The sequence below is a fragment of the Pseudomonas sp. GD03903 genome, assembly GCF_029840045.1.
GTDB lineage: Bacteria > Pseudomonadota > Gammaproteobacteria > Pseudomonadales > Pseudomonadaceae > Pseudomonas > Pseudomonas pseudonitroreducens.
On sequence record NZ_JAOCBT010000005.1, the window covers coordinates 1 to 55,933 of the forward strand.

Sequence of the window (55,933 nt, forward strand, 5' to 3'; positions counted from 1 at the left end):
CACGCCGAGGATCGGCCGGGTCACGCCGCGGGCGGTGAGCCACATGGCGAACAGGCCGATCAGCACCGCGATCAGGCCGAAGCCCAGTTGCGAGACGGTGCCCTGCACACGCTGGTTATCCAATTCGTTCTGCAGTTCGATGGCTGGGCCGAGCAGGACGTTTTGCGGGACTTCCAGCAACACGCCCCAGGGCTTGGAGCCGGGGATCGGTTGCAGCGGCTCGACCACGCGCAGCTGGTCGTCCTGGCGGAATACCTGCTCATGGTTGGCGGCGATGGCCTGCAGCAGGTCGGCGCCCTGCTTCGGGTAGACCTCCTTGAGGTTCTTGCTCAGCTTCGAGGCATCGGCACTGTGACCGGCGAGCAGGCCAGCTGCGCTGACGATGCTGACGCGGCCCTGGCCGTCATAGAGTTCCTGGCTGCCTTCCACGGCAATTTCCTGCAGCTTCTCCATGCTGATGTCCAGGCCCATGACGCCGATGACCTTGCCGTCCAGTTCCAGCGGGAAGGCGATGCTGGTCATCAGCATTTTCTTGCTGCCCACGTCGTCGAAATACGGATCGAGCACACAGGGCTGGCCGGTGGTCTTGGGGCAGGTGAACCAGGCGTTGTAGGCGCTGCCACTCGGGCCGGGGCTGGTGTCCTGCAGCAGCGATTCGGCCATGGCTTCCGACTCCAGGTGGCCCGGCGTGGCCTGTGACCAGTAGATGGAGAAGCGACCGGCGTCGTTGCTGCCCAGTTCGCCCTGGCCGGCGAAGAGCTTGTCCTTGCCATCCAGTGCATCGGGTTCGAAGGCGACGTAGAGCCCGAGCAGTTCCGGGTTGCCTTCCAGCGCGGTCTTCACCTGGCGGGTCAGGTCCTCGCGCAGATCGTAGGCGTCGAGGAAACGCTTCTGCGCCTGGTCACGGAGGAACAGCACCTGCCGCGAGAAGCCCTTGCCGTACTGGTAAGCGTCCATGATGTAGCGCTGGATGCGCATGGCCTGGACTTCACCGCGCGATTGCAGGCGGGCCTTGGCCGCTTCGTCGAGCATCTGCGTGCTCGATTGCTTGACCAGCGCGGTGCTGTGTTGGGTGCGGTAGACGGAAAGCCCGGAGAGCAGCGAGACGACGCCGAGCAGGCAGAGCCCGGCTAGCAAGGTGATCTTCCACTGGATGGAAAGACGGCGCAGAAGCATGGAGGGGAATCCTTGTTTGAACTAAGCCTCGGGATGCCAGCTATATCGGCCTTTCCCGTATCTTCTTGACCCGCGACGGGGCGAAACGCCAGAAAACAGGCGATTCTGGCGTGCCTGGCCGACGGGCGGCGAAAAGCCAGGCAAGAAGCGTGCTCGTCTGCGTGAAAGTCCTGCCAGGCGAGCTTGGAAACGTCTTGATTCGACTCAAATTTTGACACCCCGGCGAGCCTTTGGCAGAGTGCGCGCCTTTTGCCCGCGCCCTGGCGCGGCGAGCCCTGGAAGGAGTGCTGGAATGAATGCGGTGTTGATCGCCATTGGCCTGATGCTGGTGTTGAGCCTGTGTCGCGTGCATGTGGTGGTCGCGCTGATCGCCGGCGCGGTTGCGGGCGGCTTGCTCGGCGGCCTGGGCATGGATGGCACGCTCAAGGCATTCAACGAAGGCCTGGGGGCCGGTGCGACGGTGGCGCTGTCATACGCCATGCTCGGTGCATTCGCCGTGGCCATCGCGCGCTCCGGAATGGCGCATGCCCTGGCCGATCGCGCCCTGGCAATGCTCGGCCGGCAGGAGTCGAGCAGCTCCAATGGCTTCAAGTGGATGATGGTCGGCCTGTTGCTGGTGGTGGCGATCTGCTCGCAGAACATCCTGCCGATCCATATCGCTTTCATCCCGCTGCTGGTGCCGCCGCTGCTTTATGTGCTGACGCGCCTGCAGATCGACCGCCGGCTGATCGCCTGTGTCATCACCTTCGGCCTGATCACACCCTACATGTTCCTGCCGGTGGGTTTCGGCAACATCTTCCTGAACCAGATCCTGCTGGCCAACGTGGCCCGCGCGGGCGTCGACGTGCAGGGTATCAACGTGACCCAGGCCATGCTGATTCCGGCGCTGGGTATGCTCTGCGGCCTATTGATCGCGGTGCTCTTCAGCTACCGCGGCAAGCGTGTCTATGACCTGGAACGCATCGAGCAGGCCGAGCGGGTCGACACGCCCTACAGCAAGATGAGCCTCGCTGTGGCCGGCGTCGCAGTGGCGGCGGCATTCGCCGTACAGCTGTTGCTGGACTCGATGATCCTCGGCGCGCTGGTGGGTTTCCTGGTGTTCTCGCTGTCCGGGGTGGTGCGCTGGAAGGAGGCGGACGACCTGTTCACCGAGGGCATGAAGATGATGGCGATGATCGGTTTCATCATGATCGCCGCCCAGGGTTTCGCCGCGGTGATGACTGCAACCGGGCAGGTCGCCAGTCTGGTGGACAGCGCCGCCGGCTGGATCGGCAGCAGCAAGGCGCTGGGCGCCTTCATGATGCTGCTGGTGGGCTTGCTGGTGACTATGGGCATCGGTTCGTCGTTCTCCACGGTGCCGATCATCGCGGCGATCTTCGTGCCGCTGGCGGTGCACCTGGGCTTCAGCCCGCTGGCCATCGTCAGCATCGTGGGCACCGCCGGAGCGCTGGGTGACGCTGGCTCGCCAGCGTCGGACTCCACCCTCGGTCCGACTTCCGGCCTGAACGTGGATGGCCAGCACAACCACATCTGGGACACCGTGGTGCCGACCTTCCTGCACTACAACCTGCCACTGCTGGCGTTCGGCTGGGTGGCCGCGATGGTGCTCTGAAAGAGCGCCTGGAAAGCCCTGGCACGGCGATCTCGCTTTGAAAGTTGCACTTGGCGGGGCAACTGCTGACTAATGAGCAGGTTTATCCATCCATGGACCCGCTCATGTTCGAATCGAAACTGGAATACCGGACGTTCCTCGCCCTGCTGCTGGTGGTGACACTCGCCTTCGGCTGGATTCTGCTGCCGTTCTACGGGGCGGTCTTCTGGGGCACCATCCTGGCGATCATCTTCGCCCCGCTGCAGCGCCGCCTGCGGGTGAAACTCAACGGACGCAACAACCTCGCTGCACTGATTTCCCTCGCCGTGTGCTTCCTGATCGTGATTCTTCCGGTGACCTTCATCGCCGGCGCACTGGTACAGGAAGGGGCGACCGTCTACCAGCGGCTGAAGTCGGGTGAGCTGAACTTCATCGCCTATTACCAGCAGGCGGTCGCCGCGCTGCCGGGCTGGGCGCACCAGTTGCTGGAGCGCTTCGACCTGGCCGATCTGTCGAGCCTGCAGGAAAAGCTCTCGGCGGGTGCGATGCAGGCCAGCCAACTGGTGGCCACCAAGGCCTTCAGCATCGGCCAGAACACCTTCGAGTTCGTCATCAGCTTCGGCATCATGCTCTACCTGCTGTTCTTCCTCCTGCGCGACGGCCCGACCCTGGGGCGCCGCATCAAGCAGGCCGTGCCGCTGAGCGGGGAGCACAAGCAGCACCTGTTCACCAAGTTCACCACGGTGATCCGCGCCACGGTGAAGGGCAACATCGCCGTCGCGGCGACCCAGGGCGCGCTGGGCGGGCTGATCTTCTGGTTCCTCGGCATCCAGGGCTCGCTGCTCTGGGGCGCGCTGATGGCCTTCCTCTCGCTACTGCCGGCCATTGGCGCAGGGCTGATCTGGGTGCCGGTGGCGGCCTACTTCCTGCTCACCGGTGCGATCTGGCAGGGCGTGGTGCTGACACTGTTCTGCGTGGTGGTGATCGGCCTGGTGGACAACATCCTGCGCCCGATCCTGGTCGGCAAGGACACCAAGATGCCGGATTACGTGGTGCTGATCTCGACCCTTGGCGGCATGTCGCTGTTCGGCCTCAACGGCTTCGTCATCGGCCCGCTGATCGCGGCGCTGTTCATGGCGTCGTGGGACCTGTTCACCGGCCGTGAAGGCGAGCAGCCCAAGCCAGCAGAGTAAGGTTGAGCACGTTGTAGGATGGCGTGGAGCGAAGCGATACCCATCGATTGCCGGAACCATCAGCATGGGTATCGCTGCGCTCCACCCATCCTACGAAAGCCGCGTCGCGATGCTTGAATCACAGGCAATAAAAACCCCGCCGAAGCGGGGTTTTTTATTGCCTGTCGACCTTAGCCGGCGATGGCTACCAGGCCGCTGTGCTGGAGGATGTCCAGCAGCGGTTGCGGGTAGACGCCGAGGAAGAAGGCGAGCAGGGCGATGGCCACCAGCATGATGCCGCCGGCGCGCTGGGCCCAGTCCAGGGGCGCGTCGTGGCGCTTCATGTTCGGCTCGACCAGGTACATGGTCACCATCACGCGCAGGTAGTAGAACAGGCCGATGGCGCTGCCCAGTACCAGCGAGCCGACCAGCCACCAGTGCTGCGACTCGACGCCGGTGGCGACGATGTAGAACTTGCCGATGAAGCCGGCGGTCAGCGGAATGCCCGCCAGGGACAGCATCATCACGGTCATCACCGCGGTCAGCACCGGACGGCGCCAGAACAGGCCGCGGTACTCGAACAGTGCGTCGGCGTCGCGGCCGCTGTACGGGGTGGACATCAGGGTGACCACGCCGAAGGCGCCCAGGGTGGTGACGACGTAGGTGGTCAGGTACACGCCGACGGCTTCCACGGCCAGGCCCTTGCTCGCCACCAGGGCGATCAGCAGGTAGCCGAAGTGGGCGATGGACGAGTAGCCGAGCAGGCGCTTGATGTTGCTCTGGGTCAGCGCCAGCAGGTTGCCGATCAGGATCGAGGCGATGGCGATGACTGCGATGGCGTCATGCAGCAGGCCGTTGTTCAGGGCTGCCGGAGCGATCTGGAACAGACGCAGCAGAACGGCGAACACGGCGACCTTGGCGGTGGTGGCCAGGAAGGTGGCTACCGGGGCCGGAGCACCTTCGTAGACGTCCGGGGTCCACAGGTGGAACGGCGCCAGGGACAGCTTGAAGCCCAGGCCGACGACCATCATGCCGACGCCGATGGCCAGTAGCGGGCCATGGCTGGTGCCCTCGGCCAGCGAGGCACCGATAGCCGAGAACCCGAGGCTGCCGGATTCGGCGTAGAGCAGGGCCATGCCGAACAGCAGGAACGCGGAACCGGCAGCGGACAGTACGGTGTACTTGATGCCCGCTTCCAGGGTGCGCTTGTTGAAGAAGGCGTAGGCGACCATGCCGTAGACCGGCACCGACAGCAGTTCCAGGCCGATGAACAGGCCGGCCAGGTTCTGTGCACTGACCAGCACCAGGCCGCCCGCGGTGGACAGCAGCAGGAGCAGGTAGAGTTCCTCGCGGTTGCCCGGGAAGCTTTCCATGTAGGCGTGGGCGAGGGTAGTGCAGGCCAGGGCGCCGATCAGGATCAGGGCCATGTAGAAGCAGGCGAAGTTGTCGATCACCAGCAACGGGGTGACTTCGATCGGGGTGACTTTCAGCACCGGGATGATCGACAGCAGGGCCAGGTTCAGACCGATCACCGAAAGGGTGGCGGTCATCGAGTGGTTACGCTTCCAGGCTACCGCAAGCATCACCACCACCAGGGTGGCGCTGGTGATGAGCAGTGGCAGGAGCGCGATGAAGTGTTGAATCGTGAAGGTCATGTCGCGCTTACCGTGCTGCCAGGGTGGAGAGGGCGGAGCCCAGCCATTGCTGGACGCCGTGCATGGTTGCCGCGGAGGTGTCGAGAACCGGCTGCGGGTAGACGCCGAGCACGATCAGCAGCACCGCCAGGCCGAGCACCATGAGCAGCTCGCGGGCGTTCAGGCCGGCGATGGCAGTGTCGGACTTGGCCGGGCCGAAGTACGCGCGGTGGATCATGATCAGCGAGTAGACCGAGCCGAACACCAGGCCGAAGGTGGCGATCACGGTGATCACCGGAACGACCTTGAAGCTGCCCAGCAGGATCAGGAATTCGCCGACGAAGTTGCCGGTACCCGGCAGACCCAGCGAGGCGGTGGCGAAGAACAAGGCCACGGCCGGCAGGTACGGGATGCGCGACCACAGGCCGCCCATCTTGCGCATGTCACGGGTGTGCAGGCGCTCGTACAGCTGGCCGCAGAGGATGAACAGCGCGGCGGCGGAGAGGCCGTGGGCGATCATCTGCACCACTACACCCTGCAGCGCCTGGGGGCTGCCGGAGTAGATGCCGATCATCACGAAGCCCATGTGCGACACGGAGGAGTAGGCCACCAGGCGCTTGATGTCGGTCTGCGCGAACGACAGGAAGGCGCCGTAGAAGATGCCGATCAGACCCAGGGTCATGGCGATCGGGGCGAACTCGGCCGAAGCGTTGGGGAACAGCGGCAGGGCGAAGCGGATCAGGCCGTAGGCGGCGGTCTTCAGCAGGATACCGGCCAGGTCCACGGAGCCGGCGGTCGGTGCCTGGGCGTGGGCGTCCGGCAGCCAGGAGTGCACCGGCACCACCGGCATCTTCACCGCGAAGGCGACGAAGAAGCCGAGCATCAGGATCCACTCGGTGTGCGGCGGCAGCTGGGTCTTCAGCAGGTCGGCATAGTTGAAGGTCAGCACGCCGGTGCTGTTGTAGTGCACGAACACCAGGCCCAGGATCGCCACCAGCATCACCAGGCCGCTGGCCTGGGTGAAGATGAAGAACTTGGTAGCGGCGTAGATGCGGGTCTTCTTGCCGTCGTCTGAGCTATGACCCCAGAGCGCGATGAGGAAGTACATCGGCACCAGCATCATTTCCCAGAAGAAGAAGAACAGGAACAGGTCGACGGCGAGGAACACACCGATCACACCGCCGAGGATCCACAGCAGGTTCAGGTGGAAGAAGCCGATGCGACGCTGGATCTCGTTCCACGAGCAAAGGACGGAGAGCACGCCGAGCAGGCCAGTCAGCGCCACCATCAGCAGGGACAGGCCGTCCATTGCCAGGTGGAAGCTGATGCCGAAACGCTCGATCCAGGACAGCTTGAATTCCAGGGTCCATTGCGGCTCGCCACCTGGCGCGGGGGCCAGCTGGAAGTCACCGGTGTGCCACACCCACAGGCTCAGCGCCAGGGTGAGGACCATCGATCCCAGGGCGACCCAGCGGGGCAGGGTCTTGCTGGTGTACTCGGCGATCCAGCAAAGGAAGCCGCCGATGAAGGGGATCAGGATTAGCCAGGGCAGAATCATGTCGGGCTCAATCTCTTTCGTGAATTCATTAAGCCAGCAGCAGCGCGCCGAGGAGCAGCGCGGCGCCACCCACCAGGGAAGCGGCGTACCAACGCAGGCGGCCGTTCTCGGTGAGGCTGAGGAGTTTGTTGCCACCGCGGGCGGTGAGCGGGACCAGGACCAGGGTCTTGTCGATCGGGTCCGCGGCCAGCAGGCGGCAGATCAGCAGGTAGGGTTTCACGAACAGCTTGTCGTACAGCCAGTCGAAGCCCCAGGCGTGGTACCACCAGGTGCCGAAGAAGCGGCCCGGTGCGCTCTGGGCGACGGCGCTGACGAAGCGGCGCTTGCCGAGGAACAGCAGGCCCGCGAGCAGGATACCGGCGATGGCGATGGCGCCCGAGGCGATCTCCAGGCTGTGCTTGGCTTCACCACCGGCATGACCGGCGCTTTCCGGCAGGACGCCGGCCAGCGGCGGAGTGATCAGCGCGCCGATGAAGGTGGAGAGCACGATCAGTACACCCAGCGGCAGCCAGTGGCTGACGCCATGGCCAGCGTGCGCTTCGGTCTTCGCTTCGCCGTGGAAGGCGATGAAGATCAGGCGGAAGGTGTACAGCGAGGTCATGAACGCGCCGACGAGCCCTGCGATCAGCAGGTTCTGGTGACCGCTGGCGAAGGCTTCCCAGAGGATCTCGTCCTTGGAGTAGAAGCCGGCGGTCAGGAAGGGCAGGGCGGACAGCGCCGCGCCACCGACCACGAAGCTCGCGTAGGCCAGCGGCAGCTTCTTCCACAGGCCACCCATCTTGAAGATGTTCTGCTCGTGGTGGCAGGCGACGATCACCGCACCGGAAGCCAGGAACAGCAGGGCCTTGAAGAAGGCGTGGGTCATCAGGTGGAAGATCGCCCCACCCCAGGCGCCGACGCCCAGGGCCAGGAACATGTAGCCGATCTGGCTCATGGTCGAGTAGGCGAGGATGCGCTTGATGTCGGTCTGCACCAGGGCGGCGAAGCCGGCCAGGACCAGGGTCACGGCGCCGATGATGCCGACCAGCTCCAGGACGTTCGGGGCCAGCTCGAACAGGCCGTGGCAGCGGGCGATCAGGTAGACGCCCGCGGTCACCATGGTAGCGGCGTGGATCAGCGCGGAGACCGGAGTCGGGCCGGCCATCGCGTCGGCCAGCCAGGTCTGCAGCGGCAGCTGGGCGGACTTGCCGACGGCGCCGCCGAGCAGCATCAGGGTGGCCAGGTTGATCCACAGGTCGCCCTTGGCGAAGTGCTGCGGAGCCAGGACCAGCAGTTCCTGGATGTTCAGCGTGCCCAGGTGCTGGAACAGGATGAACATGCCGATGGCGAAGAACACGTCACCCACGCGGGTCACGATGAAGGCTTTGAGCGCCGCGTTGCCGTTCGGTACGTGGTTGTAATAGAAACCGATCAGCAGGTAGGAGCAGAGGCCCACGCCTTCCCAACCGAAGTACATGAACAGCAGGTTATCGCCCAGCACCAGGAACAGCATGCTGGCGATGAACAGGTTGGTGTAGGCGAAGAAACGCGAGTAGCCGGTTTCACCGCGCATGTACCAGGAGGCGAACAGGTGGATCAGGAAGCCGACGCCGGTGACCACGCCGAGCATGGTGACCGACAGGCCGTCCAGGTACAGGGTGAAGTTGGTCTTGAAGTCGCCAACGCTCATCCATTGCCACAGCACCAGGCTGTAGGCGCCACCTTCGGGCGGGTTGCTGTGGAAGCTCCAGATCGCCCAGAAGGCGGAGAGGGCCGCGAGGCCCACGGAGCCGACACCGACCAGTGCCGAGAGATTTTCCGACCACTTGCCACGGGAGAACGAGAGCAGCAGGAAGCCGACCAGGGGGAACAGGAAAGTAAGGGGCAGCAGGTTCATCCGCGCATCTCGCTGGCAGCGTCGATATCGAGGGTATGGAAGCGGCGATACAGCTGGAGCAGGATCGCCAGGCCGATGCTGGCCTCGGCCGCAGCCAGGCTGAGCACCAGGATGAACATCACCTGGCCGTCAGGCTGGCCCCAGCGGGCGCCACCGACCACGAAGGCCAGAGCGGCGGCGTTCATCATCACTTCCAGGCTCATCAGTACGAACAGGATGTTGCGTCGTACCATCAGGCCCACCAGGCCGAAGCAGAACAGCACACCGGCGAGTGCCAGTCCGTGTTCGAGAGGGATTGCATTCATGGTGTTAGTCCTTCGCTTCGTGGCGGCCGAGGTGGTAGGCGGCGACCAGTGCCGCCAGCAGCAGCATCGAGGCCAGTTCGACGACCAGCAGGTACGGGCCGAACAGGCTGATGCCCACGGCCTTGGCGTCCACGGTGGTGTGGCCGATGCCGATCCCGCTCGGGGTGCGCGAGAGCATCCACAGCAGCTCGACCAGCAGCACGGCAGCCAGGGCGCCGGGGCCGATCCAGACGCCGGGCTTGAGCCACTTGCGTTCCTGCTCGGCAATCGCCGGGCCGAGGTTGAGCATCATCACCACGAAGACGAACAGCACCATGATCGCGCCGGCGTAGACGATGATCTCCAGGGCACCGGCGAACGGGGCGCCGAGGCTGAAGAAGGTCATCGAAACCGCGAGCAGCGAAATGATGAGGTAGAGCAGGGCATGCACCGGGTTGCTGTTGGTGATGACCCGGAAGGTTGCCAGCACGGCGACGCCGGCGGCGAAGTAGAAAGCGAATTCCACGCGACGTCTCCTTACGGCAGCAGGCTCTTGACGTTGATCGGTTCGGCCTCGTTCTGCGCGGCGCCTTTCGGCTTGCCGGCGATGGCCATGCCGGCAACGCGGTAGAAGTTGTAGTCCGGGTTCTTGCCGGGGCCGGAGATCAGCAGGTCTTCCTTCTCGTAGACCAGGTCCTGGCGCTTGAACTCACCCATCTCGAAATCCGGGGTCAGCTGGATCGCGGTGGTCGGGCAGGCTTCTTCGCACAGGCCGCAGAAGATGCAGCGGGAGAAGTTGATGCGGAAGAACTCGGGGTACCAGCGGCCATCGTCCATCTCGGCCTTCTGCAGGGAGATGCAGCCAACCGGGCAGGCCACGGCGCACAGGTTGCACGCAACGCAGCGCTCCTCGCCGTCGGGATCGCGGGTGAGCACGATGCGGCCACGGTAGCGCGGCGGCAGGTACACGGGCTCTTCCGGGTACTGCAGGGTGTCACGCTTGCGGAAGGCGTGACCGAAGATCATCACCAGGCTGCGCAGCTGGGTGTAGGTGCCGTGCACCACGTCGAAAATGTACTTGATCATGGTCGTACTCCTTACTGGGTCGCCAGCACGACAGCGCCGGTCACCAGCAGGTTGATCAGGGTCAGCGGGAGGCAGAACTTCCAGCTGAAGGCCATCACCTGGTCATAGCGCGGGCGTGGAATCGAGGCCCGCAGCAGAATGAACATCATGATGAAGAAGCCGGTTTTCAGGGCGAACCAGATGAACGGGATCTGCGGCAGGATGCCGAACGGGCCATGCCAGCCGCCGAAGAACAGGGTCGCCAGCAACGCGGACACCAGCACGATGCCGATGTACTCGCCGACGAAGAACATGCCCCATTTCATGCCGGCGTACTCGATGTGGTAACCGTCGGCCAGTTCCTGTTCGGCTTCGGGCTGGTCGAACGGGTGACGGTGAGTCACGGCGACACCAGCGACGAAGAAGGTCATGAAACCGAAGAACTGCGGAATGATGAACCACATGTGCTCGGCCTGGTAATCGACGATGTCGCGCAGGCTGAACGAACCGACCTGAGCGACGATGCCCATCAGCGACAGGGCCAGGAACACCTCGTAGGAGATGGTCTGGGCCGAGGCGCGCAGGCTGCCGAGGAGGGCGAACTTGTTGTTGCTCGACCAGCCGGCGAACAGCACCGCGTACACGGTCAGGCCGGCCATGGCGAAGAAGAACAGGATGCCGATGTTCAGGTCCGCCACACCCCAGGTCGGGGTGATCGGGATGACCGCGAACGCCACCAGCAGCGCACCCATGGCAATCATGGGCGCGAGGGTGAAGATCATCTTGTCGGCGAACGGCGGGGTCCAGTCTTCCTTGAAGAACATCTTCAGCATGTCGGCACCGAGCTGGAAGGCCCCGAAGGGGCCGACCCGGTTCGGACCGTAGCGGTCCTGCCAGAGGCCGAGCAGACGACGCTCGACCCAGCTGAGCAGCGCGCCGCAGACGACCACGGCGAGCAGGATGACGATGGCCTTGATGACTTCGATGATGATGTCGACGACGGCGGGGGTCAGCCAGCTCATGCTCATCAAACTCATTGTGCAGCCTCCTGCAGACCTTCAGCCGTGGCGCCGATGACACCGGCGGGAATGCCTTGCAGACCGATCGGCAGGGCGACCAGGCCGGCACCGAGCTCTTCGCTCACGCGCAGCGGCAGGCGCAGTTCCTGGCCCTTGACGGTCAGGCGGATGATCGCGCCTTCGTTGACGCCCAGGCGATCAGCCTCGGCCTTGGCCAGGGTGACGTAGGTCTGCGGGATGCGCTCCTGCACCGGGGCGGCCTTGGCGGAATTCTCCTCGCTGCCGAACAGGTGATAGAAGGGCACCACCTTGAACTGGCTGGCGGCGGTGTGGAACGGCGCGGGAATCTCGCTGAACCACAGGGCTTCGCCCTTGGCCTCGATCAGGCGCACGCCCGGATCGCCGGCGCGCAGGTGGCCGCCGACTTCGTCCTGGAACTTGTTCCAGGCTTGCGGGGAGTTCCAGCCCGGGGACCAGGCGAACGGAATCTGCTGACGCGGTTCGGTGCTGCCGGCGTAGCCTTCCATGGAGAAGGCGAAGGCGGAGTCGATGTCCTGCGGCTGACGCGGCTCGCTGACATTGATGTTGGCGCGCATCGAGGTACGGCCGGAGTAGCGGTGCGGCTCGCGCGCCAGCTTCAGGCCCTTGATGCGGAACGCGGCGTTCGGCGCGGCTTCGCGGATGCCGGCCAGTTGCGGTTTGGCGGCGACGACGGCGTCGATCACGTGGTCCAGCTGGGTCCAGTCGACGCGCTTGCCTTCGAGGGTGCTGTGCAGGGCGTGCAGCCAGCGCCAGCCTTCGCGGACCAGGTTGTCGGCGTTGTAGTAGGTCGGGTCGTAGACCTGGAAGAAACGCTGGGCGCGGCCTTCCTGGCTGACCAGGGTGCCATCGCCTTCGGCGAAGCTGGCGGCCGGCAGCAGGACGGTGGCCTTGGCGCTGGTGGCGGTCTGCTGGTGGTCGGCGACCACGACGATCTTGGCGGCGGCCAGGGCGGCATCGACAGCGGCAGCGTCGGCGCGGCGGTACAGGTCGTTCTCCAGGATCACCACGGCATCGGCGGCGCCGGAGGTCAGCTGTTCCAGAGCGGCTTCAACGGACTCGCCGCCGAAGAGCGCCAGGCCCAGGCTGTTGGCTTCCGGGACGACCAGGCTCAGGGAGCCGTTCTTCTCGCGGCTCTTCAGCGCGCTGGCGATGTTGGCGGCGGCTTCGATCAGGGCGTTGCTGCCCAGCGAGGTGCCGGAGATAACCAGCGGGCGCTTGGCGGCGACCAGGGCATCGGCGATGCGCTGGGCCAGGGCGGCGGCTTCGGCGTCGAGGCCAGCCACGGCCGGGGCGCTCGGGTCGATGGCATGGGCCACGGCGAAGCCCAGGCGAGCCAGGTCTTCGGTAGCGGCGTGCACGCACTCGGCAGCGACGTCGTCCAGGCGGGTTTCATCCAGGCTGGCGATGAACAGCGGGTTCATCTCGTGCTGGGCGATGGTCTTCACCGCGGCGTCGAGCCACGGCTGGATCTTCATCGCGGCGGCCATGTCCTCGCCCTTGCCTTTGACCGACTGGCGCAGGGCCAGGGCGATACGGGCAGCGGTCTGGGTCAGGTCTTCGCCGAGCACGAATACTGCGTCGTGGTCTTCGATGTCACGGATGGTCGGCACCGGCAGCGGGCCGTCCTGCATCACTTTCAGCACCAGCTGCAGGCGTTGCAGTTCGTCGGCGGAGATGCCGCTGTAGTAGTTCTGCGCGCCGACCAGTTCGGCCAGGGCGTAGTTGCTTTCCAGGCTGGCGCGCGGCGAACCGATACCGATGACCTTGCGGCCCTTGAGCAGGGCGGCGGTCTGGTCTAGGGCGCCGTCCAGCGAGAGCTTCTGCTTGCTCAGCATCAGTTGCGGCTGACGCGGGCGGTCTTCGCGGTTGACGTAGCCGTAGCCGAAGCGGCCGCGGTCGCACAGGAAGTAGTGGTTCACCGAGCCGTTGTAGCGGTTCTCGATGCGGCGGATTTCACCGTAACGCTCGCCGGGGCTGATGTTGCAGCCGCTGGAGCAGCCATGGCAGATGCTCGGGGCGAACTGCATGTCCCACTTGCGGTTGTAGCGCTCGGAGTGGGTCTTGTCGGTGAACACGCCAGTCGGGCAGACCTCGGTCAGGTTGCCGGAGAATTCGCTCTCCAGCACACCGTCCTCGATGCGGCCGAAATAGACGTTGTCATGCGCGCCATAGACGCCCAGGTCGGTGCCGCCGGCGTAGTCCTTGTAGTAACGGACGCAGCGGTAGCAGGCGATGCAGCGGTTCATCTCGTGGGCGATGAACGGGCCGAGTTCCTGGTTCTGGTGGGTGCGCTTGGTGAAGCGGTACCGGCGCTGGTTGTGGCCGGTCATCACCGTCATGTCCTGCAGGTGGCAGTGACCGCCTTCCTCGCAGACCGGGCAGTCGTGCGGGTGGTTGGTCATCAGCCATTCGACGACGCTAGCGCGGAACTGCTTGGCCTCTTCGTCTTCGATGGAAATCCAGGTGTTGTCGGTGGCGGGAGTCATGCAGGACATGACGAGACGACCGCGTTTGTCGTTCTCGTCGGTGTACTGCTTGACCGCGCACTGGCGGCATGCGCCGACGCTTCCGAGCGCCGGGTGCCAGCAGAAGTAGGGGATGTCGAGACCGAGGGAGAGGCAGGCCTGCAACAGGTTGTCCGCTCCGTCGACTTCTAACGTCTTGCCGTCTACGTGGATCGTGGCCATGGGTCTAAGTCTTCGTTGGCCCGTTGTCAGCGGGCGTGGCTAATAGAAATCACGGTTTCATCGGGCCGGCGGCACGCCGCGGCACTGCAACGAAACAACGCCGGGCGCAGCGCCCGGCGATCAAAGCATCAAGCGCCGACGGTCTGCGGTGCTTGTACGGCCTGAGCCTGGCGGGAAATGCCCGCTTCGAACTCGGGACGGAAATACTTCAGTGCGCTGCCCAGCGGCTCGACGGCACCCGGTGCGTGGGCACAGAAGGTCTTGCCGGGGCCGAGGAAGTTGACGAGCTGCTCGAGGGTTTCCAGGTCGCCCTGGGCACCTTCGCCTTTCTCCAGCGCGCGCAGGACCTTCACGCTCCACGGCAGGCCGTCGCGGCACGGAGTGCACCAGCCGCAGGATTCGCGGGCGAAGAACTCTTCCATGTTGCGCAGCAGCGAGACCATGTTGACGCTGTCGTCCACCGCCATGGCCAGGCCGGTACCCATACGGGTGCCAACCTTGGCAACGCCGCCGGCATAGAACAGGGCATCCAGGTGTTCCGGCAGCAGGAAGCCGGTACCTGCGCCGCCCGGCTGCCAGGCCTTGAGCTTGTAGCCGTCGCGCATGCCGCCGGCGTAATCCTCGAACAGCTCGCGGGCCGGGAGGCCGAAGGGCAGTTCCCAGATACCGGGGTTCTTCACCTTGCCGGAGAAGCCCATGAGCTTGGTGCCCATGTCTTCGCTGCCCGGACGGGCGAGGCCCTTGTACCAGTCGACACCGTGCTCGACGATCGCCGGCACGTTGCACAGGGTCTCGACGTTGTTCACGCAGGTCGGCTTGCCCCAGACGCCAACGGCGGCGGGGAAGGGCGGCTTGGAGCGCGGGTTGGCGCGGCGGCCTTCCAGCGAGTTGATCAGTGCGGTCTCTTCGCCACAGATGTAGCGGCCGGCGCCGGTGTGGACGAACAGCTCGAAATCGAAGCCGCTGCCGAGGATGTTCTTGCCCAGCAGGCCGGCGGCCTTGGCTTCCTCGATGGCGCGGTTCAGGTTACGGGCTGCGTCGACGTACTCGCCGCGCAGGAAGATGTAGCCGCGGTAGGCCTTGAGGGCGCGCGCGGAGATCAGCATGCCTTCCACCAGCAGGTGCGGCAGCTGCTCCATGAGCATGCGGTCCTTCCAGGTATTGGGCTCCATCTCGTCCGCGTTGCACAGCAGGTAGCGGATGTTGAGGGATTCGTCCTTGGGCATCAGGCCCCACTTCACGCCGGTGGGGAAGCCCGCACCGCCGCGGCCCTTGAGGCCGGAGTCCTTGACGGTCTGGACGATGTCGTCGGTGGCCATCTGCGCCAGCGCCTTGCGCGCGGCGGCGTAGCCATTCTTCGACTGGTACTCCTCCAGCCAGACCGGGGCGCCGTCGTCACGCAGGCGCCAGGTCAGCGGGTGGGTTTCGGCCGCGCGCGCGGTGCGGTTGGGCGTGCCGTAGGAGGTGAGGCGACTCATGCGTAGGCCTCCAGCAGTTTGGCGACGCCGTCGGGACGCAGGTCGCCGAAGGTGTCGTCATCGATCATCATCGCCGGGGCCTTGTCGCAGTTGCCCAGGCAGCACACCGGCAGCAGGGTGAAGCGGCCGTCGGCGGTGGTCTGGCCGAGGCCGATGCCCAGCTGCTTCTGGATCTCGCCAACCACGGACTCGTGGCCGCCGATGTAGCAGACCATGCTGTCGCAGACGCGGATGATGTGGCGGCCGACCGGCTGGCGGAATATCTGGCTATAGAAGGTGGCCACGCCTTCGACGTCGCTGTCGGGGATGCCGAGGATGTCGGCGATTGCCGGGATGGCGCCGTCCGGCACCCAGCCGCGCTGCTTCTGGACGATCTTCAGGGCTTCGATGGACGCCGCGCGGGAGTCCTCGTAGTGATGCATTTCGTGCTCGATGGCCGAGCGCTCGGTTTCGCTGAGTTCGAAACGATCAGTCTGGATAAGGGTACTCATGATCAGCGGTCCACGTCGGCCATAACGAAGTCGATACTGCCCAGATAGGCGATCAGGTCAGCGATCATGCTGCCGTTGATCACCGACGGAATCTGCTGCAGGTGCGCGAAGCTGGGCGTCCGGATTCGGGTCCGGTAGCTCATGGTGCTGCCATCGCTCGTCAGGTAGTAGCTGTTGATGCCCTTGGTCGCTTCCACCATCTGGAAGGCTTCGTTGGCCGGCATGACCGGGCCCCAGGAAACCTGCAGGAAGTGGGTGATCAGGGTCTCGATGTGCTGCAGCGTGCGCTCTTTGGGCGGCGGCGTGGTCAGCGGGTGGTCGGCCTTGTACGGGCCTTCGGGCATGTTCTTCAGGCACTGCTCGATGATGCGCAGGCTCTGGCGCATCTCACCCATCTTGACCATGCAGCGGTCGTAGGCGTCGCCGTTGGCCGCCAGCGGCACTTCGAACTCGAAGTTTTCGTAGCCGGAGTAGGGGCGGGCTTTACGCAGGTCGAAGTCGCAGCCGGTGGCGCGCAGGCCGGCGCCGGTGGTGCCCCATTCCAGCGCTTCCTTGGTGTTGTACGCCGCTACGCCGATGGTACGGCCACGCAGGATGCTGTTCTTCAGGGCAGCGGTTTCGTACTCGTCCAGGCGCTTGGGCATCCAGTCGAGGAATTCGCGGACCAGCTTGTCCCAGCCGCGCGGCAGGTCGTGTGCGACGCCGCCGATGCGGTACCAGGCCGGGTGCAGGCGGAAGCCGGTGATGGCTTCGACGACCTTGTAGGCGCGCTGGCGGTCGGTGAAGGTGAAGAACACCGGGGTCATCGCACCCACGTCCTGGATGTAGGTACCCAGGTAGAGCAGGTGGTTCAGGATGCGGAAGAACTCCGACATCATGATGCGGATGACGTCGACCCGCTGCGGCACCTTGATGCCGGCGAGCTTCTCGACCGAGAGCACGTACGGCAGGTTGTTCATCACGCCGCCGAGGTAGTCGATACGGTCGGTGTACGGAATGAAGCTGTGCCAGGACTGACGTTCGGCCATCTTCTCGGCGCCACGATGGTGGTAGCCGATTTCCGGAACGCAATCGAGGATCTCTTCACCGTCCAGCTGCAGGATGATGCGGAATGCACCGTGAGCGGACGGGTGGTTCGGGCCGAGGTTGAGGAACATGAAGTCCTCGCTCTCGCCATGGCGCTTCATGCCCCAGTCTTCGGGCTTGAAGCGCAGGGCTTCCTGCTCGAGGTCCTGCTTGGCAGCGGACAGCGCGTAGGGATCGAACTCGGTGGCGCGCGCCGGGTAATCCTTGCGCAGCGGGTGACCTTCCCAGGTCGGCGGCATCAGCATGCGGGTCAGGTGCGGGTGACCATTGAAGGTGATCCCGTACATGTCCCAGACCTCACGCTCGTACCAGTTGGCGTTCGGCCAGATACGGGTGGCGGTGGGCAGGTTGAGGTCGCCTTCGGACAAGGCCACCTTGATCATCACGTCACTATTACGCTCGAGCGACATCAGGTGGTAGAACACGCTGAAGTCGGCGCCCGGCAGGCCGCGACGGTGGGTGCGCAGGCGCTCGTCGACACCGTGCAGGTCATAGAGCATGACGTACGGCTTGGGCACATTGCGCAGGAAGGTGAGGACGTCGATCAGGCGCTCACGGGCAACCCAGAGCACCGGCATGCCGGTGCGGGTGGCCTGGACGGTGAAGGCTTCGGCGCCAAAGCGGGAATTCAGTTCGACGACGATGTCTTGGTCGTCTGCCTTGTAAGGCGGGATGTACAGAGCGGAGTCTGCATTCATAGTCTTTAAGTCACTCGGTCAACGGTGGAGTGAAAACGGGCCTCTCGTGGAGGGCCGGATCACACTTCGTCGGGGCTGCGCAGGTTGGTGACCGCAATGCGCTGTTCGCGCTTGAGATCCTTCTGGGCAGGCATGTCGGCACGATAGATGCCTTGATCGCCTACAACCCAGGACAACGGACGACGCTCCTGGCCGATGGATTCCTGCAGCAGCATCAGGCCTTGCAGGAACGCCTCCGGACGGGGCGGGCAGCCGGGGATGTACACGTCCACGGGGAGGAACTTGTCGACCCCCTGAACGACCGAGTAGATGTCGTACATGCCGCCGGAGTTGGCGCACGACCCCATCGAGATCACCCACTTGGGTTCCAGCATCTGCTCGTACAGGCGCTGGATGACCGGAGCCATCTTGATGAAGCAGGTGCCGGCGATGACCATGAAGTCAGCCTGGCGCGGCGATGCACGGATCACTTCGGCGCCGAAACGGGCGATGTCGTGCGGCGCGGTGAACGCCGTGGTCATCTCCACGTAGCAGCAGGACAGCCCGAAGTTGTACGGCCACAGGGAGTTCTTGCGACCCCAGTTCACCGCACCGTTGAGAACATCCTCGAGCTTGCCCATGAAGATGTTCTTGTGGACCTGCCCTTCGATGAGCGGGTCTTCTACCGTTTCGCGTTCGCCGATCGGGTACTGATCATTGGGCGCATCCGGATCGATCCGGGTAAGTTTGTATTGCATCGCCAAAGCCTCATTGTTTTAGCTTCGCCTGCCGTGCGCGACGTGCCGCCGGTGCCCAATCGAGCGCGCCGATACGCCACAGGTAGACAAGACCTGCCAACAGAATTGCTATGAAAATGGTTGCCTCGATCAGACCTGCCCAACCGCTTTCACGGACGGACACGGACCAGGCGAAGAGGAAGAGGGCTTCGACGTCGAAGATCACGAAGAGCATCGCGACCAGATAGAATTTTGCCGACAGACGCAGGCGTGCGCTGCCGGTAGGAACGATCCCGGATTCGAACGGTTCGTTCTTGCTGCGACCAAATGCCTTACTGCCAAGCAGGCTGGAAACCCCTAGCATGAAGGCGAGCAGGCCCAGCACTCCTAAAAGGAAGGCGGCGAGTCCCCAGTGTTGAGCTGCAAGTTCAGCTGGATTGGGCATGCCGATACTCCTTCCTACAAATAACGATTGTCTTGGGTTTCGGGCGCAACGCCCGACTACTGCGAACCCGACAACTCAAGGATAGTGAGCTAAGGGTTCAGGTCATCTTTCCAATTTTATGCCCAAAGCCTTCAGCAAGTAAATTTTTCCAACACAAACAGATGCTTCTATTTCGGGCAAAAGGCTTTTGCATTTCCCGCAGCGCCCTGTTTGCGCGCCTCTGAATGCCTAGTGTGACGGCACTTCGGCTTTGGTCGAATAGTACTTTCGAGGTATTTGTTCGCAATAAATCGATGTTCTATAAATGATAAGCATTATCATTTGCAGTGTCGTATATCCGTAACTTTACTACATATAAGCGGCGCGCTTTTTATTTCGCGCAAATAGTGACGGCGAGCGCGCCCTTCATCCGTTCCCTGGGTGTCCGGATGCTGGGTGGTTCAGTTTCTCTTGGTGATCCACGCCCAGAGCATTTCGCAGTGCACCGGCTGGTCGCCGGAATCGTCCAGCAGGATCACCTGGATCAGTGCTTCACCCTTGTCCTGCTCCTGCATGGCGCGCCGCTGTTCAGGCTGCAGCGTGGCGATGGCGCGCAGGCCGCCGCGGGCCCGGCGCAGGTAGTCCACCTTGAGGGTCTTGATCAGCGGCAGCTTGTGATCCGGCAGGTTCATGCCAACCATGCAGCCGCTGGCGGACTCGGCCAGCAGGGCCATGGCGGCGGCGTGCACGCCGCCAATGTGATTGCGAGCGCGGCGGTGGTTGGCCAGGCTCATGCGCACTTCGTTGTGGGATAGCTGCTGTATGCGTACGCCCGCCGTCCCGGCGAAGCGCACCTGTGAGCAGAACAGGCGGCTGAGCAGCGGCTCATGAAGGCGGCGTGGCAGGCGCTGAATGAGATGGGCGGCGAGGGCGAGGCGATTGCGCCTGGGCGTTGCTTTCATGGAGGGGCTGTCCGCTTGTCTTGAGGAGGCCCGAGGCTGACATACCGATGCGGCTTTGCCCTTGGCGGGCGAAGAGCGGGTGGCTGGCGGTTTGGCCAAGCACAAAAAACAAGACCCCGGCCGAGGCCGGGGTCTTGTTGAGCCTGCCAGCCCCGAGGGGCCGGTGAGCCAGTTCTTAGTGGAACTGGTTCATGGTGTTGTCTTTACCCGAGGCTTTCAGAGCAGCTTCGCCAGCGAAGTACTCTTTGTGGTTGTCGCCGATGTCCGAGCCAGCCATGTTCTGGTGCTTGACGCAGGCGATGCCCTGACGCAGTTCCTGACGCTGAACGCCTTTCACGTAGGCCAGCATGCCCTGGTCGGCGAAGTAGCCTTTGGCCAGGTTGTCGGTCGACAGAGCGGCGGTGTGGTAGGTCGGCAGGGTGATCAGGTGGTGGAAGATGCCGGCGTGGGCGGAACCATCGCGCTGGAAGGTACGGATCTTCTCGTCGGCAACCTGGGCCAGTTCGGTCTCGTCGTACTCGACGCTCATCAGCTTGGCGCGGTCGTAGGCGGAAACGTCCTTGCCTTCGGCAACGAACGCGTCGAAGACCTGCTGGCGGAAGTTCAGGGTCCAGTTGAACGACGGGCTGTTGTTGTAAACCAGCTTGGCGTTCGGGATGACTTGGCGGATGCGGTCAACCATGCCCTTGATCTGGCCAACGTGCGGCTTCTCGGTTTCGATCCACAGCAGGTCGGCGCCGTTCTGCAGCGAGGTGATGCAGTCGAGGACGCAACGGTCTTCGCCGGTGCCCTTGCGGAACTGGAACAGGTTGGAAGCCAGGCGCTTCGGACGCAGCAGCTTGCCGCCGCGGTTGATCACCACGTCGCCGTTCTGCAGTTCGGCAGCGGAAACTTCTTCGCAATCCAGGAAGGAGTTGTATTGGTCGCCCAGGTCGCCCGGCTCTTTGGTCACGGCGATCTGCTTGGTCAGGCCGGCGCCCAGGGAGTCGGTACGGGCAACGATCACGCCGTCGTCAACGCCCAGTTCGAGGAACGCGTAGCGAACGGCGTTGATCTTGGCGAGGAAGTCTTCGTGCGGAACGGTCACTTTACCGTCCTGGTGGCCGCACTGCTTCTCGTCGGAAACCTGGTTCTCGATCTGGATGCAGCAGGCACCGGCTTCGATCATTTTCTTGGCCAGCAGGTAGGTGGCTTCCGGGTTGCCGAAGCCGGCGTCGATGTCGGCGATGATCGGTACTACGTGGGTTTCGTAGCCATCGATCTGAGCCTGGATTTCGTCCTGCTTGGCTTTGTCGCCGGCGGCACGAGCGCTGTCCAGGGCGGTGAAGAGCAGGTCCAGCTCACGGGCGTCAGCCTGGCGCAGGAAGGTGTAGAGCTCTTCGATCAGGCCGGAAACGGCGGTTTTTTCGTGCATGGACTGGTCGGGCAGCGGGCCGAAGTTGGAACGCAGCGCGGCAACCATCCAGCCGGACAGGTAGAGGTAGCGCTTGTTGGTGGTCTTCAGGTGCTTCTTGATCGAGATCAGCTTCTGCTGACCGATGAAGCCGTGCCAGCAACCCAGCGACTGGGTGTAGACGGAGGTGTCGGCGTCATACTCGGCCATGTCCTTGCGCATGATGGCCGCAGTGTACTTGGCGATGTCCAGACCAGTCTTGAAGCGGTTCTGAGCGCGCATACGGGCAACCGACTCGGGGTTGATAGCGCTCCAGCTGTTACCGGTTTTCTCTTTCAGAGCGGCAACGGCTTTGATGTCGTTTTGATATGCGGACATGGTCAATCCTTCAAAGTATGTGTTTGGTTGAGCACCGACTTACCCACTCAAAACCTGTATCGAAACGGATTTGACTGCGGGTTGCTCGCCGCGGGATGGCGAAGGGGCGACCGAAAGAAGGAGTGACGCTGGAGGAGTGGGGTGGCGCGGCGGACAGACTGGTGACTGCAGCGGTACATCCAGAATCGCTTGCCGGCTCGTGGCAGCCGTTGGGCGATGGTGGACGGCTGAATCCGTCACTTCGTGCTGTTGCTTAGGCTTGCTTCCCCGTCCCTCAGGACAACCTCTTGCCAGTCGCAACCTCGTCGATCCGCCTTGTGGGCTTAACAACACGGACCTGCATGGCGGGTGGGCCACTGGCTTGGTCCGAAGGGCTTTGAGGCCCTCTGGTTAGCGGGAGCGAGGCCATCATGCCCTTTCAAACGAGCGTTCGTCAAACGTTTTGTAGTGTTTTTTTTGGACTACTACACGAAGGTCTAACGAGGACTGGCAGGTCACCTACGGAAGGATTAGTCGAGCACTTCGACCTTCACCCGCAGGCTGCTGTCGTTGCGGCCCTGGGTGCTGTATTGGCGGGTGTAGCCGCTCTGCGTGCTCTGGTTGCTCTCGCTGACGCCGCCGATCTCGATCCACTGGCCGATCGGGCCGCTGACCCGGGTGTCGGCTGAGCTGGTATTCATCGATCCCTGGTAATTGCCGTTGAAGCGGTCGTTGCGAGTGCTCAGGGTGATGTGCACGAGATTGCCGGACAGGCTCGCCGTTACATACATGCCCTGGTTGGCGTCGCGATACTCGGTCTGGCTGTAGACCTGGCCGTAGGGACCGATGCCGGCGTTGGTCACCGGTTGGCTCTGGCCGACCTGGATGAATGCGGGGGAGCCCTCGGTAGCGCGCACCTGCTGGGTGCCGCCGCCGCGGCTGCTGGTGGAGCGGTTGATGATGCGCACCTGGTCGCGGCCGTTGACTTTGCCGTGGCCGGACTGGATCTCCACGTTGCCGGCGCTGACCGAGCCGTCCACCGAGTAGCCGCTCTGGCTGCCCTGGCTGCCATCGACGGTGTCGAGGCTGATCAGTAGCTGGTGCGGACGTGTATCCAGTTGTTCGATTACTTGCTGCAGCTCGCGGATCTTCGGCAGCTCGGCGTTGACCACCAACTGGTTGCCATAGGCGGTGACCCGGCCCTCGTTGCCCAGCACCTGCTGCGCCACCGGCAGCACGTCTTCGGCGGTGCGGAAGTTGAGCGGAATGATCTCGGTGCGCGGCGCTGCCGTGGCAGTGACGCTGATGGCGCAGGCGAGCATCAGGGCAAGAGGGTGTCGGCTCAAATCAGGAAACTCCGCAGGTTCGGGTCGAGGACGCTGGTGTTCCAGGTCTGTTCGAATTGCGCGATCAGTTGGCGGACGCGGCCAGCATTGTTGTAGTGCGCGTATCCGGCGTATTCGCCCGGCTCCGGGCGCAGCAGCAGGCCGCACTCGTCAGCCAGGAGGAAGGCGTGCTCCTCGCTGGGGTAGTCGGGATTGATCCGGCGAATCTGGCAGTAGCTGGACAGGCGGCGGCTGAGATTGAGCAGGCGATGGCCTTCCTTCGCCGCGCGTGTACTGTCGCGCAGCAGGATCATCAGGCGGTTGCGCGGATTGCCCAGCAATACCTGGGTGCAGGCTTCCTGGATGCTGCTGTGGTGATACAGCCAGGGCTCGAGGTCAGGTGTATAGATATAGAGCGTGCGGCGCGCCTGCTGGATCAGCGCCAGAGCGTGCGCGCGCGCATCGTCCGGCTTGCTGAAGCGCTGCAGTTGATCGCCTTCGCCAAGGCGGAAGGGCGCCGGCTCGAGTACTTCGGGCGGCAGCGCTTCGCTGGGCGGGTTGTGGACGGCAAAACGCCCCGGTGACTGAAACTCGATGTCCGGCAGTTCTACCGGGAGGTCGTCCTGGTCCGGGGCGTTATCCATGTCGCTCCTTGCTGAATAGCTGCTCAGGCGCTTTCGCGCACCATGTCCACGTGAGGGAGGCCGGCGTCGAGGAATTCGCCGCTGGCTACCTGGAAGCCTAGCCGTTCGTAGAAGGGAATGGCGTAAACCTGTGCCGTCAGCAGCTGGCGTTTCAGCCCCTGGCTTTCGGCCTGCTCGATGGCGGCGCGCATCAGCAGGTCGCCGACCTTCAGGCCGCGCCAGTCCTTGAGCACCGATACCCGGCCGATATGCCCGTCCGGCAGGAGGCGGGCGGTACCGATGGCGTAGTCGCCTTCGAAGGCCAGGAAGTGCACGGCTTCGACATCCTCGGCGTCCCATTCGAGTTCCGGTGGGACCGATTGCTCGGCGATGAATACCGCCTCGCGAATACGCCGCAGATCGGCATTATCCTTCTGCCAGTCCGCCACGCGAACCCTGATCTTGCTACTCATCGGCAAACTCCAGACTGCCCTGTTTGATCAGTTCTCCGATGAGCTTACGCCCATCGTCGTCGGCCAGCCATTGGCCGAGATTCCCTTCGTGCAGCGATTCCGCCGAGCACACCAGCTTGAGCAAGTCGCGCAGTTTTTCCGGCAGGACCACGGTCTGGCCGCTGGCGAACAGCAGCAGGCCGACGTCCACTTCGCTCCAGGCCATGCGGGCGCTGGGGTTGCGGATCAGTACCTCGCCGTCCTCGATGGCGGCGGTCAGGTCGTCTTCCTCGATCTCCTCGCCGGCCACCAGTTCCGGGTAGCGCGGCTCGGTCATGAACTGGCCGAACCAGGTCAGCAGCAGGCGCTCGTCGCTCATGTGTTCCTGTAGCAGGTTCTTCAGGCGGTCGAGGGCGTCGCGCTGGATCTGGTGCTGGTCGAAATCACCTTTCATCGCGGCCATGCCGGCGTCGCTGTAACGTTCTTCGTCGGAAAGGAACTGCGCGAGGAAGTCGGTGAAGTGGGTCAGCACTTCGGCGGCGCTGGGGGCGCGGAAGCCGACCGAATAGGTCATGCAGTCGTCTTCGGCGATGCCATAGTGGGCGACGCGCGGCGGCAGGTAGAGCATGTCGCCGGGCTCCAGGACCCATTCGGCGCTCTCTTCGAATTCGGCGAGGATGCGCAGGTCGGCGTGCGGCAGCATCGGGCTGCTGGCGTCGCAGGTCTGGCCGACTTTCCAGCGGCGATGACCGTGGCCCTGCAGCAGGAATACGTCGTAATTGTCGAAGTGCGGGCCAACGCCGCCGCCCGGTGCGGCGTAGCTGATCATCACGTCGTCGATACGCCAGCTGGGCAGGAACTTGAAGTGTTCCAGCAGTTCGGCGACTTCCGGGATGAACTGATCGACCGCCTGTACCAGCAGGGTCCAGTCACGCTCGGGCATCTGGCTGAAGGTGTCTTCCTGGAACGGGCCGCGGCGCAGTTCCCAGGGGCTGTCGCCGTGCTCGACGACGATGCGCGACTCGATCATCTCTTCCAGGGCGAGGCCGGCCAGTTCGTCAGGGTCCAGCGGGCTCTTGAAATCCGGGATGGCCTGGCGCACCAGCAGGGGCTTCTTCTGCCAGTAGTCGCGGAGAAATTCTTCGGCGCTGATGCCGCCCAAAAGCTGAAGAGGAATAGCAGGATTCATGTCTAAGTCCTTGAAACAAAAACGCCCGGCACAGCCGGGCGTGCAAAGTTGGGGCGAATCTCAGATGCGCTTGGCCTGGGCGGCAGCGTTACCAATGTAGTTCGCGGGGGTCAGTTTCTTCAGCTCGGCCTTGGCTTCGGCCGGCATGTCGAGACCTTCGATGAATACCTGCAGGGCCTCGGCGCTGATGCCTTTGCCGCGGGTCAGCTCCTTGAGCTTCTCGTAGGGGTTCTCGATGCCGTAGCGGCGCATGACGGTCTGCACCGGCTCGGCCAGGACTTCCCAGCAGGCGTCCAGGTCTTCGGCGATGCGTGCGGCGTTCAGCTCCAGCTTGCCGATGCCTTTCAGGCTGGCTTCGTAGGCGATGACGCTGTGGGCGAAACCGACGCCCAGGTTGCGCAGCACGGTGGAGTCGGTCAGGTCGCGCTGCCAGCGGGAGATCGGCAGCTTGCTGGCCAGGTGCTGGAACAGTGCGTTGGCGATGCCCAGGTTGCCTTCGGAGTTCTCGAAGTCGATCGGGTTGACCTTGTGCGGCATGGTCGAGGAGCCGATTTCGCCAGCGACGGTCTTCTGCTTGAAGTAGCCCAGGGAGATGTAGCCCCAGACGTCGCGGTCGAAATCGATGAGGATGGTGTTGAAGCGCGCGATGGCGTCGAACAGCTCGGCGATGTAGTCGTGCGGCTCGATCTGGGTGGTGTAGGGGTTCCAGTTCAGGCCGAGGTCGCCCTCGATGAATTCGCGGGCGTTGGCTTCCCAGTCAACCTGCGGATAGGCGGACAGGTGGGCGTTGTAGTTGCCCACGGCGCCGTTGATCTTGCCCAGCAGCTCGACCGAGGCGACTTGCTTGATCTGGCGCTCCAGGCGGTAGACGACGTTGGCCAGTTCCTTGCCCAGGGTAGTCGGGGAGGCCGGCTGGCCGTGGGTGCGCGAGAGCATCGGCACGTCGGCGAATTTCACCGCCAGCTCGCGGATGGAGTCGGCGATCTGGCGCATCAGCGGCAGCAGCACGCTGTCACGGCCTTCGCGCAGCATCAGGGCATGGGACAGGTTGTTGATGTCCTCGGAGGTGCAGGCGAAGTGGATGAACTCGCTGACCTTGGCCAGTTCCGGCAGTTTGGCGGCTTGTTCCTTGAGCAGGTACTCCACGGCTTTGACGTCGTGGTTGGTGGTGCGCTCGATGTCCTTGATGCGCTGCGCGTGCTCCAGCTGGAAGTCGTCGGCCAGTTGGTTCAGCACGGCGTTGGCTTCGGCGGAGAAGGGCGCTACTTCAGGGATGCCGGCATGGGCGGCGAGACGCTGCAACCAGCGAACCTCCACCAGGACGCGGAAACGGATCAGGCCGTATTCGCTGAAGATCGGACGCAGGGCGCTGGTTTTGCTGCCGTAACGGCCGTCAACGGGGGAAACCGCGGTAAGGGAGGAAAGCTGCATGGGGGCGTTCTCGTAGCTGTCGGTCAACGAAAAGGGCGCACATCATACACGAATGGCGCGCACCGGTCGCCCTTGCGGCGACCGGAAGGGCATGCTTCAGCCGCGCAGCAGAGGGCGCAGCTCGTTGAGCATTTTCTTTCGGGCGAAGAGCATCTGCCAGCGGTTGCCGCCGAGCTGTCGCCACAGGCGTGCGGAGCGAATGCCAGCCAGCAGCAGGGCGCGAATGCGCGCGGCGTTGGCGTTGATCTGCAGGTGGCGCATGTCGCCGTGCACCTGGATGCGCTGACGGAAGGTGCTCAGGGTGTCCTGGTAAAGCCCGGCGCAGGAGGCGATGACGTTCTCGTGGACCAGGCCGAAGTGCTGGACCTGCTGCTGGATCTGGTCCAGGCGGGTGCCCATGATGTCGAGCATGTCGTCACGCTTGTTCAACTGGCGTTCCAGGCCGATCAGCGACAGTGCGTAGCGCAGTGGCTCGCGCTGCAGGCTGTTGGGATCGCGCTCCAGGGCGCTGACCAGGGCGCGGAAACCCTCGCGCAGGTTGGCGGTATCGCCGCCGTAGACGTCGAGGGTGGTCTTCGGGTCGCGCACCAGCAGGCTGCCGAGCATGCAGCCCAGCGGCGCCTCGGGAACCTGGCCGGTGCGGGCGAGGCGGTCTACCAGGGCGGCGGCTTCGAAGACGCCGGAGAGTGCGATGATCTGGTCGTGCAGATCGCTCATGTACGGTCCTTAGCGAACGCGGGTTCAGCAGATTCGATGACGCCGCCGCCGAGGCAGACTTCGCCGTCATAGAAAACCACGGACTGGCCCGGGGTGACGGCGCGCTGCGGCTCGTCGAAGACAGCGCGGTAGCCGTTCTCGGTGCGTTCCAGCATGCAGTCCTGGTCGGACTGGCGATAGCGCACCTTGGCGCGCAGCGCCCTGGGTTGCTCCAGGTTCACCGGGTTGACCCAGTAGATATGCGAGGCATGCAGGGCGCGGGAGAACAGCCATGGATGGTCATTGCCCTGGCCGACGACCAGGACGTTGCGTACGAGGTCTTTTTCCAGGACATACCACGGGCTGTCATCGGCGTTCTTCAGGCCGCCAATGCCCAGGCCCTGGCGCTGGCCGATGGTGTGGTACATCAGGCCGACGTGCTTGCCGATGACCTGGCCGTCGGTGGTCTCGATGTCGCCCGGCTGGGCCGGCAGGTACTGCTTGAGGAAGTCGCTGAAGCGGCGCTCGCCAATGAAACAGATGCCAGTGGAGTCCTTCTTCTTCGCGGTGGCCAGGCCGTACTTCTCGGCGATGGCGCGGACCTCGGGCTTCTCCAGTTCGCCAACCGGGAACAGCGTCTTGCCGATCTGCTCGCCGCCCACGGCGTGGAGGAAGTAGCTCTGGTCCTTGTTCGGGTCCAGGCCCTTGAGCAGTTCGCTGCGGCCGTCGATGTCGCGGCGGCGCACGTAGTGGCCGGTGGCGATCAGGTCGGCGCCCAGGGCGACGGCGTAGTCGAGGAAGGCTTTGAACTTGATCTCGCGGTTGCAGAGAATGTCCGGGTTCGGCGTGCGGCCGGCCTTGTATTCCTCGAGGAAGTGCTCGAAGACGTTGTCCCAGTACTCCGCGGCAAAGTTGGCGGTATGCAGCTTGATGCCGATGCGGTCGCAGACGGCCTGGGCGTCGGCCAGGTCGGTCATCGCGGTGCAGTATTCGGTGCCGTCGTCCTCTTCCCAGTTTTTCATGAACAGACCTTCCACCTGGTAGCCCTGTTCCTTGAGGAGGAGGGCGGAGACGGAGGAGTCCACGCCGCCGGACATGCCGACGATGACGCGGGTGTTCTGGGGGGCTTTGGGTGAGCTAGACATGGCAGCGGGTCACGGACGCAGGTAAAAACGGCGATTCTACCAGAGCCAAGCGGCAGAGGCGCGGCTCTGGCTCAGTCGCGGATCAGGGCCAGCGGGAAGCGCTCGCCTTTCAGGTAATCGTCGATGCAGCGCAGCACTAGGTGGCTGCGCCAGCGTTCGGGCTGGCCCGCCAGCTCGTCGCGGGTCAGCCAGCGGGCGCCGAGGATGCCGTCGTCCAGCGGGCGCTCGGGGTGGTGACGCACGGGGCGGGCGGCGAAGCAGACACGCTGGTAGGTCACGCCGTTGCTGGGGGCGGTGTAGAGATAGATGCCGGTGACGGCGGTCAGCTCCACATCCCAGCCGGTTTCCTCGAGGGTTTCGCGCACGGCGGCCTCGACCAGGCTCTCGTTGGCCTCCAGATGTCCGGCGGGCTGGTTGAAGACCTGCTTTTTGTCAGCAGAGATTTCCTCCACCAGCAGGAAGCGGCCCTGGTCTTCGACGATGGTGGCGACGGTGACGTGTGCAAGCCAGCGCATGGATAGGTTCTCGTTTGTTCGAAAGGCGCGAGTTTAACGTTCTGCATGGCAGAAAGCAGAACCCCCGGGAAGGCCCGGGGGTTCTGGTGTCACGCGAAACGGCTTACGCCAGTGCGTCGATCGCGGCGTTGAAGGTCGCGCTCGGGCGCATGACCTGGCTGGTCAGCTCCGCATCGGAACGGTAGTAGCCACCGATTTCCGCCGGCTTGCCCTGTACGCCGTTCAGTTCGGCGACAATCGCCGCTTCCTTCTCGGTCAGGGTTTTGGCCAGGCCGGCGAAGTGAGCTTTCAGCTCGGCGTCGTCGTTCTGCTCGGCCAGGGCCTGGGCCCAGTACATGGCCAGGTAGAAGTGGCTGCCGCGGTTGTCGATCTCACCGATCTTGCGCGACGGCGACTTGTTGTTGTCCAGCAGTTTGCCGGTCGCGATGTCCAGCGCCTTGCCCAGGACCTTGGCCTTGGCGTTGTCGGTCTTGATGCCTTCTTCTTCGAAGGAGACGGCCAGGGCCAGGAACTCGCCCAGGGAATCCCAGCGCAGGTAGTTTTCTTCCACCAGCTGCTGGACGTGTTTCGGGGCCGAACCGCCGGCGCCGGTCTCGTACATGCCGCCGCCCGCCATCAGCGGAACGATGGACAGCATCTTGGCCGAGGTGCCCAGTTCCATGATCGGGAACAGGTCGGTCAGGTAGTCGCGCAGTACGTTGCCGGTCACCGAGATGGTGTCCTGGCCGCGCAGTTGGCGCTCCATGCTGGTGCGGATGGCTTCGTTGTAGCCCTTGATGCTGATGTCCAGACCGGTCAGGTCGTGGTCTTTCAGATACAGCTCGACCTTCTTGCGCAGTTCGTTGTCGTGGGCGCGCTCCGGGTCCAGCCAGAAGATGGCCGGGGTGTTGGACTGGCGGGCACGGGTAACGGCCAGCTTGACCCAGTCACGGATCGGCGCGTCCTTGGTCTGGCAGGCACGCCAGATGTCGCCGGCCTGCACTTCGTGCTGCATCAGGACCTTGCCGTCGGCGTCGACAACGCGCATCACGCCGTCAGCTTCCAGTTCGAAGGTCTTGTCGTGGGAGCCGTACTCCTCGGCTTTCTGCGCCATCAGGCCGACGTTCGGTACGCTGCCCATGGTGGTGGGGTCGAAAGCGCCGTTGGTTTTGCAGAAGTTGATCATTTCCTGGTAGATGCGGGCGTAGGTGCTTTCCGGCATTACCGCTTTGGTGTCTTTCTGCTTGCCGTCCTTGCCCCACATCTGACCCGAGTTGCGGATCATGGCCGGCATGGAGGCATCGACGATCACGTCGCTGGGGATGTGCAGGTTGGTGATGCCCTTGACCGAGTCGACCATCGCCATTTCCGGGCGGTGGCTGTACACCTCGTGGATGTCGTGGAGGATTTCTTCCTGCTGCGAGGCCGGCAGCGACTTGATCTTGTCGTAGACGCTGGAGATGCCGTTGTTCGGGTTAACGCCCAGCTCTTCGAACAGCTGGCCGTACTTCTCGAACACGTCCTTGTAGTAGACGGTGACGGCGTGGCCGAAGACGATCGGGTGGGAGATCTTCATCATGGTGGCCTTGACGTGCAGGGACCACATGACGCCGGTTTCCTTGCAGTCCTGCAGGGTCTTCTCGAAGAAGGCGCGCAGTTTGCTGCAGCTCATGAACATGCTGTCGAGGACTTCGCCGTCCTGCATCTTCAGGGTCTTCTTGGTCTCGACCTTGCCGTCCTTGCCGACGAACTCGATGCGGACTTCACCGGCCTTCGGAATGGTGACCGACTGCTCGCTGGAGAAGAAGTCGCCGCCACGCATGTAGTCGGCGTGGGAGCGCGAAGCCATGCTCCACTTGCCCATGCTGTGCGGATGCTTGCGGGCGTAGGCTTTCACGGCGGCCGGGGCGCGGCGGTCGGAGTTGCCTTCGCGCAGAACCGGGTTCACGGCGCTGCCCAGGACCTTGGCATAGCGTGCGCGGGTGTCTTTCTCTTCGTCGGTCTGCGGGTCTTCCGGGAAGTCGGGGATGGCGTAGCCCAGCTTCTGCAGCTCGGCGATGGCGCCCTTGAGCTGCGGTACCGAAGCGGAAATGTTCGGCAGCTTGATGATGTTGGCTTTGGGGTCGGTGGCCAGTACGGCCAGGTAGGCCAGATCGTCTTCGATGGCCTTGTCGCCGAGCTTGTCAGCGAAGGAGGCCAGGATACGGCCCGAAAGAGAGATGTCGCGGGTCTCGACGTCGATGCCGGCGGAAGCGGCAAAGGCTTTTACGATGGGAAGAAGCGAATAGGTGGCAAGGGCGGGTGCTTCGTCGGTGAAGGTGTAGGTGATCTTCGAGCGGATGGACATCTCGTTCTAACTCTCTTCTTTGCTGGGCGCGCACAGAGTCTCGAATCGCGTTGGTACACGCTTGCGGTCAGCGAAGTGGTTGACCGACCTTCGAGATTTGCCGCGGGGATATTGGGGCGCCAGTAGAGCGTTGTACGGCGGGATCCTGATGGGGATGTGCGCCGCTGCGAGGAGAGAGTCTGGTCCCAGACTGCTCGGACCTCGATGACCATTAAGTCATGCCGGCCAGTATACCACCCTAAAGGCAGGGTGAAGCGTGTCCCTTTTTTAGACTAAGGAATGATGTAGTTCGATTACCGACTTGTGAGCTACCCTCTGTGGCTGCAAGAGGGTTTCAATCAAAAAGCGGAGTTCAGCATGGGATACCAAAAGATCCAGGTGCCGGCCGGTGACAAAATCACCGTCAACGCCGATATGTCCTTGAATGTACCGAAGAACCCGATCATCCCCTTCATCGAGGGTGATGGCATTGGTGTGGATATCAGCCCGGTCATGATCAAGGTCGTCGACGCTGCCGTCGAGAAAGCCTACAAAGGCGACCGCAAGATCGCGTGGATGGAAGTCTACGCTGGCGAGAAAGCTACCCAGGTCTATGACCAGGACACCTGGCTGCCCCAGGAAACCCTGGATGCCGTTCGCGACTATGTCGTATCGATCAAGGGGCCGCTGACCACGCCGGTGGGTGGCGGCATCCGCTCCCTGAACGTGGCCCTGCGCCAGCAGCTCGACCTCTATGTCTGCCTGCGCCCCGTGCGCTGGTTCGAAGGCGTCCCGAGCCCGGTGAAGAAGCCTGGTGACGTGGACATGGTGATCTTTCGCGAGAACTCCGAAGACATCTACGCCGGTGTCGAGTGGAAGGCTGGCACTCCCGAGGCGCAGAAGGTCATCAAGTTCCTCACCGAGGAAATGGGCGTCAAGAAGATCCGTTTCACCGACAACTGCGGCATCGGCATCAAGCCGGTTTCCCAGGAAGGTACCAAGCGCCTGGTGCGCAAGGCCCTGCAATATGCCGTGGACAATGATCGCAGCTCCGTGACCATCGTCCACAAGGGCAACATCATGAAATTCACCGAGGGTGCCTTCAAGGACTGGGGCTACGAGCTCGCCCGCGACGAGTTCGGCGCCCAGCTGCTCGACGGTGGCCCGTGGATGCAGTTCAAGAACCCCAACACCGGCAAGAATATCGTGGTGAAGGACGTGATCGCCGACGCCATGCTGCAGCAGATCCTGCTGCGCCCGGCCGAGTACGATGTGATTGCCACCCTGAACCTGAACGGTGACTACCTCTCCGACGCCCTGGCGGCGGAGGTGGGGGGTATCGGCATCGCCCCGGGCGCCAACCTGTCCGATTCGGTGGCAATGTTCGAGGCAACCCACGGCACCGCGCCCAAGTACGCCGGCCTGGACAAGGTCAACCCGGGTTCGGTGATCCTTTCCGCCGAGATGATGCTGCGCCACATGGGCTGGCCGGAAGCGGCCGACCTGATCATCGATGGTGTGAACGGTGCTATCGCTGCCAGGACCGTGACCTACGACTTCGAGCGACTGATGGACGGCGCCAAGCTGCTGTCGTGCTCCGAGTTCGGCGACGCGATCATCGCCAAGATGTAACCGGGTGAGTCTTCGCCCATGAAAAAGGCCGGCTTGCTGCCGGCCTTTTTCGTTTCGTCTGATCCTTGACGAATCAGGCTTCCGCCGTGAGGTTCTCAACCTCGCTGCTCGGAGCAGCTTGTGCGGACGGGGTGGATGCATTGGCGTTGACGGGCCGGATATTCACCGCGTGCAACCCCTTCGGACCTTGCAGGATCTCGAAGCTGACGGGTTGGCCGGCCTTGAGTGTCTTGTAGCCATCCATCTGGATTGCCGAGTAGTGAGCAAATAGGTCCTCATCTCGGCCATCAGCCAGGATGAAACCGTAGCCCTTGGCGTTGTTGAACCACTTGACCTTACCGCTAAGCATGCTGATATCCCTCTGCAAAGGACTCCATCGCTGGAGTATCATCCACTACTATTCCGCTATGCCTTTTTGTAAAGACTGGCGTCCGGAACTCCTGATACCCTCCGGGGGGTATCCTTTGGTTGTAACACCCTTTTGCCGTTAGTCAAGGCGGCGTCGTCTGGGCCTGAGAGGCGATTCAAACTCCGGCTGGCCCGCCCATTCACCCTCTCGCAAAGCTTTTATTCCAGCATGCATGCAAGTAGCCAGATTCGACTAACATTCAATCAGGACCGCCCGGATCCATTGGAAGACGAAGGGACAGGGCTGGCGGTAGAAGAAGCCAAGCCTGCCTTGAAACCGCCGTCCATGTATCGGGTCATCATGTTCAACGATGATTACACCCCGATGGATTTCGTGGTTGAGGTGCTCGAGCTGTACTTCAACATGAACCGCGAGCAGGCAACCAAGGTCATGTTGACAGTGCATACCCAGGGCAAGGCGAACTGCGGGACCTTTACCCGCGATGTCGCGGAAACCAAAGCCATGCAGGTCAATCAATATGCGAGGGAGAGCCAACATCCACTGTTGTGCGAAATTGAGATAGAAGGTTGATGCGGATGTTTGGGAGCGAGGTGAAGTCATGTTGAATCGAGAGCTCGAAGTCACCCTCAATCTCGCCTTCAAGGAGGCGCGGGCGAAGCGGCATGAGTTCATGACCGTTGAGCACTTGCTGTTGGCGCTTCTGGACAATGAAGCTGCTGCGACGGTTCTGAAGGCGTGCGGTGCGAATCTGGACAAGCTGCGGCGAGACCTGCAGGAGTTCATCGATTCCACCACGCCGCTGATTCCCCAGCACGACGAGGATCGCGAGACCCAGCCGACCCTGGGCTTCCAGCGTGTCCTGCAACGTGCCGTATTCCACGTGCAGAGCTCCGGCAAGCGCGAAGTCACTGGCGCCAACGTACTGGTCGCCATCTTCAGCGAGCAGGAAAGCCAGGCGGTGTTCCTGCTCAAGCAGCAGAGCGTCGCGCGGATCGACGTGGTCAACTACATCGCCCACGGCATCTCCAAGGTGCCGGGCCATGCCGAACATCAGGACAGCGAGCAGGAGATGCAGGATGAGGAGGGCGGCGAGTCCTCCACTTCCAGTCATCCGCTGGATGCCTATGCCAGCAACCTGAACGACCTGGCGCGCCAGGGTCGCATCGATCCGCTGGTCGGTCGCGAATCCGAAGTCGAGCGCGTCGCGCAAATCCTCGCTCGTCGCCGCAAGAACAACCCGCTGCTGGTGGGCGAGGCTGGCGTTGGCAAGACTGCCATCGCCGAAGGCCTGGCCAAGCGTATCGTCGACGGCCAGGTGCCGGACCTGTTGTCCGACAGCGTCGTCTACTCCCTGGACCTGGGCGCGCTGCTGGCGGGCACCAAGTACCGCGGAGACTTCGAGAAGCGCTTCAAGGCGCTGCTCAATGAGCTGCGCAAGCGTCCGCACGCGGTGCTGTTCATCGACGAAATCCACACCATCATCGGTGCCGGTGCTGCGTCGGGCGGGGTGATGGATGCGTCCAACCTGCTCAAGCCATTGCTGTCGTCCGGTGAGATCCGCTGCATCGGCTCGACCACCTTCCAGGAGTTCCGCGGCATCTTCGAGAAGGATCGCGCGCTGGCTAGGCGCTTCCAGAAGGTCGACGTCACCGAGCCGTCCGTCGAGGACACCTTCGGCATTCTGAAGGGCCTGAAACTGCGCTTCGAGCAGCACCATCACATCGAATACAGCGACGAAGCGCTGCGTGCCGCCGCTGAGCTGGCCGCCCGCTACATCAATGACCGGCACATGCCGGACAAGGCCATCGACGTGATCGATGAAGCCGGCGCCTACCAGCGCCTGCAGCCGGAAGAGAAGCGTGTGAAGCGCATCGAGGTGCCGCAGGTCGAGGATATCGTGGCGAAGATCGCGCGAATTCCGCCCAAGCACGTCTCCAGCTCCGACAAGGAGCTGCTGCGCAACCTTGAGCGGGACCTGAAGCTGACTGTGTTCGGTCAGGCGGCGGCCATCGAGTCGCTGTCCACGGCCATCAAGCTGTCACGCGCCGGCCTCAAGTCGCCGGACAAGCCCGTCGGTTCCTTCCTCTTCTCCGGTCCGACCGGGGTGGGCAAGACCGAGGTGGCGCGTCAGTTGGCCAAGGCGCTGGGTGTCGAGCTGGTGCGTTTCGACATGTCCGAGTACATGGAACGGCATACCGTGTCCCGTCTGATCGGCGCGCCTCCGGGCTATGTCGGTTTCGACCAGGGCGGCCTGCTGACCGAAGCGATCACCAAGACGCCGCACTGTGTCCTGCTGCTGGACGAGATCGAGAAGGCGCATCCGGAAGTCTTCAACCTGCTCCTGCAGGTGATGGATCACGGCACCCTGACCGACAACAACGGGCGCAAGGCGGACTTCCGCAACGTCATCCTGATCATGACCACCAACGCTGGCGCGGAAACCGCGGCGCGGGCCTCCATCGGCTTCACGCAGCAGGATCACACCAGTGACGCCATGGAAGTGATCAAGAAGAGCTTCACGCCGGAGTTCCGCAATCGCCTGGATACCATCATCCAGTTCGGTCGCCTGAGCCACGAGACCATCAAGAGCATCGTCGACAAGTTCCTCACCGAACTGCAGGCGCAGCTCGAGGACAAGCACGTGCAGATCGAGGTCAGCGATGCCGCGCGCGGCTGGCTGGCGGACAAGGGCTACGATCCGCAGATGGGCGCTCGACCGATGGCTCGGCTCATCCAGGACAAGATCAAGCGGCCGTTGGCCGAGGAGATCCTGTTCGGTGAGCTGGCCGAGCACGGTGGCGTGGCCCATGTCGACCTGAAGGATGGCGAGCTGGCCTTCGAGTTCGAAGTGACCGCTGCAGAGCCGGCCTGACGGCCAGCAAGGAAAGGCTTAAACGAAAACGCCCGGCAATGCCGGGCGTTTTTCTGTGTGCCGGTATCTACCGGCACCTACCGTCTGTCAGCGAGCGCGGTAGGTGATGCGACCCTTGGACAGGTCGTAGGGCGTCAGTTCTACGCGAACTTTGTCGCCGGTCAGGATGCGGATGTAATTCTTGCGCATCTTCCCGGAGATGTGCGCGGTAACGACGTGCCCGTTTTCCAACTCCACGCGGAACATGGTGTTGGGCAGGGTGTCGACGACAGTGCCTTCCATTTCGAAGCTGTCTTCTTTCGACATGCAGTAGAACCCTCGGTATCTAAGATTGCCTGAAGTGTTTCAGGCCATTAAAAAAGGCACATAGTGTGCCTGAAATCGCCCCACAACGCCAATGGGTGTTTTCGCGTCAGTTCAATGCCACCCAGCGCTGGTTGACGAACAGCTCGATCGGTCGGTACTGGGTCTTGTAGTTCATCTTTCGGCAATTCTTGATCCAGTAGCCCAGGTAGACGGCGTGCAGGTTCAGGCGCTCGGTCTCGCCGATCTGCCAGAGGATGGCGAAACGCCCCAGGCTGCGGCGCTCCTCGTCCGGGTCGTAGAAGGTATAGACGGCGGAAAGGCCGTTGGGCAGCACGTCAGTGACGGCAACGGCGAGCAGGCGGCCCTGCAGGCGGAATTCGAAGAAGCAACTGAACGGCAGGTCGCGCACCAGAAAGGTGGCGAACTGGTCGCGACTTGGCGGATACATGTCCCCATCGGCATGGCGCTGCTCAATGTAGCGCATGTAGAGGGCGTAGTACTCCTCGGTGAAGGCCGGGCGTTTGCGGATCACTTCCAGGTCGGCGTTGCGCTTGATGATGCGCTTCTGCTGGCGGTTCGGCTGAAAGCCGCTGGCCGGAATGCGTGCCGGTATGCAGGCGGTGCAATGCTGGCAGTGCGGTCGATAGAGGTGTTCGCCGCTGCGCCGGAAACCTACCTCCGAGAGCGAGGCATACAGCTGCGCATCCATGGGCTGGCTGGGGTCGAGGAACAGGGTGGTGGCCTGCTCCTCGGGCAGATAGCTGCATGGATGCGGTTGTGTGGCGTAAAACTTCAGGCGGGCGAGCTCGGTCATCTTCAACCCCTGCGAGGTCCCTCATGCAAGTTTAAGACAGGCTGAGCGGGTCCGCCTGCGAAGTCCAGTCCTGCAACGGTGTTTCGTCGAGATGACGGCGCAGGTAGCTGGCGAACTCGCGGCGGGAAATGGCGCGGGCGCCAAAACTGTGCAGGTGCTGGGTCGGCATTTGGCAGTCGATCAGCACGAAGCCGGCGGCCTGCAGGCGTTGCACGAGGGTCACGAAAGCGACTTTGGATGCGTTGTCGGCGCGGCTGAACATGGATTCGCCGAAGAACAGGCGGCCGATGGCCAGGCCGTAGAGGCCGCCGACCAGCTCATTGCCCTGCCAGGCTTCCGCCGAGTGGGCGACGCCCAGGCGGTGCAGTTGGCAATAGGCGTCCTGCATCGGCGTGGTGATCCAGGTGCCGTCCGCGTAATCGCGCGGGCCGGCGCAGCCGTGGATGACCTGCTCGAAGGCCGTGTCGATGGTGACCTGATAGTGCTGCTGGCGGATGAACTTGCTCAGGCTGCGGGATACGTGCAGCTCCTCGGGAAGCAGGACCGTGCGCGGGTCGGGTGACCACCAGAGAATTGGCTGGCCATCCTGGTACCAGGGGAAGCAGCCGTGGCGGTAGGCCTGGATCAGGCGCTGTGGATTGAGGTCGCCGCCGGCCGCAAGCAGTCCGTTGGGCTCATGCAGGGCCTTGTCGAGGGGCGGGAAGTCGAAATTGCTGCGGGAAAGCCACTTGAGCATGGGGAGGAGGGGAGGGCGAGCCTCCCCTGGACCGATCAGTTGTCGTCGAGGAACTTTTCGGCGTCCAGCGCGGCCATGCAGCCGGCGCCGGCCGAGGTGATGGCCTGGCGGTAGACATGGTCGGCCACGTCGCCGGCGGCAAATACGCCGTCGATACTGGTCAGGGTCGCGTTGCCTTCGGCGCCGCCCTTGATCTTCAGGTAGCCGTCATGCATCTCCAGCTGGCCCTTGAACAGGTCGGTGTTGGGCTTGTGGCCGATGGCGATGAATACGCCTGCAAGGTCCAGCTGGCGGGTTTCGCCGCTGTCCACGTCCTTCAGGCGCACGCCGACGACGCCCATGTTGTCGCCCAGGACCTCATCCAGGGTGGTGTTCCAGTGCAAGCGTACATTGCCGTTCTTGGCTTTTTCGAACAGCTTGTCCTGGAGAATCTTCTCCGAGCGCAGCTTGTCGCGGCGGTGGATCAGATGGACTTCCTTGGCGATGTTGGACAGGTACAGCGCTTCTTCCACGGCGGTGTTGCCGCCACCGACCACGCAGACGACCTGGTTGCGGTAGAAGAAACCGTCACAGGTGGCGCAGGCGGAAACGCCCTTGCCCATGAAGGCCTCTTCCGAGGACATGCCCAGGTACTGGGCCGAAGCGCCGGTGGCAATGATCAGCGCGTCGCAGGTGTAGGTGCCGCTGTCGCCCTTGAGGGTGAAGGGCTTCTGCTGCAACTCGGCGGTGTGGATGTGGTCGTAGACGATCTCGGTGTCGAAACGCTTGGCGTGCTGCTCCATGCGCTGCATCAGGGCGGGGCCGGTCAGGCCTTCGACGTCACCGGGCCAGTTGTCGACTTCGGTGGTGGTGGTGAGCTGGCCGCCAGGCTGGATGCCGGTGATGACAACAGGCTTGAGGTTGGCGCGCGCGGCGTACACGGCTGCGGTGTAGCCCGCCGGGCCGGAGCCCAGGATGATCAGGCGCGAATGCTTGACTTCACTCATAAAAAGACTCCATAAGCCTTTGTCACGTAAGAGAATGCATGCTCCAATTGAGCAGCCGAAAAGCGGTGTTGGGCTATGCTACACCGAACCCCGGAAAGCCGGCAAAAGCGCAGTCGGGCACACCCGGGGTCGCTGGCATCGGCCGGCCAAAGCCGTACAATAGGCCCGTTTCGCGGCCCAACGACTCTCGGACGCGCGTATAGCGCAGGAATAGAAGCGTTTTGAAGGACACCACAGCAAGCCATGCCGCCGCCTGGCGCCAGCAACTGCACTACCGTCTGAAGGAGGGGGCTCTGATCGCGCTCGGCGCGCTCTGCCTTTACCTGTGGATGGCGCTGCTCACCTACGATTCCTCCGATCCGGGCTGGAGCCACTCCAGCCACGTCGAGCAGGTACAGAACGCTGCCGGCCGGCTGGGCGCGCTGAGCGCCGACATCCTGTTCATGGTGCTGGGCTATTTCGCCTACCTGTTCCCGCTGCTGCTGGCCGTGAAGACCTACCAGGTGTTCCGCAAACGCCACATGCCCTGGGAATGGAGCGGCTGGCTGTTCTCCTGGCGCCTAATCGGCCTGGTGTTCCTGGTGCTGTCCGGCTCCGCGCTGGCTTACATTCACTTCCACACCAGCGGCGCGCACATGCCGGCCACGGCTGGCGGAGCCCTGGGCGAGAGCCTCGGCCAACTGGGTATCAATGCTCTGAACGTGCAGGGCAGCACGCTGCTGTTCCTGGCGCTGTTCCTGTTCGGCATGACGGTGTTCGCCGACCTGTCCTGGTTCAAGGTCATGGACGTCACCGGCAAGATCACCCTCGATCTCTTCGAATTGATCCATAACGCCACCAATCGCTGGTGGAGTGCCCGCAGCGAGCACAAGCAGCTCGTCGCCCAGTTGCGTGAAGTCGACGAGCGCGTGGCCGAGGTCGCTGCGCCCATCGTCGCCGACCGCCGCGAGCAGGCCAAGGTCAAGGAGCGCCTGATCGAGCGCGAGGAAGCGCTGGTCAAGAGCGTGCAGGAGCGTGAGAAGCGCGTGGCGCCGAAGATCGACGTCCCGCCGCCGCCCACGAAGCCCGCCGAGCCGAGCAAGCGCGTGCTGAAAGAGAAGCAGGCGCCGCTGTTCGTCGATACCGCTGTGGAAGGCACGCTGCCGCCGCTGTCGATCCTCGACCCGGCCTCGGAAAAGAAGCAGAGCTATTCGCCCGAATCCCTGGAGGCCATGTCGCGCCTGCTGGAGATCAAGCTCAAGGAATTCGGCGTCGAGGTCATCGTCGAGTCCGTGCATCCGGGCCCGGTGATTACCCGTTTCGAAATCCAGCCGGCCGCCGGCGTGAAGGTCAGCCGTATTTCCAACCTGGCCAAGGACCTGGCGCGTTCGCTGGCGGTGATCAGCGTGCGCGTGGTGGAAGTCATCCCCGGCAAGACCACCGTGGGCATCGAGATTCCCAACGAAGACCGGCAGATGGTGCGTTTCTCCGAAGTGTTGATGACCCCGGAGTACGACGAGCACAAGTCCACCGTGCCGCTGGCCCTGGGCCATGATATCGGCGGTCATCCGATCATCACCGACCTGGCGAAGATGCCGCACCTGCTGGTGGCCGGTACTACCGGCTCCGGTAAGTCGGTGGGCGTGAACGCCATGCTGCTGTCGATCCTGTTCAAGTCCACGCCGGAAGAGGCGCGCCTGATCATGATCGACCCGAAGATGCTGGAACTGTCGATTTACGAAGGCATTCCGCACCTGCTCTGCCCGGTCGTCACCGACATGAAGGAGGCCGCCAACGCACTGCGCTGGAGCGTCGCCGAGATGGAGCGCCGCTACAAGCTGATGGCGGCCATGGGCGTGCGCAACCTCGCCGGCTTCAACCGCAAGGTGAAGGATGCGGAGGAGGCCGGTACGCCACTGACCGACCCGCTGTACCGCCGCGAGAGCATGGAAGACGAAGCGCCGCTGCTGCAGACCCTGCCGACCATCGTGGTCGTCGTGGACGAATTCGCCGACATGATGATGATCGTCGGCAAGAAGGTGGAAGAGCTGATCGCCCGTATCGCCCAGAAAGCGCGTGCGGCGGGCATCCACCTGATCCTGGCGACCCAGCGTCCGTCGGTGGACGTGATTACCGGCCTGATCAAGGCGAACATCCCTACCCGTATCGCCTTCCAGGTGTCCAGCAAGATCGACTCGCGCACCATTCTCGACCAAGGCGGCGCCGAGCAACTGCTGGGCCACGGCGACATGCTGTACCTGCCGCCGGGCACCGGCCTGCCGATTCGCGTCCATGGCGCCTTCGTCTCCGACGAAGAGGTGCACCGCGTCGTCGAGGCGTGGAAGCTGCGAGGTGCGCCGAACTACATCGAGGACATCCTCGCTGGCGCCGACGAGGGCGGTGGCGGCTCGTTCGAAGGTGGCGGTGGTGGCGAAGGCAGCGAGGGTAGCGAGGACGATCCGCTCTACGACGAGGCCGTGCGTTTCGTGACCGAAAGTCGCCGGGCCTCGATTTCCGCCGTGCAGCGCAAGCTGAAGATCGGCTACAACCGCGCCGCGCGAATGATCGAGGCGATGGAAATGGCCGGTGTGGTCACCGCAATGAATACCAATGGCTCGCGCGAAGTCATCGCGCCCGCCCCGATCCGTGATTGATTCGACTTCGAGGATTTCGATGCGTCTGATCCGCCTGTTTTTCGTTGCTGCGCTGGCCTTTGCCGGCGTCCAGGCCCATGCCGACGATGCCGCTGCGCAGCGCCTGAGCGGGATGCTCACCAAGGCCCAGACAATGACCGCGCGCTTCTCCCAGCTGACCCTGGATGGCAGCGGCACTCGCCTGCAGGAAACCGCCGGTACCCTGGGGCTCAAGCGCCCCGGCCTGTTCCGCTGGCACACCGATGCTCCGAACGAGCAACTGCTGATCTCCAATGGTGAGAAGATCTGGCTGTATGACCCGGACCTGGAGCAGGTGACCATCCAGAAGCTCGACCAGCGCCTGACCCAGACCCCGGCCCTGCTGCTGTCCGGCGATGTGTCGAAGATCGGCCAGAGCTTCGATATCACCGCAAAAGATGGCGGCAACGTGGTCGACTTCACCCTCAAGCCCAAGTCCAAGGACACGCTGTTCGACAGCCTGCGGATTTCCTTCCGCAGCGGTGTGGTGAACGACATGCAGTTGATCGACAGCGTCGGCCAGCGCACCAACATCCTGTTCTTCGACGTGAAGATGAACGAGCCGATGGACGCCAAGCAGTTCGTCTTCGACGTGCCCAAGGGCGTCGACGTCATCCAGGAATAACCGGCCGCGCGCCGGATTGATCGATAGGTAATACCGTGGACCTGTTCCGCTCCGCCCCCGTTTCCCAGCCCCTGGCCGCGCGCCTGCGCGCGACCAGCCTGGACGAGTACGTCGGCCAGGAGCACCTGCTCGCCCGCGGCAAGCCGCTGCGTGAGGCGCTGGAGCAGGGCGCGCTGCACTCGATGATCTTCTGGGGCCCGCCCGGGGTCGGCAAGACCACCCTGGCGAAGTTGCTGGCCCAGGTCACCGATGCGCACTTCGAGACCATCTCGGCAGTGCTCTCGGGCGTGAAGGAAATCCGCCAGTCGGTGGAGGTGGCCAAGCAGCACGCCGCGCAGTATGGCCGTCGCACCATCCTCTTCGTCGACGAAGTGCACCGCTTCAACAAGAGCCAGCAGGATGCCTTCCTGCCCTATGTGGAAGACGGCACCCTGATCTTCATCGGTGCGACCACCGAGAACCCGTCCTTCGAGCTGAACAACGCGCTGCTCTCCCGCGCGCGCGTCTATGTGCTGAAAAGCCTGGACGAAACGGCCCTGCGGCGGTTGGTGGAGCGCGCATTGACCGAGGAAAAGGGCCTGGGCAAGCGCAACCTGAGCCTGCCCGACGACAGCTTTGCGATCCTCATGGCCGCGGCTGACGGCGACGGCCGGCGCCTGCTCAACCTGCTGGAGAATGCCTCCGACCTCGCAGAGGACAACGGCGAGATCAGCGCCGAGTTGCTGCAGAACCTGCTGGGCGACTCGCGCCGGCGCTTCGACAAGGGCGGCGAGGCGTTCTACGACCAGATCAGCGCGCTGCACAAGTCGGTGCGTGGCTCCAGCCCCGACGGAGCGCTGTACTGGTATTCGCGCATGCTCGATGGTGGCTGCGATCCGCTGTACATCGCGCGCCGGGTGGTGCGCATGGCCAGCGAGGACATCGGCAATGCCGATCCGCGTGCCTTGACCCTGTGCCTTCACGCCTGGGATGTGCAGGAGCGCCTCGGCAGTCCGGAAGGTGAGCTGGCGATCGCGCAGGCTATCGTTTACCTGGCCTGTGCGCCGAAGAGCAATGCCGTCTACAACGCTTACAACACGGCGCGTCGTGACGTGGCAGAGAGCGGCTCGCTGGAAGTGCCGCTGCATTTGCGCAATGCACCGACCAAGCTGATGAAGAACCTGGGCTATGGCGACGAGTATCGCTATGCCCATGATGAGCCGGATGCCTATGCGGCCGGAGAAGACTACTTCCCCGAGTCCATGGAACCGCGCCAGTATTACCAACCCGTGCCGCGCGGGCTCGAACTGAAGATCGGCGAAAAGCTGCGCCACTTGGCCAGCCTCGACAAGGCCAGTTCCCGCCGTCGCAGAAAATCCTGAAGTGGCGCCCCTGAGCGCCGCCCGACACTAGACACGAGAAGACACCATGCTCGATTCCAAACTGGTTCGTACCCAGCCGCAGGAAGTGGCCGAACGCCTGGCCACCCGTGGCTTCACCCTGGACGTGGCACGCATCGAAGCGCTGGAGAGCCAGCGCAAGGCCGTGCAGACCCGCACCGAGACCCTGCAGGCCGAGCGCAACTCGCGCTCCAAGGCCATCGGCCAGGCCATGAAGAATGGCGAGGACGTCGCGCCGCTGAAGGCCGAAGTCAATCGCATGGCCGAGGAGCTGGAATCCGGCAAGCGCGAGCTGGATGCCATCCAAGCCGAGCTGGACAGCCTGCTGCTGAACATTCCGAACCTGCCGCACGAATCCGTTCCGGTCGGTGCCGATGAAGAAGAGAACGTCGAAGTTCGTCGCTGGGGCACCCCGCGCACCTTCGACTTCGAGATCAAGGACCACGTCGCCCTGGGCGAGCAGCACGGCTGGCTGGATTTCGAGACCGCTGCGCGCCTGTCCGGCGCCCGCTTCGCCCTGATGCGCGGCCCGATCGCCCGCCTGCACCGCGCCCTGGCGCAGTTCATGCTCGACCTGCACACCCGCGAGCACGGCTACGAAGAAGCCTATACGCCGTACCTGGTACAGGCTCCCGCGCTGCAGGGCACTGGCCAGCTGCCGAAGTTCGAGGAAGACCTGTTCAAGATCCAGCGTGAAGACGAAGCCGATCTGTACCTGATTCCGACCGCGGAGGTCTCGCTGACCAACATTGTGGCGGGGCAGATCCTCGACGCGAAGGAACTGCCGCTGAAGTTCGTCGCCCACACCCCGTGCTTCCGCAGCGAAGCCGGCGCGTCGGGCCGTGATACCCGCGGGATGATCCGCCAACACCAGTTCGACAAGGTCGAGATGGTGCAGATCGTCGAGCCGTCCAAGTCCTGGGAAGCCCTGGAAAGCCTGGTCGGCAATGCCGAGAAGGTCCTCCAGGCGCTGGAACTGCCGTACCGCGCCCTGGCGCTGTGCACTGGCGACATGGGCTTTGGCGCCGCCAAGACCTATGACCTGGAAGTCTGGGTGCCGAGCCAGGACAAGTATCGCGAGATTTCCTCCTGCTCCAACTGCGGCGACTTCCAGGCCCGCCGCATGCAGGCGCGCTATCGCAACCCGGAAACCGGCAAGCCGGAGTTGGTCCACACCCTCAACGGCTCGGGCCTTGCCGTAGGCCGTACCCTGGTCGCGGTGCTGGAGAACTACCAGCAGGCCGATGGCTCGATTCGCGTGCCGGATGTGCTCAAGCCGTACATGGCGGGCATCGAGGTAATCGGCTGAGATGGACTTCCTGCCGCTGTTCCACATCCTGCGCGGACGTCGCGCGCTACTGGTCGGCGGCGGTGATGTCGCACTGCGCAAGGCGCGCCTGCTGAACGACGCTGGCGCAGTGCTGCGCGTCGTGGCGCCCGAGGTGCATTCCGAACTGCGCGAGCTGGTCGAGGAGGGCGCGGGGGAATTGCTCCTGCGCCCCTACGCCCAGGGCGACCTGCAGGACTGCGTGCTGGTCATCGCCGCCACCGACGATGAGCCGCTCAACGCCCAGGTGTCCCGAGATGCCAACGAGCGCGGTGTGCCGGTCAATGTGGTCGACGCGCCTGCCCTGTGCAGCGTGATCTTCCCGGCGATCGTTGATCGTTCGCCGCTGGTGGTGGCTGTCTCCAGTGGTGGTGATGCGCCAGTGCTGGCGCGGTTGTTGCGCGCCAAGCTGGAAACCTGGATCCCCGCGACCTACGGCCAGTTGGCCGGTCTGGCCAGCCGCTTCCGCGAGCGCGTCAAGCAGCGCCTGCCGGACTTGCAGCAGCGTCGCAAGTTCTGGGAAGACGTGTTCCAGGGGCCGGTCGCCGAGCGCATGCTTGCTGGGCAGCCGAACGAAGCCGAGCGCCTGCTGGCGGACAAGCTGGAAGCGCCGCAGCCCGAGTCCCGTGGCGAAGTCTATCTGGTCGGCGCCGGCCCCGGTGATCCCGACCTGCTGACCTTCCGCGCCCTGCGCCTGATGCAGCAGGCCGATGTGGTGCTCTACGACCGTCTCGTTGCGCCGGCCATCCTAGAGCTGTGCCGCCGCGATGCGGACCGTCTGTACGTCGGCAAGCGCCGCGCGGACCACGCCGTGCCGCAGGATGAGATCAACCGGCAACTGGTTGAATTGGCCAAGCAAGGCAAGCGCGTGCTGCGCCTGAAGGGCGGTGATCCGTTCATCTTCGGTCGCGGTGGCGAGGAAATCGACGAACTGGCGGCCAATGGCATCCCGTTCCAGGTGGTACCGGGCATTACCGCGGCAAGCGGCTGTGCGGCCTATGCTGGTATTCCGCTGACACACCGCGATTACGCGCAATCCGTGCGCTTCGTCACTGGTCACTTGAAGGACGGCACCACCGACCTGCCCTGGAACGATCTGGTCGCTCCGGGCCAGACCCTGGTGTTCTACATGGGCCTGGTCGGCTTGCCGGTGATTTGCGAGCAACTGGTGCGCCACGGCCGCTCCGCCGACACGCCGGCTGCTCTTGTTCAGCAGGGCACCACCGTACATCAGCGCGTATTCACCGGTACCCTGGCGAACCTGCCGGAGCTGGTGGCCGAGCACGAAGTGCATGCGCCGACCCTGGTGATAGTCGGGGAAGTGGTGCAACTGAGAGAGAAGCTTGCCTGGTTCGAGGGGCAGCAGTGAGAGCCTCGCGCGTAGCGGTCCTGGGTGCTGTATGCGCCCTGGGCTTCGCTGCGTTACCGGTGTCCGCCGCCAGTTTCGATTGCAAGAAGGCCAGGCAGGCCGACGAGAAAGCCATCTGCGCGGATCGCCAACTATCCGAGATGGACGTGCAGGTAGCGACTACCTACCGCTTGTTGCGCGGTCTGTTCGCCATGGGCATGCGCGGCAACCTGGGCGACTCGCAGCTTGCCTGGCTGGAGCAGCGTCGTGCCTGCGGCGCCAACAAGGCCTGCCTGAAACAGCGCTATCAGGAGCGTCTGGACGCGCTGCAGAAGGTCTACGACGGCATCGAAAAGCCCATTTGACCTGCTTTTTCCCCTGTAGGAGCGAGCTTGCTCGCGAACAGTTTTTCCGCAGGCTTGGGCGTCAAGCGATTCGCGAGCAAGCTCGCTCCTGCAAATCGGGTGTTGCGCAGCTTTTGTAGGAGCGGAGTCATCCGCGATGTTTGCAGCCGCTGATGAACATCGCGGACGGAGTCCGCTCCTACACCAGGTTCAAGCGCCGCTTAGCTCCTACGCGCGATACCCTTGCCGGGCAAATGCTCACGCCCGTGCGGACTGGTGAATTCCTGCTGCGGCCCAAGCGGCACCACGCCAGTCGGGTTGATGGTGCGATGGCTGGCATAGTAGTGGTTCTTGATGTGCTGGAAATCGACCGTTCCGGCAACACCTTCCAGTTGATACAGCTCGCGCAGCCAGCCTGACAGGTTGGGGTAGTCCGCCAGTCGGCGCAGGTTGCACTTGAAGTGGCCGTGGTAGACCGCATCGAAGCGGATCAGCGTGGTGAACAGACGCACATCGGCTTCGGTCAGGTATTCGCCCGCCAGGTAGCGCTGCTTGCCGAGGCGCTCCTCCAGCCAGTCCAGCTCGTTGAACAATGTCTTGAAGGCTTCTTCGTATGCATCCTGTGTCGTCGCGAAGCCTGCACGGTAAACACCGTTGTTCACGGCCGGGTAGATGCGCTCGTTCAGTTCGTCGATCTGCGCACGCAGCGGTTCCGGGTAGAGATCCAGCTTATTGCCGGTGATTCCATCGAAGGCCGTGTTGAACATGCGGATGATCTCCGCCGATTCGTTGCTGACGATGCGTTGCTCGTGTTTGTCCCACAGCACTGGCACGGTCACTCGGCCAGTGTAGTTCGCGTCGTCCCGGGTATAGCGTTGATGGAGGAAGGTCAGGTCATCGAGCTTGTCACCCGTGGAGCCGAGAGCTTTGTCGAAGGTCCAGCCGTTTTCCAGCATCAGCCAACTGACGACGGAAACATCGATCAGCGATTCGAGGCCTTTGAACTGGCGGTAGATCAGCGTGCGGTGGGCCCAGGGGCAGGCCAGGGAAACATACAGGTGATAGCGGCCGGCTTCGGCGCGGAAGCCACCCTCGCCGGTGGGGCCAGGCTGGCCATCGGCGGTGACCCAATTGCGGCGCTGTGCGTTCTCGCGCTGGAAGCGACCGTCCTTGCTGGTGTCATACCACTGGTCATGCCAGCGGCCATCGATCAACTGTCCCATCTTGAGTGCTCCAGAAAGCGGGAAGATGGGACCAGTCTATCGGCTCTGGCTCGATTGTTTAGCGCAAAAACAGGATTCCAGCTATCGACTAAATCGATCTGTTGCGCTCGGTCCAGCGTTTGTCGGCCTCTGCGAAGGCCTCGTCGCGCTGCAATCCCGTGGCTCGCAGGGCAAGCGCCATGGTTGCGCGGACGGCGAGCTCCGCATACGCATCCTCGGACTCACCACGCCAGAAGGCGACCAGGTGAGCCGGCTCCAGCGCTTCCGGCTTGACGTGGCGCAGCGGCGACAGCGCCGGCCATTCCTCGTCCCAGGCTGCGCCGTCGCGGCAGCCATAAAGGTGCGAGGTAGCATCGGGGTTCATCTCGATCTCGCCGCCTTCACCCTTGATGACGATGGCGTAGTCGCCGAGCAGGCGGCTACCCTCGCGATGTACCTCCTGGTAACCGGGATGGAAGATGCTCTGCAGCACGCAGGTAGCACCCAGCGGATTGATCAGGCGCACCGCCGAATGCATGGGGGAGCGCAGGCCCAGCGTGTTGCGCAGGTCAATCATGCGTTGCAGGCGCGGCATCCAGTCAACCAGCGGGGCGAACGCGACTCCCTTGGCGTCCAGCGCGGCACGGGCTGAATCCCAGTCCCTGCACAGCGGCAGGCCGAGTTGCTCCAGCAGCTGTTCGGTATAGAGGCGGCCAGCGGTGTGCGCACCGCCGCCGTGCAGAAGGATTCGTGTCCCGCTGCCGCCCAGGCATTTGGCAGCCAGCAGGTACCAGGGAAGATGTCGCTTCTTGCCGGCGTAGCTCGGCCAATCGAGATCGACGGCTATCTTCGGCACCTGCAGGCGCTCGCGCACGGCTTCGGTGAAGCCGGCGAGTTCCTCGGCGCTTTCCTCCTTGTGCCGCAGCAGCATCAGGAAGGCGCCCAGCTGGGCCTCCTCGACCTTGTCGTCAAGGATCATGCCCAGCGCTTCGCGGGCTTCCTCGCGGGTCAGGCCGCGCGCGCCGCGCTTGCCTTTGCCGAGGATGCGGACGAACTGGGCGAAAGGATGTTCGGCGGGTGTCTGCAGGACGAGCGGGGCGGCGGTCATAGGCAATTGGTCGGCTTCGGCAGGCCGGCGAGCTTTGCGGCAAGCTTGGCCGGGGTGCCTTTGAACAGGAGGTTGAGATGCAGGCTGCTACCTTTTTCCGCGCCCAGTTTCTGGGCCGTGTACTTGATCAGCGGGCGGTTGGCTGGTGAGAGCTGGAATTCACCGTAGAACTCCCGCAGCAGCAGGAGGATTTCCCAGTGCTCGGCTGTCAGGTGGATGCCTTCGTTGTGCGCCAGGGCTTCGGCGGCGGCATCGCTCCAGTCGTTCAGATCGACGAGGTAGCCGTCCTTGTCCAGCGGCAGGGCTTGTCCGTTGACCAGCAGGGTACTCATAGCCAGGCGTTGACCTTGTCGAAGCGAGTGCAGAGTTCGACGAAGCCGGGGTAGTCCACGGCTACGACGCGGGCGGGAACATCGTCCATGCCTCGGGCCTGCAGATCTTCCAGCAGGGCGAAGAGCGCATTGGCCGAAGGCATCAGCTCCAGTGCCTGGCATGGCGCGGTACTGTCGCGCAGGGCGTAGACGGCGTCGCCGGTCAGCAACAGGCCGTCGTCCGGACCAAGCAGGTGCAGGCAACTGGCGAGCCGGCCGTCATTGAAGGGGGAGTGCGAGAGCAGGTGGAGAGTAGCCATCAGATCGTGATCACCTGGTCGTGGGTTTGCAGCAGGTTGCGTAGTTCGGCATCGTCCAGCGCTTGGGCGGGCAATGTCAGGCTGGTGCCGCGCAGCCCGCGCTCCGCAAGGCTGCGGCTGCTGGTATACAGCGCCTCTACGCCAAACAGCGGCAAGGCTTGCAGGTTGGCCTGCAGGTCCTTCTGCTCGATTGTCGCCGGGCGCTGGTCGGGCGCCAGCTGGAACACACCATCATCCAGGAAGAGCATCGAGATCGGCAGGTCGAAGGCGCCGCCGGCGAGGGCGATGTCCAGTGCCTCGCGGGCACTTGGGCCGGCCCAGGGCGCCTGGCGGCTGATGATCAGCAGGGATTTGGCCATCAATTACCTCCGAAGCAGACCAGCCGGTCTGCCAGTTGCGCCGCTTCATGCAGCTGACCAAGTCCGGAAAGATCCCAGGGTGCCTGCAGGTTGGCGGCGTGGCGGGAATAGCGGTTGGCTTCCTCTGGGTTGAGCACGCCCCGGCGCAGCGCAGCAGCAATGCAGACCACGCCATCCAGCTGGTGATCAGCGACGAAGCGCGCCCAGCAGGCGGCGACGTCCAGCTCATCCTGGCTGGCGACGGTGTTCGCCGATGCGCTGTGCACACCATCCTGGTAGAAAAACAACCGGGTGATTTCATGGCCGCCGGCCAGCGCTGCCTCGGCGAAGCGCAAGGCGCGTCGGGCGGCCGGTGAGTGCGGCGGAGAGAAGAGGGCAATGACAAATTTCATGCTGGGCCGACTGCAGGGGAATATCGCCGAATGATACGGCAACGCGTCTTTTTTGCCCTGCCGGAAATGAAAAAAGCCCGTCGAAACGGGCTTTTCCCTGAAGGCTGAACTATCAGTCGTCGCTGCCCATGATGCCGAAGATCTGCAGCAGGCTGATGAACAGGTTGTAGATCGAGACGTACAGGCTGATGGTCGCCATGATGTAGTTACGCTCGCCACCGTGGATGATCGCACTGGTCTGGAACAGGATCATCGCCGAGGAGAACAGTACGAAACCGGCGCTGATGGCCAGTTGCAGGCCGCTGATCTGGAAGAACAGCGAAACCAGCACGGCGCCCAGCAGTACGAAGAAGCCCGCGGTGATGAAGCCGGACAGGAAGCTCATGTCCTTGCGGGTGGTCAGTACATAGGCGGAGAGACCGAAGAACACCAGGGCAGTCATGAAGAAGGCCGAGGAAATAATGCTCGCGCCGTTGGCCATGCCCAGGTACATGTTCAGGATCGGGCCGAGGGTGTAGCCCATGAAGCCGGTGAGGGCGAAAGTGCTGACCAGGCCCCAGGCGCTGTTGCGCAGCTTCACGGTAAGGAAGAACAGACCATAGAAACCGAGCAGCACCACGAAGAAGCTGGGGTAGGGCAGGCGCATCTGTTGCGAGGCGAAAGCTACCAGGCCGCTGAAGGCCAGGGTCAGGGCCAGCAGGCCATAGGTATTGCGCAGGACGCCGCTGACCTCTTTCTGCTCCACGGCTGTGGAGTCGAGATATTGCCGTTCTTGCATGTCGAGACACTCCTGTTAAGCGGGATACGGATCCATGACCGTAGTGAGCTCATCATAACAGAGGGAAAAGCGCGCTGAATCATCAGAGTTTGACAGTGTGTTGCGATTCGGTAATATTGCCGCCCGCTCATGTGGAAGCGTGGCCGAGTGGTTTAAGGCAACGGTCTTGAAAACCGTCGACGGGCAACTGTCCTAGAGTTCGAATCTCTACGCTTCCGCCACCATTACAACGTTGAAAGCCCCGCACTGCGGGGCTTTCGCGTTTGTGGTGAGTGGTGATGTGCACCATCGTTATCTCCCGATCATTTCCGCATTATTTTCGTCGTTTCCGCATCACGGTAATTGGCGGGTGGGTTTAACGACTTCGCCGACGCGGCGGTAAACCGTTTCTGTTATCCGTTTATTGGAGTGACCGCGTAGGGCGGATGCCTCTCGAATGTCGGCAATTTCCGATGCGGCCTTGGGGTGGCGGCTGCGAAGCACGAATTCACTAATCCGCTTCGCCAAATACTCGTCGCTGGCCTCGATCGCGGCCGCAGCCGCTCTTGCCTGGCTGCGCGGTTGTCCCAGCTGTGGTGCAACATGCTGGCTGTTATCCTGCGACTGGTAGTGCCGGTGATCAGGTTGGGGCGCAGGTGGCCAATGCGGCGCGCGGCCATTTGCTTGATCAACTGGCCACAGATGTTGCGGAACGGGATGCGTAGCTTCTTTGTGGTCTTGGCCTGCTTCACCAATAGGTAGTCGTCTTTGATGTCGTCGCGACGCATTACCAGGGCGTCGGCAGGGCGCTGGCCAGTGACGCAGGTCAGGTCCATCGCATCATGAATACCGTCTTGTTGACCGTGGATTTACTCAACGGCAAAAGCTGTAGCAAATGCTAGGGCGTCGCCGCGTCGCCGCGTCGCCGTGCAGCGGATGGCGTGGTAATGGAGGCACTGCCAATGCTGGACTCGCTGCACGGCTTGGCGGCTGCGCGTCCTTTGGGTGCCTGCGGCGACCTATGCAGCTTTCGGGTGCAATGGCTATATGGCCTGCTGGTTGTTCAGCGAGCAGGCCAACACGCGCGCAGCCAGGTCTTCGTCGAACAGGCTGGCGGAGGGCCTTGTAAGGGAGTCAAGGACTGCTTGCCGGCCCGGCAGTGGCCTAGCCGCGTTTCACGCGGTAGTCGTCTAGGCCATCGATTCGGCGAGGCCTTGGCGTGGGGGTGGCGACCGGTGTGCGAAGGGCATTGAAGACCGCGGTCAGGCGCCGCGACTTAGCCTGTGGGCCTACACCCAGTGCAACTAGAGCGGACAGAGCTGTGGCGGTTAGATCAGCGTTACCGTCGCTCACGGTTGCTCCTTAAGCACCAGTGAGTGCTGCAGTGTCAGGCTGAAAATCCAGTCGCTCAGCGCGCGGTATTCATCTTCGCGCAGTTCGTCACGTTCAATGGACGCAAGTATCCGACCCTGCGCGGCGCCAGCGCGATACTCCAGCTCCAGTATGTTGGTGCTGTCGCTCAGTTCATTGGCGGCGGTGAGCAAGGCGCATGCGGCGACCTTCGGCAGGCGTTCGACGGCGGCGTAGAGTTTGGCGGGCAGCGCCTCTAGGGAGATGGTGGAGGGCGGGAATAGCGCTAGTCGCTGGGGCTGTGCTTTGCGGGGTACAGGTCTCAGACCTTGTAGGATGGTTTGAAGACCCTCAAGCGCCTCAAGGGCATCTTCCATGCTGTTTCTGCAAACAGTGCTCATCTTAAAACTCCTGAACACGCCGGGGCGTAGCAACCGCAGCCGGCGAAGACTGAGCGAGCCGGGTGTGAACTTTAGAACTTAATCAGCCGGTTCGTTCCAGAATGAAAAGAAACCTACAGCATTCCTCTGTTCCTGTTATAGCCACATGCTATCAGCTAATGCAGTGCATTTGTATAGGACTCGCTATGCTCGGCGCCTCTAGCGCGGCCTTTTTCACGGGGATTAGTCTGCTATTGAGTCGTCATATTCTGACTTTTTAGAAGTGTCGATGTGCGGTACCAGTTGATCTTGCATTCGAAGAAGGATGGCTCGTAGTGCTGGCCACGGTGCGGCACCCATGTTGAGAATCAGGCTGCTTTCTGGTGATCCCCACCGAAGGTGTGCCCGGCTTCGATCCAGACCGCCTGCAGCCAGTCAGGTTTCTTCGCCATCGGCTTCTTGAGGGTGCCGGCGACGACCACCGAGTCGACTTTGCGGTCGAAGGTCACGGCGCGCCTCAGCACCATGGCCCGTCTTCGACTCGGCAGGTCTGCTACGTCGAAGCGGTCCAGTAGATGCAGGCGTGGGCCAGAGGTCGTCGCGGTAGTCAAGTCGATAGCCGCGTCGCACCGCCAGCGCTCTGACTTGGACAGCAGGCCTAGAGCCAGTTGCCGAAGGTCACGTCGATGTTGGCGCTGATCTCCACCGGTGACCAGCCAGCGGTGCCGGACAGGCACTTCAGTATGTAGTATGTCGTTCGCCGGGCCGATGGCATCGGCGAGAGTCTCCGTCGGAATGTAGGTCGGCGGCAGCGCGTCGGCCATGTCGATCCACGCCACCACTATCTTGTGCGCGGCTTTGGCCTCGGCGATCGAGGCCTCGCGCTGGGCGGCGGCTTCCAGGACGACCCGCAGGGTCACCAGCTACACGCGGCTCGCGGTGCGGGTCTGGCGGAACTCGTTAATGACTTGCTCGCAGTTGGCGATCGATTCGGCGCTGTACGTGTCGGTAGAGTCAGCTTCCAGGGCCTTGATCTGCTCGGCGGTCGCCAGACACTCGCTCAGGTCGCGCTGACTGTTCTCCATGGCGCACTGGGCACTGGTCAGATAGCCGCGGTACCGCGGCAGCCGGCGGGCGGCTTCGGCGTCTGCGATCTGCTCCGGTGGCTGGAGGTTCACCAGCGCGCCGGCTTACTGATCAAGAGTTTGTCCCGTGCGCGGGCAACAATCCGACTCCTAAATATCGCATTCACCGGATCGAGAACGGCTGGTCGGTTTGGTCTGGGGGCAGCTACTCACTCACTAGCCTGACGAGCCCACTCGGCCCCAAGGTTTCCGGTCACGGTGGAGCGGCCGGCGCTTGGCCATCACCGCGATAAGGTCGATCGTCTATGGCTTGAAGGCAGTGCCACGGTGAATACGGCTGTCGTGATCGGCGACAAGTTGATCATCGCATTGCCAGTGGGGTTCAGGATGTCGAACGGTGACCAGATTAGCTTCGCCAGCGGTAATGGTGGCGGTGTCCGTTCTGTTCAGCACCAGCGGAGATATCCATTTCCAGAGCACCGTGGCCGTCGGGACTGAAATTGCCCTGGAATCCGTCAGCATATTTCTTAGGTGAGATGGCGGCAGTGAGGGCGTAACGCTATGATGTGCGCCTCTCAGAACGGAGGCAGAGATGCGCATCCTCGTTTTATTGTTCCTTGCAGCCATGGCTGGCTGCTCTGCTCAGCCTGATGACTTCGATTCCAGCATGCAGGCAAAGTCTGCTGGGCAGGTGCTTCTCAAGGAGTCCGGGGCAGAGAAGAGGGACGGCCAGTGAAGATTCATTCACTAACGGCGCTGCGTTTCTTTGCTGCTCTTGGCGTGTTCTTGCATCACTTCCATTTCTACGAGCACACTCAGAGTTTGGGGCTGCAGTACACGTATAAGGTCTTCTTTGAGGGCTTTGTGGGTGTCACGTTTTTCTATGTATTGTCTGGTTTTATCATCAGCTATAGCTACCATAATCAGGCCAAGAAACGCCCGTACACGACCGGAGAGTTCTTGTTTAACCGGTTTGCGCGTCTTTATCCGGTGCATCTCCTGACGCTTGGTGTTGCGATCGCTGCATATTACGGCGCATCGAATCTGGGTGCGATTGATGGAAAGGTATTGGCTGTAAATGCTGCGCTCCTGCAGGCGTTCGTGCCTGAGCCGCAGTACTTCTTCAGCTTCAACGGGGTGTCTTGGAGCATCTCTGTTGAGGTGTTCTTCTACCTAGCCTTCATCGCCCTGTTCGTGCGCCTGCGCACCAGGTATTTGGCCGTTCTAGGTGGTGCGCTCGCTCTAGTGATCGGCTTCCTGCTGGTCGGTCCGCTTGCCAATCATCCGTTGAATGGTTGGACCTTTTACATCAATCCTGCATTCCGGGCCGTAGACTTTATCGCCGGAATGCTGATTTTCCGCGTCTTCGCTAGTGGTCGGTTCCAGCCAACCGTTACGCAGAGCAGCGCCTTGGAGGTTGGATCGCTGGTCTTGCTCGGCGCCTTTGCATATATCGGGATGAAACATGTGCCGATGGCTTGGCGCTACGACTTGTTCTATCTCCTGCCGATGATACTCACGGTGTGGGCCTTCTCGCACGGCCAGGGCATTCTCTCTCGGCTCATCAGCACTCGCCTCTTTGTGCTATTGGGCGAAGCCTCGTTTAGCCTGTACATGATCCACCAGATTGTCATCGCCTTGGCGTTGAAGAACTCTCCGGTGAATATTAACGAGCCAAACCAGGTTCTATGGTTCATCGGTGTGACTACGCTGACAGGGGTGGTTATATCTGTGGCGATGTATGAAATGTACGAGAAGCCGATCAACGATTATTTGCGTAAGGTTTGGAGGCGTCTAAGCTCTCCGGACCTGCAAGCCCAGAAGCCCGCGTAAGCGGGCTTTTCTTTTGCAGCGCCGGCCAAAGTGCCGGCTTTTCTCGCCTGGAAAAA

General features: G+C 63.0%; 53 protein-coding genes, 1 tRNA gene and 1 pseudogene. 14 read left to right on the forward strand and 41 right to left on the reverse strand.

Annotated features, from left to right (window positions below):
* Positions 1 to 1,176: pseudogene (locus tag N5C91_RS08910) on the reverse strand (cache domain-containing protein); the annotation flags it as partial.
* Between the two features lie 292 nt (positions 1,177 to 1,468).
* Here N5C91_RS08910 and N5C91_RS08915 point away from each other — a divergent pair.
* Together N5C91_RS08915 and N5C91_RS08920 are read left to right on the forward strand one after the other, a co-directional pair.
* The gene (locus N5C91_RS08915) at positions 1,469 to 2,788 is read left to right on the forward strand and encodes a Na+/H+ antiporter NhaC family protein (protein ID WP_236173271.1); all 1,320 of its coding nucleotides are present in this window, start codon (positions 1,469 to 1,471) and stop codon (positions 2,786 to 2,788) included.
* Between the two features lie 104 nt (positions 2,789 to 2,892).
* Positions 2,893 to 3,960, forward strand: a complete 1,068-nt coding sequence (locus N5C91_RS08920) for an AI-2E family transporter (RefSeq protein WP_236173270.1) — start codon at positions 2,893 to 2,895, stop codon at positions 3,958 to 3,960.
* 170 nt (positions 3,961 to 4,130) lie between these two features.
* Here the strand turns inward: N5C91_RS08920 and nuoN are convergent, their stop codons facing one another.
* From nuoN to N5C91_RS09040, 24 genes are all read right to left on the reverse strand, one after another.
* Positions 4,131 to 5,594, reverse strand: a complete 1,464-nt coding sequence (nuoN, locus tag N5C91_RS08925) for an NADH-quinone oxidoreductase subunit NuoN (protein WP_236202232.1) — start codon at positions 5,592 to 5,594, stop codon at positions 4,131 to 4,133.
* Between the two features lie 7 nt (positions 5,595 to 5,601).
* On the reverse strand, positions 5,602 to 7,131 hold the full coding sequence (gene nuoM, locus N5C91_RS08930; protein WP_236173268.1) for an NADH-quinone oxidoreductase subunit M: 1,530 nt from the start codon (positions 7,129 to 7,131) through the stop codon (positions 5,602 to 5,604).
* A 28-nt stretch (positions 7,132 to 7,159) separates the two neighbouring features.
* Positions 7,160 to 9,007 carry an NADH-quinone oxidoreductase subunit L gene (gene nuoL, locus N5C91_RS08935; RefSeq protein ID WP_045214735.1) on the reverse strand — a complete coding sequence of 616 codons (1,848 nt, stop codon included), beginning with the start codon at positions 9,005 to 9,007 and terminating at the stop codon, positions 7,160 to 7,162.
* The gene (gene nuoK / locus N5C91_RS08940) at positions 9,004 to 9,312 is read right to left on the reverse strand and encodes an NADH-quinone oxidoreductase subunit NuoK (protein ID WP_017517116.1); all 309 of its coding nucleotides are present in this window, start codon (positions 9,310 to 9,312) and stop codon (positions 9,004 to 9,006) included. Before nuoK ends, nuoL begins: the two co-directional genes overlap by 4 nt.
* 4 nt (positions 9,313 to 9,316) lie before the next feature.
* Positions 9,317 to 9,817 (reverse strand): NADH-quinone oxidoreductase subunit J, encoded by a 501-nt coding sequence (nuoJ, locus tag N5C91_RS08945; RefSeq protein WP_017517115.1) that lies wholly within the window; start codon positions 9,815 to 9,817, stop codon positions 9,317 to 9,319.
* A gap of 11 nt (positions 9,818 to 9,828) precedes the next feature.
* Positions 9,829 to 10,377: an NADH-quinone oxidoreductase subunit NuoI gene (gene nuoI / locus N5C91_RS08950; RefSeq protein WP_138526508.1), complete on the reverse strand. Its 549-nt coding sequence runs from the start codon at positions 10,375 to 10,377 to the stop codon at positions 9,829 to 9,831.
* Positions 10,378 to 10,388: 11 nt separating this feature from the next.
* On the reverse strand, positions 10,389 to 11,378 hold the full coding sequence (gene nuoH, locus N5C91_RS08955) for an NADH-quinone oxidoreductase subunit NuoH (protein WP_236173334.1): 990 nt from the start codon (positions 11,376 to 11,378) through the stop codon (positions 10,389 to 10,391).
* A gap of 11 nt (positions 11,379 to 11,389) precedes the next feature.
* Complete coding sequence (gene nuoG / locus N5C91_RS08960; protein WP_279829173.1) at positions 11,390 to 14,104, reverse strand: NADH-quinone oxidoreductase subunit NuoG; 2,715 nt, start codon at positions 14,102 to 14,104, stop codon at positions 11,390 to 11,392.
* 128 nt (positions 14,105 to 14,232) lie between these two features.
* Positions 14,233 to 15,582 (reverse strand): NADH-quinone oxidoreductase subunit NuoF, encoded by a 1,350-nt coding sequence (gene nuoF / locus N5C91_RS08965; RefSeq protein WP_045214748.1) that lies wholly within the window; start codon positions 15,580 to 15,582, stop codon positions 14,233 to 14,235.
* On the reverse strand, positions 15,579 to 16,079 hold the full coding sequence (gene nuoE, locus N5C91_RS08970; protein ID WP_169887231.1) for an NADH-quinone oxidoreductase subunit NuoE: 501 nt from the start codon (positions 16,077 to 16,079) through the stop codon (positions 15,579 to 15,581). The genes nuoF and nuoE overlap by 4 nt, the downstream gene beginning before the upstream one ends.
* Entirely contained in the window at positions 16,076 to 17,857 is a 1,782-nt protein-coding gene (nuoC, locus tag N5C91_RS08975) for an NADH-quinone oxidoreductase subunit C/D (RefSeq protein WP_279829177.1), read from the reverse strand. The genes nuoE and nuoC overlap by 4 nt, the downstream gene beginning before the upstream one ends.
* A gap of 59 nt (positions 17,858 to 17,916) precedes the next feature.
* Entirely contained in the window at positions 17,917 to 18,594 is a 678-nt protein-coding gene (locus N5C91_RS08980) for an NADH-quinone oxidoreductase subunit B (RefSeq protein ID WP_236173263.1), read from the reverse strand.
* A 10-nt stretch (positions 18,595 to 18,604) separates the two neighbouring features.
* Positions 18,605 to 19,018 (reverse strand): NADH-quinone oxidoreductase subunit A, encoded by a 414-nt coding sequence (locus tag N5C91_RS08985; RefSeq protein ID WP_017517108.1) that lies wholly within the window; start codon positions 19,016 to 19,018, stop codon positions 18,605 to 18,607.
* Positions 19,019 to 19,458: 440 nt separating this feature from the next.
* A complete protein-coding gene (locus N5C91_RS08990; RefSeq protein WP_279829181.1) occupies positions 19,459 to 19,959 on the reverse strand; it encodes a DUF4442 domain-containing protein in 501 nt (166 codons plus the stop codon).
* Between the two features lie 175 nt (positions 19,960 to 20,134).
* Positions 20,135 to 21,730, reverse strand: coding sequence for an isocitrate lyase (locus N5C91_RS08995; RefSeq protein WP_279829182.1), 1,596 nt, complete (start codon positions 21,728 to 21,730; stop codon positions 20,135 to 20,137).
* A 509-nt stretch (positions 21,731 to 22,239) separates the two neighbouring features.
* Entirely contained in the window at positions 22,240 to 23,031 is a 792-nt protein-coding gene (locus N5C91_RS09000) for a secretin N-terminal domain-containing protein (RefSeq protein ID WP_279829565.1), read from the reverse strand.
* Between the two features lie 20 nt (positions 23,032 to 23,051).
* On the reverse strand, positions 23,052 to 23,678 hold the full coding sequence (locus N5C91_RS09005) for a histone acetyltransferase HPA2 (RefSeq protein ID WP_279829185.1): 627 nt from the start codon (positions 23,676 to 23,678) through the stop codon (positions 23,052 to 23,054).
* Positions 23,679 to 23,701: 23 nt separating this feature from the next.
* Positions 23,702 to 24,130 (reverse strand): GNAT family N-acetyltransferase, encoded by a 429-nt coding sequence (locus N5C91_RS09010; RefSeq protein WP_054909440.1) that lies wholly within the window; start codon positions 24,128 to 24,130, stop codon positions 23,702 to 23,704.
* Positions 24,123 to 25,298: a cupin domain-containing protein gene (locus N5C91_RS09015; protein ID WP_236202227.1), complete on the reverse strand. Its 1,176-nt coding sequence runs from the start codon at positions 25,296 to 25,298 to the stop codon at positions 24,123 to 24,125. The genes N5C91_RS09010 and N5C91_RS09015 overlap by 8 nt, the downstream gene beginning before the upstream one ends.
* Before the next feature lie 60 nt (positions 25,299 to 25,358).
* A complete protein-coding gene (gene purB, locus N5C91_RS09020) occupies positions 25,359 to 26,729 on the reverse strand; it encodes an adenylosuccinate lyase (RefSeq protein ID WP_024765135.1) in 1,371 nt (456 codons plus the stop codon).
* 96 nt (positions 26,730 to 26,825) lie between these two features.
* Complete coding sequence (hflD, locus tag N5C91_RS09025) at positions 26,826 to 27,446, reverse strand: high frequency lysogenization protein HflD (RefSeq protein WP_024765136.1); 621 nt, start codon at positions 27,444 to 27,446, stop codon at positions 26,826 to 26,828.
* Positions 27,443 to 28,570: a tRNA 2-thiouridine(34) synthase MnmA gene (mnmA, locus tag N5C91_RS09030; RefSeq protein WP_236202225.1), complete on the reverse strand. Its 1,128-nt coding sequence runs from the start codon at positions 28,568 to 28,570 to the stop codon at positions 27,443 to 27,445. The genes hflD and mnmA overlap by 4 nt, the downstream gene beginning before the upstream one ends.
* Positions 28,571 to 28,641: 71 nt before the next feature.
* Positions 28,642 to 29,085, reverse strand: coding sequence for an NUDIX hydrolase (locus N5C91_RS09035; protein WP_279829204.1), 444 nt, complete (start codon positions 29,083 to 29,085; stop codon positions 28,642 to 28,644).
* Positions 29,086 to 29,188: 103 nt separating this feature from the next.
* Entirely contained in the window at positions 29,189 to 31,411 is a 2,223-nt protein-coding gene (locus tag N5C91_RS09040; protein WP_279829206.1) for an NADP-dependent isocitrate dehydrogenase, read from the reverse strand.
* A 357-nt stretch (positions 31,412 to 31,768) separates the two neighbouring features.
* Here N5C91_RS09040 and icd point away from each other — a divergent pair, with 357 nt between their 5' ends.
* The gene (gene icd, locus N5C91_RS09045; RefSeq protein WP_236202222.1) at positions 31,769 to 33,022 is read left to right on the forward strand and encodes an NADP-dependent isocitrate dehydrogenase; all 1,254 of its coding nucleotides are present in this window, start codon (positions 31,769 to 31,771) and stop codon (positions 33,020 to 33,022) included.
* 73 nt (positions 33,023 to 33,095) lie between these two features.
* On the opposite strand, the gene cspD is transcribed toward icd, so the two are convergent.
* A complete protein-coding gene (gene cspD, locus N5C91_RS09050) occupies positions 33,096 to 33,371 on the reverse strand; it encodes a cold shock domain-containing protein CspD (RefSeq protein WP_279829209.1) in 276 nt (91 codons plus the stop codon).
* Positions 33,372 to 33,599: 228 nt separating this feature from the next.
* On the opposite strand from cspD, the gene clpS reads away from it, so the two are divergent.
* Both clpS and clpA read left to right on the forward strand, forming a co-directional pair.
* Positions 33,600 to 33,962: an ATP-dependent Clp protease adapter ClpS gene (gene clpS, locus N5C91_RS09055; protein ID WP_279829211.1), complete on the forward strand. Its 363-nt coding sequence runs from the start codon at positions 33,600 to 33,602 to the stop codon at positions 33,960 to 33,962.
* Positions 33,963 to 33,990: 28 nt separating this feature from the next.
* A complete protein-coding gene (clpA, locus tag N5C91_RS09060) occupies positions 33,991 to 36,264 on the forward strand; it encodes an ATP-dependent Clp protease ATP-binding subunit ClpA (protein ID WP_279829213.1) in 2,274 nt (757 codons plus the stop codon).
* A gap of 87 nt (positions 36,265 to 36,351) precedes the next feature.
* Here the strand turns inward: clpA and infA are convergent, their stop codons facing one another.
* The 4 genes from infA to trxB form a co-directional block, all read right to left on the reverse strand.
* Entirely contained in the window at positions 36,352 to 36,570 is a 219-nt protein-coding gene (infA, locus tag N5C91_RS09065) for a translation initiation factor IF-1 (protein WP_002553999.1), read from the reverse strand.
* Positions 36,571 to 36,676: 106 nt separating this feature from the next.
* Positions 36,677 to 37,384 carry an arginyltransferase gene (locus tag N5C91_RS09070; protein ID WP_236173253.1) on the reverse strand — a complete coding sequence of 236 codons (708 nt, stop codon included), beginning with the start codon at positions 37,382 to 37,384 and terminating at the stop codon, positions 36,677 to 36,679.
* A 31-nt stretch (positions 37,385 to 37,415) separates the two neighbouring features.
* On the reverse strand, positions 37,416 to 38,120 hold the full coding sequence (gene aat / locus N5C91_RS09075) for a leucyl/phenylalanyl-tRNA--protein transferase (protein ID WP_236202220.1): 705 nt from the start codon (positions 38,118 to 38,120) through the stop codon (positions 37,416 to 37,418).
* 35 nt (positions 38,121 to 38,155) lie between these two features.
* Complete coding sequence (gene trxB, locus N5C91_RS09080; protein WP_279829216.1) at positions 38,156 to 39,106, reverse strand: thioredoxin-disulfide reductase; 951 nt, start codon at positions 39,104 to 39,106, stop codon at positions 38,156 to 38,158.
* A 221-nt stretch (positions 39,107 to 39,327) separates the two neighbouring features.
* Between trxB and ftsK the strand changes: the two genes are divergently transcribed.
* Genes ftsK through N5C91_RS09110 form a run of 6 tightly spaced genes read left to right on the forward strand, consistent with a single transcriptional unit; the run spans position 39,328 to position 46,801 of the window.
* Positions 39,328 to 41,739, forward strand: coding sequence for a DNA translocase FtsK (ftsK, locus tag N5C91_RS09085; RefSeq protein ID WP_279829218.1), 2,412 nt, complete (start codon positions 39,328 to 39,330; stop codon positions 41,737 to 41,739).
* Positions 41,740 to 41,758: 19 nt separating this feature from the next.
* Positions 41,759 to 42,382: an outer membrane lipoprotein chaperone LolA gene (gene lolA, locus N5C91_RS09090; RefSeq protein ID WP_236173249.1), complete on the forward strand. Its 624-nt coding sequence runs from the start codon at positions 41,759 to 41,761 to the stop codon at positions 42,380 to 42,382.
* Between the two features lie 35 nt (positions 42,383 to 42,417).
* The gene (locus N5C91_RS09095; RefSeq protein WP_236173248.1) at positions 42,418 to 43,743 is read left to right on the forward strand and encodes a replication-associated recombination protein A; all 1,326 of its coding nucleotides are present in this window, start codon (positions 42,418 to 42,420) and stop codon (positions 43,741 to 43,743) included.
* 46 nt (positions 43,744 to 43,789) lie between these two features.
* Positions 43,790 to 45,070, forward strand: a complete 1,281-nt coding sequence (gene serS / locus N5C91_RS09100) for a serine--tRNA ligase (protein ID WP_236173247.1) — start codon at positions 43,790 to 43,792, stop codon at positions 45,068 to 45,070.
* 1 nt (position 45,071) lies between these two features.
* Positions 45,072 to 46,457, forward strand: a complete 1,386-nt coding sequence (gene cysG / locus N5C91_RS09105; protein ID WP_236173246.1) for a siroheme synthase CysG — start codon at positions 45,072 to 45,074, stop codon at positions 46,455 to 46,457.
* Entirely contained in the window at positions 46,454 to 46,801 is a 348-nt protein-coding gene (locus tag N5C91_RS09110; RefSeq protein WP_236202215.1) for a lysozyme inhibitor LprI family protein, read from the forward strand. Before cysG ends, N5C91_RS09110 begins: the two co-directional genes overlap by 4 nt.
* Before the next feature lie 200 nt (positions 46,802 to 47,001).
* On the opposite strand, the gene N5C91_RS09115 is transcribed toward N5C91_RS09110, so the two are convergent.
* From N5C91_RS09115 to N5C91_RS09145, 7 genes are all read right to left on the reverse strand, one after another.
* Positions 47,002 to 48,003: a glutathione S-transferase family protein gene (locus N5C91_RS09115; RefSeq protein WP_279829223.1), complete on the reverse strand. Its 1,002-nt coding sequence runs from the start codon at positions 48,001 to 48,003 to the stop codon at positions 47,002 to 47,004.
* An 88-nt stretch (positions 48,004 to 48,091) separates the two neighbouring features.
* Positions 48,092 to 49,090, reverse strand: coding sequence for a glycosyl transferase family protein (locus tag N5C91_RS09120; RefSeq protein ID WP_279829225.1), 999 nt, complete (start codon positions 49,088 to 49,090; stop codon positions 48,092 to 48,094).
* A complete protein-coding gene (locus N5C91_RS09125) occupies positions 49,087 to 49,422 on the reverse strand; it encodes a TusE/DsrC/DsvC family sulfur relay protein (RefSeq protein WP_236202212.1) in 336 nt (111 codons plus the stop codon). The genes N5C91_RS09120 and N5C91_RS09125 overlap by 4 nt, the downstream gene beginning before the upstream one ends.
* Positions 49,419 to 49,724 carry a sulfurtransferase complex subunit TusB gene (gene tusB / locus N5C91_RS09130; RefSeq protein WP_236173332.1) on the reverse strand — a complete coding sequence of 102 codons (306 nt, stop codon included), beginning with the start codon at positions 49,722 to 49,724 and terminating at the stop codon, positions 49,419 to 49,421. Before tusB ends, N5C91_RS09125 begins: the two co-directional genes overlap by 4 nt.
* Positions 49,721 to 50,080, reverse strand: a complete 360-nt coding sequence (gene tusC, locus N5C91_RS09135; RefSeq protein ID WP_236202211.1) for a sulfurtransferase complex subunit TusC — start codon at positions 50,078 to 50,080, stop codon at positions 49,721 to 49,723. Before tusC ends, tusB begins: the two co-directional genes overlap by 4 nt.
* The gene (gene tusD / locus N5C91_RS09140) at positions 50,080 to 50,472 is read right to left on the reverse strand and encodes a sulfurtransferase complex subunit TusD (protein ID WP_279829230.1); all 393 of its coding nucleotides are present in this window, start codon (positions 50,470 to 50,472) and stop codon (positions 50,080 to 50,082) included. The genes tusC and tusD overlap by 1 nt, the downstream gene beginning before the upstream one ends.
* Positions 50,473 to 50,584: 112 nt before the next feature.
* Positions 50,585 to 51,250, reverse strand: a complete 666-nt coding sequence (locus tag N5C91_RS09145) for a Bax inhibitor-1/YccA family protein (protein WP_024765156.1) — start codon at positions 51,248 to 51,250, stop codon at positions 50,585 to 50,587.
* A 133-nt stretch (positions 51,251 to 51,383) separates the two neighbouring features.
* On the opposite strand from N5C91_RS09145, the gene N5C91_RS09150 reads away from it, so the two are divergent.
* Positions 51,384 to 51,471: transfer RNA gene (locus N5C91_RS09150), tRNA-Ser, on the forward strand.
* 171 nt (positions 51,472 to 51,642) lie between these two features.
* Here N5C91_RS09150 and N5C91_RS09155 read toward each other — a convergent pair.
* From N5C91_RS09155 to N5C91_RS09170, 4 genes are all read right to left on the reverse strand, one after another.
* Positions 51,643 to 52,065: a hypothetical protein gene (locus N5C91_RS09155; RefSeq protein WP_279829232.1), complete on the reverse strand. Its 423-nt coding sequence runs from the start codon at positions 52,063 to 52,065 to the stop codon at positions 51,643 to 51,645.
* Positions 52,066 to 52,578: 513 nt separating this feature from the next.
* Positions 52,579 to 52,980 carry a hypothetical protein gene (locus tag N5C91_RS09160; protein WP_279829235.1) on the reverse strand — a complete coding sequence of 134 codons (402 nt, stop codon included), beginning with the start codon at positions 52,978 to 52,980 and terminating at the stop codon, positions 52,579 to 52,581.
* A gap of 347 nt (positions 52,981 to 53,327) precedes the next feature.
* The gene (locus tag N5C91_RS09165) at positions 53,328 to 53,879 is read right to left on the reverse strand and encodes a hypothetical protein (protein WP_279829238.1); all 552 of its coding nucleotides are present in this window, start codon (positions 53,877 to 53,879) and stop codon (positions 53,328 to 53,330) included.
* Positions 53,880 to 53,882: 3 nt separating this feature from the next.
* Positions 53,883 to 54,137, reverse strand: a complete 255-nt coding sequence (locus N5C91_RS09170; RefSeq protein WP_279829240.1) for a hypothetical protein — start codon at positions 54,135 to 54,137, stop codon at positions 53,883 to 53,885.
* Between the two features lie 499 nt (positions 54,138 to 54,636).
* Here N5C91_RS09170 and N5C91_RS09175 point away from each other — a divergent pair, with 499 nt between their 5' ends.
* Both N5C91_RS09175 and N5C91_RS09180 read left to right on the forward strand, forming a co-directional pair.
* Entirely contained in the window at positions 54,637 to 54,780 is a 144-nt protein-coding gene (locus tag N5C91_RS09175) for a hypothetical protein (protein ID WP_279829243.1), read from the forward strand.
* Complete coding sequence (locus tag N5C91_RS09180; protein ID WP_279829245.1) at positions 54,777 to 55,877, forward strand: acyltransferase; 1,101 nt, start codon at positions 54,777 to 54,779, stop codon at positions 55,875 to 55,877. Before N5C91_RS09175 ends, N5C91_RS09180 begins: the two co-directional genes overlap by 4 nt.
* Positions 55,878 to 55,933 lie beyond the last annotated feature (56 nt).

Excerpts from the sequence above, each read along its gene's own strand:
- N5C91_RS08915 (WP_236173271.1), top strand. The coding sequence starts at position 1,469 with ATGAATGCGGTGTTGATCGCCATTGGCCTGATGCTGGTGTTGAGCCTG.
- N5C91_RS08920 (WP_236173270.1), top strand. The coding sequence starts at position 2,893 with ATGTTCGAATCGAAACTGGAATACCGGACGTTCCTCGCCCTGCTGCTG.
- nuoN (WP_236202232.1), bottom strand. The coding sequence starts at position 5,594 with ATGACCTTCACGATTCAACACTTCATCGCGCTCCTGCCACTGCTCATC.
- nuoM (WP_236173268.1), bottom strand. The coding sequence starts at position 7,131 with ATGATTCTGCCCTGGCTAATCCTGATCCCCTTCATCGGCGGCTTCCTT.
- nuoL (WP_045214735.1), bottom strand. The coding sequence starts at position 9,007 with ATGAACCTGCTGCCCCTTACTTTCCTGTTCCCCCTGGTCGGCTTCCTG.
- nuoK (WP_017517116.1), bottom strand. The coding sequence starts at position 9,312 with ATGAATGCAATCCCTCTCGAACACGGACTGGCACTCGCCGGTGTGCTG.
- nuoI (WP_138526508.1), bottom strand. The coding sequence starts at position 10,377 with ATGATCAAGTACATTTTCGACGTGGTGCACGGCACCTACACCCAGCTG.
- nuoH (WP_236173334.1), bottom strand. The coding sequence starts at position 11,378 with ATGAGCTGGCTGACCCCCGCCGTCGTCGACATCATCATCGAAGTCATC.
- nuoG (WP_279829173.1), bottom strand. The coding sequence starts at position 14,104 with ATGGCCACGATCCACGTAGACGGCAAGACGTTAGAAGTCGACGGAGCG.
- nuoF (WP_045214748.1), bottom strand. The coding sequence starts at position 15,582 with ATGAGTCGCCTCACCTCCTACGGCACGCCCAACCGCACCGCGCGCGCG.
- nuoC (WP_279829177.1), bottom strand. The coding sequence starts at position 17,857 with ATGAATGCAGACTCCGCTCTGTACATCCCGCCTTACAAGGCAGACGAC.
- N5C91_RS08980 (WP_236173263.1), bottom strand. The coding sequence starts at position 18,594 with ATGCAATACAAACTTACCCGGATCGATCCGGATGCGCCCAATGATCAG.
- N5C91_RS08985 (WP_017517108.1), bottom strand. The coding sequence starts at position 19,018 with ATGCCCAATCCAGCTGAACTTGCAGCTCAACACTGGGGACTCGCCGCC.
- N5C91_RS08990 (WP_279829181.1), bottom strand. The coding sequence starts at position 19,959 with ATGAAAGCAACGCCCAGGCGCAATCGCCTCGCCCTCGCCGCCCATCTC.
- N5C91_RS08995 (WP_279829182.1), bottom strand. The coding sequence starts at position 21,730 with ATGTCCGCATATCAAAACGACATCAAAGCCGTTGCCGCTCTGAAAGAG.
- N5C91_RS09000 (WP_279829565.1), bottom strand. The coding sequence starts at position 23,031 with ATGCTCGCCTGCGCCATCAGCGTCACTGCCACGGCAGCGCCGCGCACC.
- N5C91_RS09005 (WP_279829185.1), bottom strand. The coding sequence starts at position 23,678 with ATGGATAACGCCCCGGACCAGGACGACCTCCCGGTAGAACTGCCGGAC.
- N5C91_RS09010 (WP_054909440.1), bottom strand. The coding sequence starts at position 24,130 with ATGAGTAGCAAGATCAGGGTTCGCGTGGCGGACTGGCAGAAGGATAAT.
- N5C91_RS09015 (WP_236202227.1), bottom strand. The coding sequence starts at position 25,298 with ATGAATCCTGCTATTCCTCTTCAGCTTTTGGGCGGCATCAGCGCCGAA.
- purB (WP_024765135.1), bottom strand. The coding sequence starts at position 26,729 with ATGCAGCTTTCCTCCCTTACCGCGGTTTCCCCCGTTGACGGCCGTTAC.
- hflD (WP_024765136.1), bottom strand. The coding sequence starts at position 27,446 with ATGAGCGATCTGCACGACCAGATCATCGCACTCTCCGGCGTCTTCGAA.
- mnmA (WP_236202225.1), bottom strand. The coding sequence starts at position 28,570 with ATGTCTAGCTCACCCAAAGCCCCCCAGAACACCCGCGTCATCGTCGGC.
- N5C91_RS09035 (WP_279829204.1), bottom strand. The coding sequence starts at position 29,085 with ATGCGCTGGCTTGCACACGTCACCGTCGCCACCATCGTCGAAGACCAG.
- N5C91_RS09040 (WP_279829206.1), bottom strand. The coding sequence starts at position 31,411 with ATGTCCATCCGCTCGAAGATCACCTACACCTTCACCGACGAAGCACCC.
- icd (WP_236202222.1), top strand. The coding sequence starts at position 31,769 with ATGGGATACCAAAAGATCCAGGTGCCGGCCGGTGACAAAATCACCGTC.
- cspD (WP_279829209.1), bottom strand. The coding sequence starts at position 33,371 with ATGCTTAGCGGTAAGGTCAAGTGGTTCAACAACGCCAAGGGCTACGGT.
- clpS (WP_279829211.1), top strand. The coding sequence starts at position 33,600 with ATGCATGCAAGTAGCCAGATTCGACTAACATTCAATCAGGACCGCCCG.
- clpA (WP_279829213.1), top strand. The coding sequence starts at position 33,991 with ATGTTGAATCGAGAGCTCGAAGTCACCCTCAATCTCGCCTTCAAGGAG.
- infA (WP_002553999.1), bottom strand. The coding sequence starts at position 36,570 with ATGTCGAAAGAAGACAGCTTCGAAATGGAAGGCACTGTCGTCGACACC.
- N5C91_RS09070 (WP_236173253.1), bottom strand. The coding sequence starts at position 37,384 with ATGACCGAGCTCGCCCGCCTGAAGTTTTACGCCACACAACCGCATCCA.
- aat (WP_236202220.1), bottom strand. The coding sequence starts at position 38,120 with ATGCTCAAGTGGCTTTCCCGCAGCAATTTCGACTTCCCGCCCCTCGAC.
- trxB (WP_279829216.1), bottom strand. The coding sequence starts at position 39,106 with ATGAGTGAAGTCAAGCATTCGCGCCTGATCATCCTGGGCTCCGGCCCG.
- lolA (WP_236173249.1), top strand. The coding sequence starts at position 41,759 with ATGCGTCTGATCCGCCTGTTTTTCGTTGCTGCGCTGGCCTTTGCCGGC.
- serS (WP_236173247.1), top strand. The coding sequence starts at position 43,790 with ATGCTCGATTCCAAACTGGTTCGTACCCAGCCGCAGGAAGTGGCCGAA.
- cysG (WP_236173246.1), top strand. The coding sequence starts at position 45,072 with ATGGACTTCCTGCCGCTGTTCCACATCCTGCGCGGACGTCGCGCGCTA.
- N5C91_RS09115 (WP_279829223.1), bottom strand. The coding sequence starts at position 48,003 with ATGGGACAGTTGATCGATGGCCGCTGGCATGACCAGTGGTATGACACC.
- N5C91_RS09120 (WP_279829225.1), bottom strand. The coding sequence starts at position 49,090 with ATGACCGCCGCCCCGCTCGTCCTGCAGACACCCGCCGAACATCCTTTC.
- N5C91_RS09125 (WP_236202212.1), bottom strand. The coding sequence starts at position 49,422 with ATGAGTACCCTGCTGGTCAACGGACAAGCCCTGCCGCTGGACAAGGAC.
- tusC (WP_236202211.1), bottom strand. The coding sequence starts at position 50,080 with ATGGCCAAATCCCTGCTGATCATCAGCCGCCAGGCGCCCTGGGCCGGC.
- tusD (WP_279829230.1), bottom strand. The coding sequence starts at position 50,472 with ATGAAATTTGTCATTGCCCTCTTCTCTCCGCCGCACTCACCGGCCGCC.
- N5C91_RS09145 (WP_024765156.1), bottom strand. The coding sequence starts at position 51,250 with ATGCAAGAACGGCAATATCTCGACTCCACAGCCGTGGAGCAGAAAGAG.
- N5C91_RS09155 (WP_279829232.1), bottom strand. The coding sequence starts at position 52,065 with ATGGACCTGACCTGCGTCACTGGCCAGCGCCCTGCCGACGCCCTGGTA.
- N5C91_RS09160 (WP_279829235.1), bottom strand. The coding sequence starts at position 52,980 with ATGAGCACTGTTTGCAGAAACAGCATGGAAGATGCCCTTGAGGCGCTT.
- N5C91_RS09175 (WP_279829243.1), top strand. The coding sequence starts at position 54,637 with ATGCGCATCCTCGTTTTATTGTTCCTTGCAGCCATGGCTGGCTGCTCT.